General features: G+C 61.0%; 46 protein-coding genes, 1 tRNA gene and 1 pseudogene (2 of these 48 cut by a window edge). 26 read left to right on the top strand and 22 right to left on the bottom strand.

Features of this window, described 5'->3' with window-relative positions; genetic code table 11:
* The 3 genes from GO988_RS21170 to GO988_RS21160 form a co-directional block, all read left to right on the top strand.
* Positions 1 to 1,814, top strand: the 3' portion of a protein-coding gene (locus GO988_RS21170) for a T9SS type B sorting domain-containing protein (protein WP_157569370.1). It extends 118 nt beyond the left edge of the window; the window shows 1,814 of its 1,932 coding nt (coding positions 119-1,932); the start codon falls outside the window, past its left edge; it ends in the stop codon at positions 1,812 to 1,814.
* Between the two features lie 71 nt (positions 1,815 to 1,885).
* Positions 1,886 to 2,269 carry a hypothetical protein gene (locus GO988_RS21165; RefSeq protein WP_157569368.1) on the top strand — a complete coding sequence of 128 codons (384 nt, stop codon included), beginning with the start codon at positions 1,886 to 1,888 and terminating at the stop codon, positions 2,267 to 2,269.
* A gap of 128 nt (positions 2,270 to 2,397) precedes the next feature.
* A complete protein-coding gene (locus GO988_RS21160) occupies positions 2,398 to 3,087 on the top strand; it encodes a hypothetical protein (protein ID WP_157569366.1) in 690 nt (229 codons plus the stop codon).
* A gap of 297 nt (positions 3,088 to 3,384) precedes the next feature.
* On the opposite strand, the gene GO988_RS21155 is transcribed toward GO988_RS21160, so the two are convergent.
* Entirely contained in the window at positions 3,385 to 4,326 is a 942-nt protein-coding gene (locus tag GO988_RS21155) for an NmrA family NAD(P)-binding protein (protein ID WP_198172982.1), read from the bottom strand.
* 70 nt (positions 4,327 to 4,396) lie between these two features.
* Here GO988_RS21155 and GO988_RS21150 point away from each other — a divergent pair, with 70 nt between their 5' ends.
* The gene (locus tag GO988_RS21150) at positions 4,397 to 4,747 is read left to right on the top strand and encodes a winged helix-turn-helix transcriptional regulator (protein ID WP_157569362.1); all 351 of its coding nucleotides are present in this window, start codon (positions 4,397 to 4,399) and stop codon (positions 4,745 to 4,747) included.
* 201 nt (positions 4,748 to 4,948) lie between these two features.
* On the opposite strand, the gene GO988_RS21145 is transcribed toward GO988_RS21150, so the two are convergent.
* From GO988_RS21145 to GO988_RS21135, 3 genes are all read right to left on the bottom strand, one after another.
* On the bottom strand, positions 4,949 to 5,719 hold the full coding sequence (locus GO988_RS21145) for a hypothetical protein (protein ID WP_157569360.1): 771 nt from the start codon (positions 5,717 to 5,719) through the stop codon (positions 4,949 to 4,951).
* A gap of 808 nt (positions 5,720 to 6,527) precedes the next feature.
* Entirely contained in the window at positions 6,528 to 7,703 is a 1,176-nt protein-coding gene (locus GO988_RS21140; protein ID WP_157569357.1) for a FecR family protein, read from the bottom strand.
* Between the two features lie 45 nt (positions 7,704 to 7,748).
* Positions 7,749 to 8,450, bottom strand: coding sequence for an RNA polymerase sigma-70 factor (locus GO988_RS21135; protein WP_157569355.1), 702 nt, complete (start codon positions 8,448 to 8,450; stop codon positions 7,749 to 7,751).
* Positions 8,451 to 8,908: 458 nt separating this feature from the next.
* On the opposite strand from GO988_RS21135, the gene GO988_RS21130 reads away from it, so the two are divergent.
* Together GO988_RS21130 and GO988_RS21125 are read left to right on the top strand one after the other, a co-directional pair.
* Positions 8,909 to 9,160 carry a hypothetical protein gene (locus GO988_RS21130; RefSeq protein WP_157569353.1) on the top strand — a complete coding sequence of 84 codons (252 nt, stop codon included), beginning with the start codon at positions 8,909 to 8,911 and terminating at the stop codon, positions 9,158 to 9,160.
* A 21-nt stretch (positions 9,161 to 9,181) separates the two neighbouring features.
* Positions 9,182 to 9,811, top strand: coding sequence for a DUF3500 domain-containing protein (locus GO988_RS21125; RefSeq protein WP_317164944.1), 630 nt, complete (start codon positions 9,182 to 9,184; stop codon positions 9,809 to 9,811).
* Positions 9,812 to 10,411: 600 nt separating this feature from the next.
* On the opposite strand, the gene GO988_RS21120 is transcribed toward GO988_RS21125, so the two are convergent.
* From GO988_RS21120 to GO988_RS21105, 3 genes and pseudogenes are all read right to left on the bottom strand, one after another.
* Positions 10,412 to 10,906 carry a hypothetical protein gene (locus GO988_RS21120; protein ID WP_157569349.1) on the bottom strand — a complete coding sequence of 165 codons (495 nt, stop codon included), beginning with the start codon at positions 10,904 to 10,906 and terminating at the stop codon, positions 10,412 to 10,414.
* Positions 10,907 to 11,133: 227 nt separating this feature from the next.
* Positions 11,134 to 11,930, bottom strand: a pseudogene (locus GO988_RS21110) (S1/P1 nuclease).
* Positions 11,931 to 12,003: 73 nt separating this feature from the next.
* Positions 12,004 to 15,375 (bottom strand): TonB-dependent receptor, encoded by a 3,372-nt coding sequence (locus tag GO988_RS21105; RefSeq protein ID WP_157569345.1) that lies wholly within the window; start codon positions 15,373 to 15,375, stop codon positions 12,004 to 12,006.
* Between the two features lie 392 nt (positions 15,376 to 15,767).
* Between GO988_RS21105 and GO988_RS21100 the strand changes: the two genes are divergently transcribed.
* Positions 15,768 to 17,498 carry an alkaline phosphatase D family protein gene (locus GO988_RS21100; protein ID WP_157569343.1) on the top strand — a complete coding sequence of 577 codons (1,731 nt, stop codon included), beginning with the start codon at positions 15,768 to 15,770 and terminating at the stop codon, positions 17,496 to 17,498.
* Between the two features lie 109 nt (positions 17,499 to 17,607).
* On the opposite strand, the gene GO988_RS21095 is transcribed toward GO988_RS21100, so the two are convergent.
* Positions 17,608 to 18,711 (bottom strand): hypothetical protein, encoded by a 1,104-nt coding sequence (locus GO988_RS21095; RefSeq protein ID WP_157569342.1) that lies wholly within the window; start codon positions 18,709 to 18,711, stop codon positions 17,608 to 17,610.
* A 197-nt stretch (positions 18,712 to 18,908) separates the two neighbouring features.
* Here GO988_RS21095 and GO988_RS24680 point away from each other — a divergent pair, with 197 nt between their 5' ends.
* Positions 18,909 to 20,987: an alkaline phosphatase gene (locus tag GO988_RS24680; RefSeq protein ID WP_157569340.1), complete on the top strand. Its 2,079-nt coding sequence runs from the start codon at positions 18,909 to 18,911 to the stop codon at positions 20,985 to 20,987.
* A gap of 173 nt (positions 20,988 to 21,160) precedes the next feature.
* On the opposite strand, the gene GO988_RS21085 is transcribed toward GO988_RS24680, so the two are convergent.
* The gene (locus GO988_RS21085; protein ID WP_157569338.1) at positions 21,161 to 21,646 is read right to left on the bottom strand and encodes a hypothetical protein; all 486 of its coding nucleotides are present in this window, start codon (positions 21,644 to 21,646) and stop codon (positions 21,161 to 21,163) included.
* Between the two features lie 77 nt (positions 21,647 to 21,723).
* Here GO988_RS21085 and GO988_RS21080 point away from each other — a divergent pair.
* Positions 21,724 to 21,797 (top strand) — tRNA-Ala (locus GO988_RS21080).
* Between the two features lie 255 nt (positions 21,798 to 22,052).
* Here the strand turns inward: GO988_RS21080 and GO988_RS21075 are convergent.
* The 4 genes from GO988_RS21075 to GO988_RS21060 form a co-directional block, all read right to left on the bottom strand.
* Complete coding sequence (locus GO988_RS21075) at positions 22,053 to 22,211, bottom strand: hypothetical protein (protein ID WP_157569336.1); 159 nt, start codon at positions 22,209 to 22,211, stop codon at positions 22,053 to 22,055.
* A gap of 62 nt (positions 22,212 to 22,273) precedes the next feature.
* Entirely contained in the window at positions 22,274 to 22,564 is a 291-nt protein-coding gene (locus GO988_RS21070) for a hypothetical protein (RefSeq protein ID WP_157569334.1), read from the bottom strand.
* Positions 22,565 to 23,365: 801 nt separating this feature from the next.
* The gene (locus GO988_RS21065; protein WP_157569332.1) at positions 23,366 to 24,418 is read right to left on the bottom strand and encodes a response regulator; all 1,053 of its coding nucleotides are present in this window, start codon (positions 24,416 to 24,418) and stop codon (positions 23,366 to 23,368) included.
* A gap of 161 nt (positions 24,419 to 24,579) precedes the next feature.
* Entirely contained in the window at positions 24,580 to 26,178 is a 1,599-nt protein-coding gene (locus tag GO988_RS21060) for a sensor histidine kinase (protein WP_157569330.1), read from the bottom strand.
* A 170-nt stretch (positions 26,179 to 26,348) separates the two neighbouring features.
* Between GO988_RS21060 and GO988_RS21055 the strand changes: the two genes are divergently transcribed.
* The 5 genes from GO988_RS21055 to GO988_RS21035 all read left to right on the top strand — a co-directional run bounded on the left by GO988_RS21055 (position 26,349) and on the right by GO988_RS21035 (position 30,410).
* Positions 26,349 to 26,774, top strand: a complete 426-nt coding sequence (locus GO988_RS21055; RefSeq protein WP_198172981.1) for a YbbN family protein — start codon at positions 26,349 to 26,351, stop codon at positions 26,772 to 26,774.
* 267 nt (positions 26,775 to 27,041) lie between these two features.
* Positions 27,042 to 27,548, top strand: a complete 507-nt coding sequence (locus tag GO988_RS21050) for a helix-turn-helix domain-containing protein (protein WP_232341631.1) — start codon at positions 27,042 to 27,044, stop codon at positions 27,546 to 27,548.
* Between the two features lie 222 nt (positions 27,549 to 27,770).
* Positions 27,771 to 29,378 carry an ATP-binding protein gene (locus GO988_RS21045; RefSeq protein ID WP_157569324.1) on the top strand — a complete coding sequence of 536 codons (1,608 nt, stop codon included), beginning with the start codon at positions 27,771 to 27,773 and terminating at the stop codon, positions 29,376 to 29,378.
* 58 nt (positions 29,379 to 29,436) lie between these two features.
* Positions 29,437 to 29,850 (top strand): response regulator, encoded by a 414-nt coding sequence (locus GO988_RS21040; protein WP_157569322.1) that lies wholly within the window; start codon positions 29,437 to 29,439, stop codon positions 29,848 to 29,850.
* Between the two features lie 164 nt (positions 29,851 to 30,014).
* Positions 30,015 to 30,410, top strand: coding sequence for a hypothetical protein (locus tag GO988_RS21035; protein ID WP_157569320.1), 396 nt, complete (start codon positions 30,015 to 30,017; stop codon positions 30,408 to 30,410).
* A gap of 234 nt (positions 30,411 to 30,644) precedes the next feature.
* Here the strand turns inward: GO988_RS21035 and GO988_RS21030 are convergent, their stop codons facing one another.
* The 4 genes from GO988_RS21030 to GO988_RS21015 form a co-directional block, all read right to left on the bottom strand.
* Entirely contained in the window at positions 30,645 to 31,490 is an 846-nt protein-coding gene (locus tag GO988_RS21030) for a universal stress protein (protein ID WP_157569318.1), read from the bottom strand.
* A gap of 80 nt (positions 31,491 to 31,570) precedes the next feature.
* On the bottom strand, positions 31,571 to 34,210 hold the full coding sequence (locus tag GO988_RS21025; RefSeq protein ID WP_157569316.1) for a cation-translocating P-type ATPase: 2,640 nt from the start codon (positions 34,208 to 34,210) through the stop codon (positions 31,571 to 31,573).
* A 107-nt stretch (positions 34,211 to 34,317) separates the two neighbouring features.
* Positions 34,318 to 36,732 (bottom strand): phosphoketolase family protein, encoded by a 2,415-nt coding sequence (locus GO988_RS21020; protein ID WP_157569314.1) that lies wholly within the window; start codon positions 36,730 to 36,732, stop codon positions 34,318 to 34,320.
* 101 nt (positions 36,733 to 36,833) lie between these two features.
* Complete coding sequence (locus GO988_RS21015; protein WP_157569313.1) at positions 36,834 to 37,664, bottom strand: universal stress protein; 831 nt, start codon at positions 37,662 to 37,664, stop codon at positions 36,834 to 36,836.
* A gap of 186 nt (positions 37,665 to 37,850) precedes the next feature.
* Between GO988_RS21015 and GO988_RS21010 the strand changes: the two genes are divergently transcribed.
* From GO988_RS21010 to GO988_RS23860, 4 genes are all read left to right on the top strand, one after another.
* The gene (locus GO988_RS21010; RefSeq protein WP_157569311.1) at positions 37,851 to 38,876 is read left to right on the top strand and encodes an NAD(P)-dependent oxidoreductase; all 1,026 of its coding nucleotides are present in this window, start codon (positions 37,851 to 37,853) and stop codon (positions 38,874 to 38,876) included.
* An 80-nt stretch (positions 38,877 to 38,956) separates the two neighbouring features.
* Positions 38,957 to 40,174 (top strand): MFS transporter, encoded by a 1,218-nt coding sequence (locus GO988_RS21005; protein ID WP_198172980.1) that lies wholly within the window; start codon positions 38,957 to 38,959, stop codon positions 40,172 to 40,174.
* Between the two features lie 395 nt (positions 40,175 to 40,569).
* Entirely contained in the window at positions 40,570 to 40,920 is a 351-nt protein-coding gene (locus tag GO988_RS23865; RefSeq protein WP_198172979.1) for a DUF1016 N-terminal domain-containing protein, read from the top strand.
* Between the two features lie 138 nt (positions 40,921 to 41,058).
* Positions 41,059 to 41,646: a PDDEXK nuclease domain-containing protein gene (locus GO988_RS23860; protein ID WP_198172976.1), complete on the top strand. Its 588-nt coding sequence runs from the start codon at positions 41,059 to 41,061 to the stop codon at positions 41,644 to 41,646.
* Positions 41,647 to 41,699: 53 nt separating this feature from the next.
* On the opposite strand, the gene GO988_RS23855 is transcribed toward GO988_RS23860, so the two are convergent.
* The 4 genes from GO988_RS23855 to GO988_RS20980 form a co-directional block, all read right to left on the bottom strand.
* Positions 41,700 to 41,963, bottom strand: coding sequence for a macro domain-containing protein (locus GO988_RS23855; protein ID WP_198172974.1), 264 nt, complete (start codon positions 41,961 to 41,963; stop codon positions 41,700 to 41,702).
* A gap of 659 nt (positions 41,964 to 42,622) precedes the next feature.
* Complete coding sequence (locus GO988_RS20990; protein ID WP_157569307.1) at positions 42,623 to 43,825, bottom strand: ice-binding family protein; 1,203 nt, start codon at positions 43,823 to 43,825, stop codon at positions 42,623 to 42,625.
* 102 nt (positions 43,826 to 43,927) lie between these two features.
* Positions 43,928 to 44,476, bottom strand: coding sequence for a helix-turn-helix domain-containing protein (locus tag GO988_RS20985; RefSeq protein ID WP_157569305.1), 549 nt, complete (start codon positions 44,474 to 44,476; stop codon positions 43,928 to 43,930).
* A gap of 223 nt (positions 44,477 to 44,699) precedes the next feature.
* Positions 44,700 to 45,926 carry a hypothetical protein gene (locus GO988_RS20980; protein ID WP_157569303.1) on the bottom strand — a complete coding sequence of 409 codons (1,227 nt, stop codon included), beginning with the start codon at positions 45,924 to 45,926 and terminating at the stop codon, positions 44,700 to 44,702.
* A gap of 91 nt (positions 45,927 to 46,017) precedes the next feature.
* Between GO988_RS20980 and GO988_RS20975 the strand changes: the two genes are divergently transcribed.
* From GO988_RS20975 to GO988_RS20950, 6 genes are all read left to right on the top strand, one after another.
* Positions 46,018 to 46,752, top strand: coding sequence for a DUF5020 family protein (locus GO988_RS20975; RefSeq protein ID WP_157569301.1), 735 nt, complete (start codon positions 46,018 to 46,020; stop codon positions 46,750 to 46,752).
* 490 nt (positions 46,753 to 47,242) lie between these two features.
* Positions 47,243 to 49,858, top strand: coding sequence for a PAS domain-containing protein (locus tag GO988_RS20970; RefSeq protein WP_157569299.1), 2,616 nt, complete (start codon positions 47,243 to 47,245; stop codon positions 49,856 to 49,858).
* Between the two features lie 23 nt (positions 49,859 to 49,881).
* Positions 49,882 to 50,292 (top strand): response regulator, encoded by a 411-nt coding sequence (locus tag GO988_RS20965; RefSeq protein ID WP_157569297.1) that lies wholly within the window; start codon positions 49,882 to 49,884, stop codon positions 50,290 to 50,292.
* A 209-nt stretch (positions 50,293 to 50,501) separates the two neighbouring features.
* Positions 50,502 to 52,952: a PAS domain-containing sensor histidine kinase gene (locus GO988_RS20960; protein WP_157569295.1), complete on the top strand. Its 2,451-nt coding sequence runs from the start codon at positions 50,502 to 50,504 to the stop codon at positions 52,950 to 52,952.
* Positions 52,953 to 52,961: 9 nt separating this feature from the next.
* A complete protein-coding gene (locus GO988_RS20955; protein WP_157569294.1) occupies positions 52,962 to 53,384 on the top strand; it encodes a response regulator in 423 nt (140 codons plus the stop codon).
* 158 nt (positions 53,385 to 53,542) lie between these two features.
* A complete protein-coding gene (locus GO988_RS20950; protein WP_157569291.1) occupies positions 53,543 to 56,446 on the top strand; it encodes a PAS domain-containing protein in 2,904 nt (967 codons plus the stop codon).
* 94 nt (positions 56,447 to 56,540) lie between these two features.
* Here the strand turns inward: GO988_RS20950 and GO988_RS24805 are convergent, their stop codons facing one another.
* Positions 56,541 to 56,774, bottom strand: coding sequence for a response regulator (locus GO988_RS24805; RefSeq protein WP_157569469.1), 234 nt, complete (start codon positions 56,772 to 56,774; stop codon positions 56,541 to 56,543).
* A gap of 56 nt (positions 56,775 to 56,830) precedes the next feature.
* Between GO988_RS24805 and GO988_RS24800 the strand changes: the two genes are divergently transcribed.
* Both GO988_RS24800 and GO988_RS20935 read left to right on the top strand, forming a co-directional pair.
* On the top strand, positions 56,831 to 56,986 hold the full coding sequence (locus tag GO988_RS24800; protein ID WP_157569290.1) for a hypothetical protein: 156 nt from the start codon (positions 56,831 to 56,833) through the stop codon (positions 56,984 to 56,986).
* Between the two features lie 129 nt (positions 56,987 to 57,115).
* Positions 57,116 to 57,671 carry the 5' end (the start) of a PAS domain-containing protein gene (locus tag GO988_RS20935; protein WP_157569288.1) on the top strand. The gene runs 2,048 nt beyond the window's last position, so the window shows 556 of its 2,604 coding nt (coding positions 1-556); it begins with the start codon at positions 57,116 to 57,118; its stop codon lies beyond the right edge, outside the window.

The following is a 57,671-nucleotide window of genomic DNA, read 5'->3' as shown; positions in this document are numbered from 1 at the left end:
TGGACTTGCAGCACCAAACCGGCAGCACCTACACCCTGACCCTGACGCTCTACTTTGATGCCATCAACGGCAACGCGGCGGCGCTCGACCAGGCCCTGACGGCGGGCATTTTCGACAAGGCCACCAACCGGCAGCTGCAAAGCGTGGTGCTGCCGCTCACCAGCAACACCTTCGTGAGCTACACTAACCCGGCCTGCGCCGTGGGCTCGCTCAGCACCCGCAAGCTCGTTTACACCAAGGACATTACCCTTGATGCGGCGACTTACGCCAGTGCCAGCGGCTACTACGCGGCCGTGGAGCGCTGCTGCCGCAACCTGGCCATCAGCAACATCGTGAACCCCGGCGGGGCGGCGCAGACGTTCTACCTGGAGTTTCCGGCCGTGGTGCGCAACGGGGCCTCGTTCATCGACTCGACGCCGCGCATCTTCCCGGCGCTCGGCGACTATGCCTGCATCGGCAACCTGTTCTACTACGACTTTGGGGGGGTAGACCCCGACGGCGACTCGCTGGCCTACGACATGGTGACGCCGCTCAACGGCCACGCCACGGCTGCCTTTCCGATTCCGGCCCCGGCCGCCGCGCCCTATAGCCTGGTAACCTGGTCGGCAGGACTAGGCACTACCAACCAGATACCGGGCTCGCCGGCGCTGGGCATCGACGCGCACACCGGGCGGCTCACGGTGCGGCCCAATCGGCTCGGGCTGTTCGTGTTCGGGGTGCGCTGCGCGGAGTATCGCAAGGGCGTCAAAATCGGGGAAACCCGGCGCGATTTTCAGCTCTACGTGCTCAATTGCCCCACCAACAACCCGCCCGTGGTGAGCGTGCGGGCCAACGGCCGCGCCTACCGCCCCGGCCGCGACACGGTGCGCTTCGTGCCCGGCGGCTCGCGCTGCCTCACGCTGCGCTACACCGACCCTGACCCCAATTCGACGCTTACGCTCACGGCCGCGCCCCTCAACTTCAGCGACCCAGCCACGGCTCCGAGCTTCACGACGACTACCAGCGGCACGGTGCACGCCAGCGGCCAGCCCGATACACTCACGGCCACGCTCTGCTTCCCGATGTGCGCCGACACCAAGGGCAAGGTGTACTTGCTCAACGTGTTGGTGGCTGATAATGGCTGCTCGCTGCCCAAGCGCGATACCGTGCGGGTGGCCTTCATCGCCGCGCCACCCGTTAGCACCACGCCGGTGCTCACCACCAGCTTTCCGCCCGAAGTGCCTGGCCAGCCCACACCCACCGTGGTGCGGCTCGCCCTCAACCAGCCCTACACGGCCACGCTGCTGGGCACCGATTCGGCCCCCAACCCGCTCACGCTCACGGCTACCGGCGTGGGTTTCAGTCTGGCCAGCGTGGGCATGAACTTCAGCGCCCAAAATGGTACGGGCCGCGCCACGGCCACTTTCACCTGGGCGCCCGATTGCGGCCTGGTTACGGCCAGCGACAGCGGGCTGGTCGTGCGCTTTGCCTTAGCTCAGGGCGGCACCATTTGCACGCCGCACACCCTCACGCGCGCCATCCGCTTCGTGGTGCCCCGGCCCGGTGATTCGCTGGCTTTTAGCCCGCCCAACATCATCACGCCCAATGGCGACGGCCTCAACGAGGCCTTCACCCTCGACCAGGCCCTACCCCCTGATTTCTGCGCCAGCCAGTTTGCGGGCGTCAGCATTTTCTCGCGCTGGGGCCGGCTCGTGTACCAGTCGCCTACGCGCAGCTTCACGTGGGCCGGGGGCGGCGTGGGGGGCATCTACTACTACCTCGTCACCTTCACCGATGGGCGGCGCTTCAAGGGCTGGGTAGAGGTAATGCCTTGACGAATACATTTCTTAGCCTGCTTGACCGCCGTTGTTTTCTTCTTTACCTCACCCCTTTTACCCCTCTTTTTATGAAGCGTTTTTTTTCCCGCAGCGCGGCTTTCGCTACGCTAACCATCCTGGGCCTGGGGGCCAGCACCGTGCTCACCGGCTGCTTTGAAAAAGGCGATAAAAGCAGCGACTGCACGCCCAAGGGCGGTACCTGCGACACCGCCGCCGTGGTAGTCGACCTGAGCAAGACCACCGGCTGCGGCCTGGCCCTGCACCTGGCCGACAGCACCTACGTCATCCCCACCGGTAGCACGTGGGCCAACTTCGCGCCCGTAGTCGGCCAGAAGGTGACCGTGGGCTACACCGTCAAGAGCAAGCAAACCGGCAATACCTGCCCGGCCGGCAAGCTAGTGGAGCTGGGCTGCATCACCCTCCTGCCACCTACGACGACGGGCGCCAACTAAGCGCTCGCTCGTTCATGCCAGAAGGCACGTCCACCCGGACGTGCCTTTTTTGCGGTCAGCTCACCTGCTAAGTGCTTAACCTCAAACTACCGGACGTTTACCTAAAAACCCACGTAGCTGCTGACTGCATGCCGTATTTGTACTTGCTGACTACTTTCCGCACCTGGTTGCCCCGCTTGCTGCTACTCGCCAGTGCCGGACCCTTGCTGGCGCAGGCGCAAAGCGTGCCCCCGCCGACGCGCTGGACCCCGAGCCTCTACTTCGACAACCGCAACCCCTTCGAGCAAACCGCCGCGGTGCGCGTCATTGGGCTCAACCTGGGCGTGGTACCGCCCGGCAAAAAGTACCGAATAGGCATTTCCGGCTACACCCTACGCCGGAACTATGGCGAGTACTACGCCACCAAGGGCCGAGGCCGCGGCCAAAACCAGCAAGCCGGTATGGCAATGCCCGATTTGAGCCTGCTGTACTTCACACCCAGCTTTACCTACCTGCTGGTGCGGCGGCGATTTTTCGAGGTGAGCATCCCGCTGGACGTGGGCATTGGCCGCAGCCACTACACGGTCACCGATGCCCAGGACCAGCTGATTACCGACACGCGCGACACCTTCGTGCCGGCCGAGGCCGGGGTGGGCCTGCTGCTCAAGCCCACGCGCTGGGTGGGCGTGAGCGGCGGCGTGGGCTACCGGGTGAGTCTCACCCGCGAGTCATTCGAGAACGACTTCAACGGCTGGTACTACTGCTACCGCCTCAACCTGTTTGTGGGTACTATCTGGGCCGACTTGCGCCGCCGCAGCGGGCGCGCAGCGCAGCCCTGATGGCAGGGTGGGCGCTGGCCACTACGGGGGCCTCTCAGAAAACGGAATAACTAGCCCATTAAGAAAGGTGACTGACGGGTGAGCACAAAATTCACTTGCTTAGCTTACCCACTGTGGCTTTTTGGTGGCTGTGAATCACGACTCCCCATTAGCGTAGGTATTTATAGCGCGTGACCTTGGAAATACCCAGGCGCTGGGCAAGCTTTTCCCTCCCCCAGCGCTCTCAACCAGAACGAGGGCCATCTCAACAAGCAGTCAGGCAGCGCCTAAGCGAAGCCTGACTGCTTGTTGATTTGCTTAGGCTAAACCCGCATATCTGGCTTGCAGGAATGCTCTATGGCTCTCCAGAAAGGAAGTGAGCGATTCGGGTTGGATGCCGTAGCCAGCAGCCTGCTGGGGGTCAATTTTATAGCCTTCCACGTTCTGCCAGGTATACATCTCGACTCCGTATTTAAACAAGCCGCTGGCGAGGGCCTCCTCCTCGGTTAGGCTGTTGGCTTCAAAGTGTTTGCCGGTCACGGCGGACATCGTCTCGGCCACCTCGGTCATGGTGGCTTTGGCCCCTACTATCGACAGTTCTTGGTGGTTGAACTTCTCCGGCTGGGCAAAGGCTTCGGCGGCAAAGCGGCCGATGTCCTGCGCCGATACCCAATCAATTTTGGTATCGGGGGCGATGGACGTGATGAACTTGCCTTGGGCCAGCGTGGGGAACATAACTGCATCCCGAGGAGGAAGCAAATTCTCCATCAAATACGGCGGTTTCAGGATGGTCCAGTACGGGAAGCCCGCGGCTTTTACGGCGTCGATAGCAGCGGCTTTTTCCAGCCAATACAAAGGCTCCCAGCGGCCTTTGCCCCAGTCCACGAAGCTTTCGTGCTCCCTAGCCCGCGCCACCGAGGTATGCACGACTTGCTGCACGCCCGCCGCCTTGGCCGCCGCTACTAAATTGCGGGCATGCCGCGTTTCCTCTCCCTGGTTGCCGGGGTGAGACCCCATTTGCACGGAGAAGACCCCGGTTGCTCCTTGCGCCGCCTTAGTCAACCCTTCCAAGTCATCGAAGGTGGTTTCGAACAACTCGACATTTTTGGCCGCCAAGGCTTGGGCTGCTGCGCTGTTCTTATCGCGCACAATCGCTCGGATGGCGAAAGTACCTTTTGCCAATAAGGCCGTAACGGCGGCCCCGCCCTGCAGGCCGGCGGCACCCGCTACCAGGATGACTGGTTTTTGAATCTGGCTCATATTCATTTAGTTAAATGATATGTAAATTTACGCCGTGCCTGGTTTACAAACTATACCAGTTACCTAAAGGATGCCAGATATACAACCGGATAAAGCCGCCGTTGCGCAGCAGATACGCCACCTCCAGGACACCTTGTACGTAGTCAATGGGAAGTGGAAGCTGCCCATTTTGGTGGCCATCCACCAGGGGAATAGCCGCTTCCGCGACATCCAGCGCAGCGTGCAGGGCATCACCACCAAAGTCTTGTCCACCGAACTCAAGGCCTTGGAACAGAATAAGCTGGTGGTGCGGCGGGTGTATGACACGTCGCCCCCCACCGTGGAGTACACGACCTCCTCGTATTGCGACACCTTGCAGACCATGATTCTGGAAATGATTGCTTGGGGTAAAAACCACCATGACCGGATTCGGGAGGAGTGATAGCTAGCTATCCACCAGCTCACAAACAGCTCGTGGACAAGGCGCAGTTACTATACGTATCGCCATTGAGCCGGCAGCACCTCAACCTAACCGGGGACCACTCGGAGCTTACGAAATGCGCACTCAGCTAATTTCAGCCCCTACGGCTCTTGCCAGACCTTAGCGTGCTAGTTACTCCGTTTTCTGAGAGGCCCTCGATGCTCAAAACCGCAGGCCCAGCTGCACGCCCGGCCACAGACGCAGCAACGACTCGTCGTCGGTCTGATTCACCCACAGCCATTGGTCGCGGCCGAAGTCCCAGCGCTGCGGTTGCGGGCCCCGGTGGCGGGCGGTGGCCAGGTTGAGGGTCGGCCCACCGACGAGTTGCCAGCGCCCGCCCGGCTTGAGCTGCCACCCCACCTGCGGCCGGAGCTGGGTAAGGCTGCTGGGGCTAGTTTCCCGGTCGCCACTCACAAACCACTGCACTAGGTCGAGGCTGGGCGTGAAGCGGCCCCGCAGCTGGCCGGCCGTGCCCAGGCCCACCCCCCAGGCCACCCCGCCCGACTGGCGACCAGCTGGCCCCGCTGCTACCCCCATCACCAGGTAAATGCGCGGAATACCCACCTTCACGGCCGCGTTGAGGGGCAAGCTCTCACTGACCCACGCCTCGCCGTGCAAGTAGCTGGGATGCAGCAGGCTGGCCAGGGCAAAGGGCTTAGCTGCGGGGTCGTTTACCCGCGCCGGGCTGGCGGTGGAGCTCGGTCCAGCGGCTAGCGCTACTACTACCTGCCCTACCCCATCCGAAGCCGGCACTGTCGAAGGAGTGCTGCGCAAAAAGGGTAGCGAGTCGACTGCCCCCCTGAACTGGCTCGGGCGGGATAGCGGGCGGCGGGCGGCGGGCGAGTTGGCTAGGTTTTCTCCTGGCCCGGCCCATTGGTTTTTCGTGTCGGGGCGGGGGCGCGGATGGTCGCTGTGTGGCAGAGAGTTTGCCATTGTTCCGCCGCTTGGTTTGGTAGTAAACCGCTTAGCGGTGGGTAATGCGCGAGGGTATAGCTTATCAGATTTCGAACCACCAGCTAAGCTTGTTCGAGCTACGCTGGCAGACGGAGTTTTAGTGGCACTGGCAAGCGGCCCTTTGGCCGGGAAGCTAGGACTAGCACCCGGTGCCGTAGTTGGTTTGGCTTCTCGATTAAGAAGCTGTCCCCCAGCTTTAACAGACCTGACGCTGGGTGCCATAGCTGATGTGGCCGCGTCGGAAACCCTTGACTCCCTAGGTCCTGCTGAGGCTACCGGGTGACTGGCAGGGTTTCGGCTTATAGCGGTTGGGTTAGCTGCTACCGCTTCGCTAGGTGCAGTAGACAGCTTAGCGGGCGACTCACCTGAATGAGCAGTCGGTACTTGGACAGTGCGCGTAAGCCGGCCATTCACTGAGGTTATGCCCACGGGGGCGGCCACGCGGGCGGGCCACAGCACCAGTTGCCCGTCCAGCAACCCATACGACAAATGCTCAGCGGCCAGTACCTCCCGCAATACGACCCCCAGCGGGCGGGCCGGCCCTGGGAGTAGGGTATGCAGGCGCGCCACCGGCACCAGCGAACTACTGTAACTCAGCGATAAGTTGCCTTGCTGCGCTAACTCAGTCAATATAGCCCCTAGCGAGCGGGTGCCGGGGGTAGGCCGCACTAGACGCACCAGCGCCGGGTCAGGGTTTTGTGCCCAGGATATTCCGCTACCCAATAAGAACAACGCGGCTACCAGCACCGTCCGAAAACGCTGACCTAGGCTGTTGTGCGGAGCGTTTTTACTCACGAATAGGAATAGAGGCGGCCGACGTTGCTGGCGTAGGAGATACGGAAACGGGCGCGGCGCAGCCCAGCCCTTCCAGCTGATAGCCGCCGCTGCCCGTCGTGGTGAGACGGCTGGCTGTGGCGGCGGCCAGCACCGCCAGCACCCGGGCCGGCGACTGCTTCACGAACGTGCCGGTGAACCGGCACTGGCCCAAGGCCGGGGTACTGAGCTGCACGCTGGTGCCGAAGGTGGCTTGCAGCGTCCGCACCACCTGCGCCACTGGCGTATCGGCAAAGCGCAGCGTGTCGTTTTGCCAAGCCCGGAAGTTAGGGTCGGCTCTGGCTTGGCGCTGGAGGCGGGCTGCCGCCCGGCCGGGCGCATCGGTGGCGTGCAACGCGGCGCGGGTACCGGCCGGTAGCTGCACGCTATCGGGGGCAGAGAGGTGGGTGAGCCACACTTGACCGTGGGTCACGCTCACTTCCACCGAGTCTTCGGCCGCGTAGGCACGCACGTTGAAGGCCGTGCCCGTCACGCGCACGCGGGCCGTGGTGGTGCTCACAATGAAGGGGCGGGCAGGGTTATGGGCTACCTCAAAATAGGCTTCGCCCGTCAGCTGCACGGCGCGCAGGCCGTGCGCCGGCGCCGGCCCTACCCCTGCATAGCGCAGCCGCGAATGCGCATTGAGCCACACGGTGCTGCCATCGGGCAGGCGTATCAGCTGGCGGTTATCCGCGCTGACATAGGTCAACGTAAGCTCTTGAGGTTTAAATAGCCACGTCCTGGCCAATGCGTAGCCCGTACCCAGTAGCAGCGCCAGCCCGGCGGCCAGTTGCCAGCGGCGGGCGGTGGCGCGCCGTTGCAGCGGCCACAACTGCTTTGCCACCGGCGTGCTCGGCGTGGCAACGGTAGCCGCCGCGACTACACTAGGCGCGGGCGCAACGGCCAGTGCCGGCCGTAAACGCTGCCAAGCGGCCTCCACATCGGCCGGAGAGAAAAGCACGGGGCCGGCCGCCACTTCGCCCGCCCGCTCCCAGGCGCGGGTCACGGTGGTCAGGATTTGCAGGTGGCTGGGGTCTGCCTCCACCCAGGCGCGCAGGTCTGCCCGCTCGCCCGCCGTGGCTTCGTGGGCCAGATGGCGGGCCAGCAGCGCCCAGGGGGCATCGGCCGGGTCAGCGTAGCGTTGCGTCATAGAGGATGTGGGGCGGCTAAGTCGCTCACGTGAGGATAGGATACATCAGGGTCGCGCTACCCCCACGCGGACCCGCAAAATAACGGGTGCGCTCGTCGTCAGGCGCTGAGCAGTTGCGCTCGAAATAGCTGGCGGCAGGAACGCGGCTGGCTTCATCACCCCCACATACAGCAGCAGCAGCCAGTATAGGTTTTTCAAGACTCCAGCCAGCTCGCGGCGCAGAATGCGCAGGGCTTTACCCATCTGATTTTCTACTGTTTTAGGCGAAATCTCCAGAGCCTCGGCTATCTGCTGGTAGCTCATTTCCTCGTAGCGGCTCAGCTCGAATACCACCCGGCACTGGGGCGGCAGCTGCGCCAGGGCCGCCTGCACGGCGTCGGCGGTTTCGGCGGCGTGCAGGTCGGCCAGGGCATCGGGGGCCACCGGGGTGGTTGTGGGCGGGGCGTCGTCCCAGGCCACCTGGCGCTGGCTGCGCTGCTGGTAGCGCATGGCGGCATTCAGGCCCATCCGGGTGAGGTAGGCCCGGTAAGACTCGATGGCCGGCAGGTCGGCGAGGCCCTGCCAGAGGCGCAAAAATACGTCTTGCAAAATATCTTCCACCACGGCCCGGTCGGGCACCACGCGGTACACCACGGCCCCCAGCGGGGCATAAAAGGCCTTGAACAGCTGTTCGATAAAGGCCGCCGGGTCCGTCTGGCGCAGCTGCGTCAGGCGGGCGTCAAGGGCGGTATCATCGAATTTGGCCATGCGGAAGGAGGTAGGCTGCCGGTTGACGTGCCTAGGTCGGCACTAGGGGGGAATGTTGCCGCACCAACCACGTTTAATGGGGCAGAGTTTCTGGAAAAAGCGCGGCTTTATTCCTGGGGCAGGCCCTAACCCAACACAAGTTTAGGGCAGCCGAGAGAAGCACGGGGTGACCAGGCAAGCAATGGCTTCAGCGGGTACTGCCAAGTTAGTAGCGCTAGGCCAAAAAAAACCGGCACAGCATAGGGGTAGCCCGCCGGTGAGGTATCCTATCAATGTCGGGCTCACTGGCGGGCGCTACCCACTAGTAGGAGCAAGTGGTGCTTGGTAATTGGTCGAGGGAAATTTCCCGCTGGCCGACTGCACTAGCATACCTAATCAGGGCCGAAGCAACCTTTGAATTACGCTCAAAAATTGGGCGGCTACTACCTAACACAGCTTTTATGCAGCCTAGTTTAAGAATGCTACTAACCGCTGCAGCGGTTTCGGCCACCACTTTTTTCACGGCCTGCAAAAAGGACGATACTACCAGTACGGGCACCACGACCAGCAGCACCAACTCGAACCCTGACCCGATTGCGGTGAGTGCCTGCACCTCGGCCACCGGCATAGCCAAGGTGCTTTGCTTGGCCGATGCCTTCAAGGCGCAGCTCGATGGCACGCAGCTGGCCACCTTGCAGCGCACCTACGCGGTGAGCGACGCCAAAAAATAGTCGAACCTGCCGCAGGGCCTGGTGCAGGGCACTAACAAACGGGTTGGGCTGAGCTTTGGCGCGATGACGACCGTGCAGGTGCAGTACGCCAAGGCCCTCATCAAGGAGATTTCGGGCACCAGGGCCAACGAGGGCTGGGACGAGATTCAGCAGCTGCTCAACGCCGACGAGTACCTGGCGGCCAACGGCGGCGGCTCGACCTACGGCGCGGCCAACTACTACATCGCCTTTCTGGGTACGCCGGCCACCACCGGAACCTTTGGAATTCAGTTTGGCGGGCACCACTTGGCCTGCGACAGCACCTACAAGGATGGGGTGCTGACCGGAGCCACGCCAGCCTTCCGGGGCGTTGAACCGTTTGCCACGTTTACGCTGAACTCGACCACCAATCAGCCGCTGCGTATAGGGGGTCGTAAGCAAGTGTGCTGCATAGGCCATCAGCTGGAGTTGTCGGTCGCGGCCGGGGGTAGCAAGTCGGCTATGTGTGCCGTTGACAACCATTCTTTTGCCCGCCGCCACCAGCACTTCAGGGAAAGTAATCGTCTTGTACGACTCCGACAAAAATACCAGGATGTACGCACCGGCTGGCACCCTGGTAAGCAGATAGCTGCCCGTATCATTAGGCGGGCCCGCATTCGTCGTAATCGCTAGGTGGGCAGTACTCCCAACGAGGAATTTTCGCGTTATAGCATCGGTAAATGTAGCCTGGATACTTCCGCTGCCCTACCCTGGCGTAGTAGTATGCGAGGCAACAACTAGGAAAAGTGGAAAAGACGCGCAGGCTTTTGCCTGGCCTGATGCGTAAGCGAAAGTGGTCTGTACAGTAATTAACTAGCAAAACAGTCTCCCTGCATGGTAGCTGTATCTTGCCCAATGAGCTACTGACCTGCTTGTTGCATAAAGATATAATGCGGGTAGTATTGCCGCAACCTGACTAGTTGAGCTTTGCCTGTGTTATATTCAATCCTTCCCCGTAAACGACTCCTAGGGCTGCTGACGGGCGGCATACTGCTGCCTGATGCAAGCCTAGCCCAGCAAATGGCCGCCTTTACGCAGCGGGCTGAACCAACTTCCTCATCGCCGTGGGTAGTGAGCTATGCGGAAGTAATGCCAGCCTTTCCAGGCGGCAACGTGGCCCTGCATCATTACCTGGCGACCCAGACTAAGCTCCCGGCCGCCGCTAGCCCACGCGCACTCTCTGGCGCGGTAGTCGTGCAATTCACGGTTGACGAGCAATATCGTTTAGTAGCTCTACCCGCTAGTAGCTGGTTTTTGAGGTTGTGAACGTGGCGATGGTCGTTTGGCCCGTGCAACTGGCTGTGGTAAGACTGGCGGCGCAGGGGCTATGGTAGCCGAGATATTGGCAACGTCGACTAACTCCTCGTCTTGGGAATCTTTTTTCTCCTGTTTGCGCCTGATTTTTATCAGCTTACCTGCTAATTCCTCAGCTGACTCCGCGATAGTTCGCGCGGCTTTGCGACCGGTGTATTCTGGCGCATCCAAGTGAGCATCTAGCGCCTCCGTTAAGGTTTGGGTCAGTTGCTGGGCAACTAAGGTCGTATTACTTACTACTTGCGCGGCCCGCTTCTTTTGTTTGAGTTGGGCTCGTAACAGCTGGTCGGCCAATTGATGAATCGTTTTTTGAAGACCTTTGCTTAGCTTCTGGTTGGTGGGCAACACGCTGGTCAAATGTGGGGCTAGCGTTTGGAGGAGTTCCTCTACTAGGGCTTTTCGTTGGGCTTTCATGGGGGTGAGATGGATAAAAAGTGGGGAGGTTGCGGTGAGCCCTGGCCCGCTTACTAGTATGAAAGCAAGGCAATTGCCTCCAATATACTAGTGTTTGCATAAGCCCTGAACACACTGACTACATCTGTGCAATTGACCTCGTCTGCGATGCACTTAAATCGTGCATCCAAAAGGGAGGGAGGTTTAACAGTTTGCCCGCTAAAATGAGGTTAGGCTAGCAAAAAGGCTTAGGTAAAGAGCTGGTTTAGTATACCGGCTAAGCGGATGCCGGCTTGCAGTAGTCGCTGTTGCAGCATTGGCGCGTGGGCGGGGTAATAGCGGAAGTCGAGCGCGGGGTTCTGGGCCGCTTCAGTATAGAGCGGCGCACTAAGCTGATACGACTCGAAGAGCCAAGTAGCGACCGCATCATGCTGCCACTGCTTAGTTTGAGCAACGCTGGCGTGGTCACAGGCCTGAGCCAGCTCGAGGTAAGTTAGGCCTTGGTAATCGATGAGGGCGCTGTCCCAAAGGCTATGCAGGTTAAGTCTTTGCCTTGAAGTTTAACCGCAACCTGATTGCCGCCCTGCACACCGCTTTGGCTGGCGTGCAGGGGCTGATGCATATCGCCGACAATGTGCACGATAAATTTTAGCGCAAATACCCGTTCCTCCTTTGATTTGGCAGGGTCCTTCACCTGCTGCATCATTTGCTGCAAGGCGGCGTAGGCATTGGGCTCGGTCATGGCCGTGATGGCGGCGGTATACTGCGCCCCACTCAGCCCCGGCGCGGTATTAATGTAGTGCCAAGGGGAAGTATATTTGTACTCCGCATAAGGCCGGATTTCGTCGGGAAAAGTACTTACCAGCGGCAGCGTCTCCGTGCCGAGCAAGGCGGCTATCTCGCGCCGGGCCTTGGGTGTAAGGTGATTTTCGGCAATGCGGGCCACCGCGCGGTGGCCCACCACCCCCCAGGCGTGCACGCCTAAGGGCAGGAGACTTAGCCACGCGAGGGCTAGATATTTACGGAGTATAAGCGCGAATTGCATGGCGAAAGGGGAGGAAAAAAGCGAAAGCCAGCCGCTCGGCGCGAACGACTGGCTTCCGGGAAAGCTGATGAATCTAGTTGAACGTGTAGCGCAGGCCCAACTGCATGTAGTAAGTCGAGGATAAGCTCACCGCGTTGCGGAAGGTGGTGCTCAGCAGCTGGCTGGTCACGTTGTCGCGGCCAAGGCGGAAAGTGGGCTTGGGGCCACTAGCGGCCGTGGTCAGGTTGGCCACGTTCTGGGGCTCCAGAAAGTTGTTGAAGGTGGTTTGCTGCACCCTACCCCAGTTGTTGTTAAGCAGGTTGCCGAAGTTGAAAATGTCGAGGCTCACTTGCAGCGAATTACGCTTGCCGCCCACATTGGCAAAAATGTCCTGTAAAATCTTCACGTCAACCTCGTTGCGCCACGGATACTGCGCCCCGTTGCGCTCAGCATACTCCCCCTTGTGCTTGCTCAGGTACTTGTCTTGGTCAACGAAGGCAAAAAACGCATCGCTCTGTTGCTGGGCCGAATAGGTAACAGCTGCGGTACCAGTACCCACCGTCACAGGCACGAAGGTGATTTCGGAAGCGTCTTTTGGGATGTAAATCAGGTCGGCATTAGCCCCGTCGCGGTTGAAGTCGGCCGAGTATACGTACGAGTAGCGGCCCTGGGTAGCCCCCTCGTAGTAGAGCGAGATGGTGGTGCCTAGATGGCCTAGGTACTCCTGGCGGTACGAGAGAGAGGCAATCACGCGGTGTGGTAGGGTATTGCCGTTGTAGCCCAGGGCCAGGTTATTAGAACCGTTGACGGTGGCTGTACCCTGCCAGGCCGACAATGGCTGGTCGCCGCCGCCGTCAAACAGGTTTTTCGAGTTGGTGTAGGTGTAGGCCAGCGAACCAAAAAGGTTGCTGCTGAATTGCTTATCGAGCTTGCCGGTCAGCGAGAAGTAGTAGCCACGCGAGGCGTTGTCGAGCACGATGGTGTTGTAGGCGCCCGTACCGGTAGCCGCTCCGTTGGCTACCGGCTGGCCGGCTGTGGTGAGCGGGTTGATAAATTTATTGCTGTTGGCATTTGGGTAAATGAGGCGAGTATCGGGGTAGCCGCTCACGCCCAGCGCCTGCGGGTCGACTAAGTTGGCGTTCTTGTACACCGCCGCGTTAATATCGCGGTTCACAATGGCCTCCACGGTACCTACCACGCCGAAGGGTAGTTTAGCATCCACGGCGAGGCTGCTCTTCCAGGTTTGCGGGAAGCGAAAATTCTGAGCCAGCGAGGAGGTAGTGCTCGGTATCACCGAGCCGGGCTGCGGGGCCACGGTAGGACGGTAGGCCGTCGGGTCGGGGTTAAAGGGGCCCGGCACCGTTGGGTTGCTGCTGCCCTGCGAGGCACCGTAGGTCTGCGTGACTTGCAGCGTGCCCGCGTCGCCGGCTTGGCTCACAATCCAGACGTAGGGCACGCGCCCCGTAAAAATGCCCGAGCCGCCGCGCAGCTGCAAGCTGCGGTCGCCGAGCACATCGAGGTTGAAGCCTAAGCGCGGCGAGTACAGCACCTGATTGCCAGGCAAGGCCGCCACGTCGACTTTCTCACCGCCGGCAAAAGTCAGGTTCGCCACTTGCTGGAACGAGCGGAGTGTGTTAGCGTAGTGCGTGAGGTCGACGCGCAAGCCGCCCGTCACACGCAAGCGGTCAGACACCGCCATCTCATCCTGCAAATACAGCGAATGCTGCTGATACTTGAAGCTCGGAAAAGCCTGCTCGTAGCCGGGTGTGAGCGAATAAGTAATTCCAAAGTCGATGGGGAGCTTGTTGTTGGCAAAATCATCCCACGAAGCAAAGGTGTAGTAGCCCGTGCCGAAGCGCTGGAAGCCGTTCTTAGTTTCACTAAAATCGCCCTGGTAGCCAGCCGTGAAGTTGTTACGGCCCAGCACCCAGGTAAAATCGTCCTTTACGGAGTAGATTTTCACATCGCGCAGGTTGCCATAGGTAAAGGGTTCGGTACCGAACGAGGTGAACGGCGTGCCATCCTTGAGAATGTCCACGAAGGGAAACAGCGTGCTGCTGGGCGAGCTACGCGGGTCGTTCTGGCGGGTGAAAGTGCCGCGCAGGGTGTTGGTGGTGCTGCCTTGGCTGCCGAAGGTGGAGTTCAGTTCGGCCGCCAGCGAGTAGAAGTTAGATTCCTGGAAGTAGTTGGCATTCTCGTAAAACAAGGCTGTATTATTCTGGCGGTTGCCGCTGCCATCCAGGAAGGTGCCAGACCCATTAGGATTGGGGTACCGGTAGCCGCCAAACGGGCTGCGCGAAGTGCTCGGAAAGCTCGGGCTCTTGCCTTCTACCTGGCTGTAGCGCACATTGAAGTGGTGGTTTTGGGCAATATTCCAGTCCAGGCGACCCAAGATTTTAGTGCGCGGGGCCACGAAGCTGTAGCCCTGGTAAGCACCGGGGTCGTAGCCGTACTTGTCGCGCAGAAAGGCCGCGTACGAATCCAACTCGGCTGCCGTGGGTCGGGCCACGTTGGTGCTGCTGCCGAAGGGTGCACTCGCCGTGGCGGCCGTGCGCTGCTGGCCGGGCGTGCGGTTTTCCTCAGTTTCGTAGTTGGCAAAGAAAAACAGCTTATCCTTAATAATCGGGCCGCCCAGGCGGGCGCCGTACTGGTAGAAGCGTTGGTCTTGTAGCACCACATTCTGGTCGCCCACCCGGCTACCCTGGTAGCTTTGGTTGCGGTAATAGACGTAGGCTGAGCCCGAAAAGTCGTTGGTGCCCGCACGGGTCACTGCATTGATGGCAGCCCCGGTAAAGCCCGATTGGCGCACGTCGTAGGGCGTAATGTTGACGGAAATTTCCTCTATGGCATCGAGCGAGATGGGCGCGCCATTGGCTGGCAGGTTACCGCCGATACCGAAGTTGTTGTTGAAGTCGGAGCCGTCGACGCTGAAGTAGTTCGAGCGGTTGCTACCCCCCCCGATGGCCTGGCCGCTGGCTTGTGGCGTGAGGCGCGTGAAGTCGTTGAGGTTGCGCGAGATGGAGGGCAGGCGCTGCAGCGCGTTGCGGTCAATAACGGTGATGGAGCCCGTTTTGTCGGAATTTAGAATCGAGCGCGGGTTGGTGGCCGTCACAGTCACTTCCTGCAACTGAGTGCCTTCCGTCGCTAGGGTCACATTCAGCACGTAGGGCTGGCCGAGCTGCAGCGTAATGCCACTGCGCGTTTCGGAGCGAGCGCCTACGAAGCTAATTTCGACAGTGTAAGGGCCGCCAATCCGCATGTTCTGGATAGTGAACCGCCCTTCGCCGTTGGCGGCTACCCCGTAGCTGGTGCCGCTTGGCGTGTGCACGGCCCGTATCGTGGCCCCAATCGAGGGCTCTCCCTTGGCATCCTTAATCAGACCCGTCAGGCTACTGGTCGTTACCTGGGCATAGGCACTGGCGGTAAGCAACAAGAGCAGCAGTAGCGTAAAAAGTTTTTGCTTCATATAAGAAGTAAACAGGAAGGAAAAGGAAACAGAAAGTGGGGTGCAGAGGCGGTAGGTTGCTGGACGGGGTCTACAGCTAAGCAGTGCGATGCAGAGGCTAAAGGCAAGCCGTTAGAGCAATGGCTATCAGAGTACTTGAGGTAGGGGATTTCCTCTGAAAACTGCTATTAAATCCTTAATGGGCACAAAATTACCTGCACTATATCGCCCTCTTGTTACAGGAATGTTAGGTTACTTTTAAGAAGCCAGCGGCCTCATTTCTGAGTGTCATTCAGTAGTCTACAGCGCGGCCTACAACACCTTCATTTCTTCCTCACTTAATTTATAATAGTGCAATAACATCCACCTAACAAGCTACTTCCACCTTTGCCAGGCATTAATTCTTCTTGGCTATGTCTAGCTTTCCCCCTAAAATCAGTCGTCGTAAATTTGTGCGCAGCTCCGCGCTGGTTTCGGGTGGAGTGGCGCTGCTGCCTACCCTGCTATCAGCTTGCAAGGACGATGAGCCAAGCATTGTCTACACCGGCGACTTCGGCTTTCGCGAAGGCGTAGCCAGCTTCGACCCTTCGGCCACCGGTATTATTCTGTGGACGCGCTACACCAAGGCCACCAATGAGCCCGACGAGGCTACTGTGCGTTGGGAAATAGCTAGCACCAGTGCATTTAACCCCTTAGTGGCTAGTGGCACAACAGTAGCCGCCGCGGCAGCCGACTATACGGTGGCGGTGGATGTGCCTGGCCTGACGGCCAATCAGAAATACTACTACCGCTTTATCAATGAGCGCACTGGGGCCACGTCGGTGGTGGGCGAAACGCGCACGCTGCCTACCGGCGCCCAGGCTAGCAGCGTGAAGCTGGCCGTGGTGTCATGCGCCAATTTTCAGGCGGGCCTGTTTAATGTGTACGGGGCTGTAGCGGCCTCTGACGCCGATGCCGTCGTGCACCTAGGCGACTACATCTACGAGTACGGTGCGGGCCAATACGGCACCAACGCCAGCACCGCCGCCCTAAACCGCGTGCACCAGCCGGCCACCGAAATTTTGAGCCTGGGCGACTACCGCACCCGCTACCGCCAGTACCGCACCGACAAGCAGCTTCAGCGTGCCCACCAGTTCAAACCCTTTATCTGCATCTGGGACGACCACGAGTATGCCAACGACGCCTACACCACTGGCGCTGAGAATCACCAGCCAGCTACCGAAGGCAATTTCGAGGACCGTAAGCGCGCCGCCAACCAAGCGTGGTTTGAGTACCTGCCGGCCCGCGTGGCCGACAAGAACCGGATTTACCGCAGCTTTGAATTTGGCAACGTCGTGAACCTGCTCATGCTCGATACCCGCATTGTGGGACGCGACAAGCAGCTAAGCTTGAATGACTACTTTAGCAGCACCGGCACGTTTAACACGGCGGCTTTTGGCGCAGCCTGGCAAAACCCGACCCGCTCGATGCTCGGCACTGAGCAGCGAACCTGGCTGGCCAGCGCGCTCGGCGGCAGCACGGCCAAGTGGCAAGCGCTGGGTTCGCAGGTGCTGATGGGTAAAATGTACATTCCGGTCGAGCTGCTTGCGCTGGTAGGGCAGCTGGCAGCCGGCCCTACCCCTGCGCTGCTGGCGCAGTATAGCACGCAGGCCACGCAGCTGAGCACTATCAAAACGCGCATTCTCAACAACGACCCTACGGTGACTGCCGCCGAGCGCGCCCGCGTAGAGACGGTACTGCCCTACAACCTCGACGCTTGGGACGGCTACCCTGCCGAGCGGGAAAAACTTTATGCCGCGGCTGGCACTAAGAAATTGATTTCGCTGGCCGGCGATACCCATAACGCCTGGCATAACGACTTGCGCGACGCGACCGGCCGCCGAGTGGGCACTGAGTTTGCTTGCTCGTCGGTATCGTCGCCGGGCTTTGAGGCACTGCTGGCCGGCAACCCGGCCACTATTCAGGGCTTTGAGCAGTCGAACCAACTGCTCATAGATGATTTACAATACCTGGACGCCTCGCGCCGAGGATACGTACTAGCTACTTTTACGGCTGCTAATGCCACAGCCGAATACCGTTATGTAGCGGCGCTTGACGTGGAAAATACGGCAACCACCACTGGCAAAACGATAGTAGAAGTATAGCGCGGACTTGACAGATACTTCCGGCCTGTTGGTTGGTACAGACAGAGACCTAAAAAGGCTGCAAACCCAGGTTCGCAGCCTTTTCGGTTTGAGCGAGGCCTCTGCTAGCTCACGTAGTACTGCCTGGATTGACGGTAGCTTTAGAGGCCGGCCGCATTGCCTTGCGGAAAGCTTGGACACTCCATACCCGCACTTCGCCGGGGCTAGCCAGCCAGACTTGCTGCCGGCTATCTACCTGAATTAAGCAGGCGCCGGGAGCGGCCAGTTCCAGCCCAGTTAGGGGTATCAGCATTTGAGGAGTTTCAATCCGGTCGCTGCTGGGCTCGACGTGCGCCAGCTCACCGCGGGGCTGCGGGGGGAATAATAGTAGACCCATTGCGGTGGCGAAGATGTGCCCCTGGCCGGCAATAACCGCCACGCTATAGACCTCATTGCCCGGCCGGCCGAGGTATTTGATGGTGGGAACATGCGCCTCGCTAGCGCCTGACTGCGCGGCACTCTCGAATACGCTAATGGCCTCCGACATGAGTACCCAGAGGCTGCCGCTGGTGTCGAGCAGTAGGTTTTCGACGATATTATCGGGGATTTCATGGTTAGCTACGCCTTCTTCGTTGTAGCGCGTCCAGGCCTGGTGCTGCCAGCGGTAGAGGCCAATATTCGTGGCTATCCAAACCGAGCTATCGGCCGTGGCCAAGCCCGCGTTCACGGCCGGGATGCGCAGCTGACTTTGCAGCTCATCACCTCTCAGCTTATAAACTCCTTGGCCGGTAGCGCCCACCCAAAGCTCCCCCGCCGCATCGCGAAACAGGGCCGTAATGGCCGCCGGCCCGGCGCCGGGTAGCACTAGCGGCCGTGCCTGCCAGCTGTGAGTACCCAGCCGCACCAAGCCTTGCTGCGTGCCCAGCCAGAGCAATGAGTCGGTTACGAGCGCTCGGCTGATGGGCGCGGCGCTCTGGTAGTGGCGCACGAAGGCCCGGCCCTGCTGCCGAAACACGCTATGCTCGGTGACTAGGTAGGTGGCTTTGCCAGCCGTGAGCAGCGCCACGGGCAGCTCATGGCCGGGCACTACATAGCGGCGCGGGGGGCGCGCCAAGGCAGTATAGGTAGTAGTTAGCAGTAGCAGCCCCAGGCCTAAAACCAAGAACCAGCTACGGTGCGGCGAGCTGGCGAATGAATAAAAGAAAGCAGTCGGGCGCACGGGAGAATGCATCATAAAACGGCTGAAAGCAGGAACCCAAAGATAGCCGACCATTAAGTCGGCAGCATATCATCATTGTGTTAACTATCTGACTTATAACACCACAAGGTTAATGAAGAAGTTGTGAAGTCATAACCTTAGCGTCATTTGGAAAGCTCACCTTTACGGCCTGGTAACTCATTCCCCCCTCCTCTCTTAACCCCCTGTTTTTTATGTTCAGGAAAACTACTTTGCTAGTAGGCGCCAGCCTGCTGCTAGCCAGTGCAAGCACCCGCTCGGTGCAGGCCCAGGCCACCAATAACAACGTTATCATGTATATCGGCGACGGGTTTGGGCTAGCCCCTAAAACGGCGGCGCGCATGGCCATGGGTCAAGGCCGCGATGGCAAGCGCTTTCCCAGCGACGCTGGCTTTCAAGTACTCAACCTCGACAAGCTGAAGTACAACGCCACTGTAACCACGCACTCGCTTAACTCCTGGATTACAGACTCAGCCCCTGGTGCATCGGTGTATGCCTGCGGCAAGCCTGGTAAACAAGACAACGAGGTGATAGCTCTAAATCCCGGCTCGGGTGCGGCCATTGAAACCATTTTAGAAGCGGCTAAGAAGCAGGGGTACGCAGTGGGCTTGGTGAGCACCGCGCGCATTACACACGCTACACCGGCCGCATTTGCCAGCCATATTTGGTTTCGCGACTTAGAGGACTACATTGCGGCGCAGTACATTGCCTCAACGGAAGGGGAGTACGAGGCTATTTTCAATGCAAGCCCCACTGCCTCATTCAAGTACCAGGCACCCCGCGACTGGGTGCTACCTGCTCCCAAGGTAGGCGTGGAATTGGATGTGGTGCTCGGCGGTGGCGCCCGGCACTTCCTGCCCCGCACCCGTACGGCGGCTAGTTCTTACGAGACAGTGAAGGACGCGAGCGGCGCGGCCATCATTGATCCGGCCACCGGCGCGGCCGTCACGCTGCGCGGCAACCGCGCCGACGATGTAGACCTCGTAAACTATGCGGTGACGCAACGCAATTATGCCTACGTCAACAGCCGCGACGCGCTACTAAGCGTGGCTAACAACCTGAGCCAGTACGGGGCAGGCGGCAAGAAGCTGCTGGGCTTGTTCAACGCCTCGCACGTCAACTACGAGCAGGACCGCCAGACGAGCGCCGCCTGGGAACCGTCGCTGGCCGATATGACTAACATCGCCATTCAGGTGCTACGCGCCAAGAGCAATGGCAAGGGCTTTTTCCTGATGGTGGAGGCAGGCCGCATTGACCACCTGGAGCACTCCAATACCGGGGGCATCTCGGTAGTCGCAGGCACGGGTACCACCAATCAATTTGTGGTAGATGCCGACCGCCCCGTGTACGTGGGCGGGGGCGATGCGGGCGTGGCCGCTACCCCTACCACGGCGCGCACAACCAACGTTTACGGCTCCGACTACATGCTCAAGGAAGTGTTGGCGTTTGACTACGCCGTGGCTGAGGGCCGTAACCTGCTGGCTACCCCAGCCAACGGCCGCACCCTGCTGCTTTCCTCCTCCGACCACGAGTGCGGCGGCTTTGCGGTGACAGGCCTGCACGACGAGGCCAACGCCTCGAACAATGGCACCAGGATTCGGACCTACGCCGGCCAAATTACCAAGGCAGTCGCGGCCGAGGCTGGCTATGCTACCCCTACCAACCTGGTGCGTGGCGACGGCGGGGCCGGAGGCTGGTATCCCGATTATGTCATGACCGCTTTTCAAGGGAAGAACTACCCTACCCCGGCTTCCGCCACAGCAAAACGCATTGTGGTGGCGTATGCCTCCAATCCGCTTACTAATGGCAACAGCACCATCCAGTCGGGCACAGCTGGCAACCACACCCCCCAGGATGTCTGGGTTGGAGCAGACGATAACACGGGGACCCACGCCAATCAAATCGGGGGCCGGGGCCTCCTCGACAATACGTCGCTGACGCCCATTATGGCCAATTTTCTGGGCCTGAGTATGTTTGAAACAACGCTAGCCGTGCGCAATATACCTGAGCAGCTAGCCGATGGCCTCAGGCTGAGCCCAGTACCATTTGAGGATCAGTTTAAAGTTAGCTTTGACTTATTATCGGCCTCAGTCGTGAGCATGGACCTGTTTAACGAAATGGGTCAGAATGTTCGCAGTGTATTAAAAGAACAGCGTTTGGCTTCCGGCACGCACGCTATTCCGGTTGATGGGACGGGTCTGCGGAGTGGCTACTACGTGGCAGCTATTCGCATCAATGGGCAAGTGGTATCTAAAAAGACTATCAAGCTTTAGCCAAATCTTTAGCTGCTTATTATTGAAAGGAGTGGCTCAGCCATTCCTTTCTTGTTTTAATAGCATAGGTTCGGTTAGGTGCTACTTTACCGTCAGGCGCGCAGGATAGGCGCCGCCCCAGCACCCTTTACTAATTAAGAAGCCTCACCCTCCGCGGTGGGGCTTTTTTGTGCTTACAACCCGGGTAACGCGCGCTGCAACTGCTGTTGAAAGCTACTCACATCGGGCTGATAGTCGCGGTCATCGAGCACGCGGTGCAGCGGCACCCACTGCACTGAGCCAGCGCCGGTGGGCGCCCCCACCCGAAAGCCCAGCAGCATGTACTGCCAGCCCACTAGCGGGCGCCGGCACACCCGCACGGCGAAGCTCAGCAGCCCCCCGGCGTGCACGCCTCGGAGTTGACCGCGGTAGAACTGCGTCGAGTCTGCCTGGCTCGGCAATTCTTTCCAGTCCGCACAGGTGCTGCTGAGCCAAGCGCGCAAGTGCTCGGCCTGCCGCAGGGCCGGTACGCGGGGGCGGGCCGTGGGGGCTCTGAAAACGACAGTACCCGTGGGAGCATCCAAGGGCCAGAAGTCCGTAGCTTGCGGCACGGGCTCGGCCGTGGGGCGCTGGGCAAAGGCGGAGCCAGTGAGTAACAGCAGGGGCAAAAGGAATTTCACTAGCCCAAGATAAGTTAGTGGTGGACAGAATACATGGCATGACATCACCCCGATAGCGCGTATGTTTGCTACAAACCGGGGGATTAGCTCAGCTGGCTAGAGCGGTTGCTCCGCAAGTAACAGGTCATCGGTTCGACTCCGATATTCTCCACGTGGTAAAGCCTCAACCCACTAGGTTGGGGCTTTTCTTTGTGACCTCATGCCTGCCCAAACCCATCGCCGCCTTGGCCCTGTCGATTAGGCCCATATCGCCGAACTCACTCAGCAGGGTTACAATAGCGAACAACTTGCTGCTGCACTTCAAGTAGCCCCCTATCACGTACTGCTTGGCGTAGCCCGCTTTCTTATCCCCGGCGCTCTCCATCACGTCGCGCAACTCTACTGGGTACTGAAGTACGGTATCTTCTTAGCCAACCGCTGGGAGGACGAGGGCAGCGTGAACCTGTACCACCTGCCTGATGAAGGCCGCGGGTTTTTTGTCGAGGTGGGGGTGGATAATGAGTTCGACCAGGCTGTAGTGCTGCGCAGCTTCAGCAGTAGCGTACCGCTGGAGGATTATGCACATAGGGTGCAGCTGCCAGAGGAGTGAGCAAGAAGAAGCCCCACTAGTCAGGTTGGGCTTTTTTATTAAAATTCAGCTGAATCCCACTTATAATAGTCATCAGGTAGGCGGCGGTAGCTAGGCCAAAATTCACTCATGAATTCTACGCGCCCAGGGATTTTGTGATTAAAGCCAGTAGAGCCCTGGCCAAACATAATAACCACGATGGTGTCTGGCTCGGCTTGCTCTATAGCCTCTCCAATTTTGATGAGTTGGTCAATTGGTGCGCTTTCGGGGCCATCACTGTTAAAATTAAATGGCTTTATAAAACGCATTATTTTGCCATGAAAGCCGACGTCTCTAAATTCGTAGTGCATGGATGAATTTAGGCTTTCATAAATTATTTTGCAAACCACTCCTTAAACCGGACCGCCGTCGGGCCGAGGTCCGTGGCATTACTGATATCGCCATTCTCTAGCACTGTCCACTGCAGCTAGTAGCTCCGCCCTATTAAGAAACCGGCGTGGCCGTCAAGAGCACTTAGGCTGCTAAAGATGGAGGAGATGCGGTGCTCCGTTTTTCAGGCTATTTCCTTGATAAAGAAAATTTTCGGTAATTCAGCAGGAGAAGCTAGCGTGAAAAAGATCTGCTATGCCACCTGTAATTCTTCCTCGCGGTAGCAATCCCAGTAGCCGTCGTCTAATCGGTGCACATTCACCCGCTGAACTAACCCGGTCACTGGATGGCGCTCCTTCAACTGGCCCCGCCAAATAATGTGTGCGGGGCTACTTGTTAGCGGCTGCACGAGCCGGCCTACCTCGTGCCGATGCGACGCAGCAGGAGCATATATCGGGGCCTCACTTGGCGCTGTGGGTGACTCTTGTTCAAGTGTGCGGTACACCACGCCTGATGACGGCTCATAGGCTTGCTCATGCCACACTAAGAGTTTTCCACTCTGGATGCCGCTGGAAATCGGTGACGGCCAGCTGCGCCTGCTTGCGCCCCGGCCCTTCACGCTGAATGTAAAAACGGGCGAAACGACTTTTCTGGTGCAGCCCTAGCCAGCGGGCTTAACATCCTTTCCAACCTATCCATTATGCTGATTCCGCGGGTTGCAAGCGTCAATATAGCTAATTGACGATCAATAGTGATTAGACCAATAAGGGCCGCCTGGTAGTCTACCAGTGCGCCCGGCGCAGTTTGTCGGGCTGCAGTACCCGGATGGCATTTGGGGTTAGCTCAATCAAGCCATCTTGTTTGAACTCGTTGAGCGTGCGGCTAAGCGACTCGGGGGCGGTACCCACCATGGCGGCCATGTCGTCGCGGGTAAGCTGAATAGCGGCTTCTGCCGTGCCGCCAGCATGTGCGTGCAGCTGCACCAGCGTATCGGCCACCCGGCGGCGGATAGAATTGTAGGCCAAGGCCAATAGCTGCTCGGCCTGCCCGCTCACTTGGCCCGCCAGCAGGCGCACAAACTGCTGGCTCACATCGGGGTTGCGTAGCAATAGCTCCGTGAAATCATCCTTCGGAATGTAAAGGAGCTCGGCTTCGTCCACGGCGGTGGCCGAGTCGCGGTGGGGCGTGTTTTCGAGCAGCGGCAGGTAGCCGAAGAAGTCGCCGGGGCCGTGCAGGCCCACCAGCAGCTCCTTGCCGCCGTCGGTGGTTTTCACGGTTTTCACCCGCCCGCTCTGCACGAAGTAGAGTCGCGTGGCCTCGTCGCCCTCCAGGTAGATGTCCTGCTTCTTGCGAATTAGGTGGGCTTTCCGGTCGAGCGAGAGGCTGGCCAAGTCGCCTATTTTCTGCGCGTCGTCCAGAAAGTGACCTAGGCCGCTGGGCGTGGCTTCATAGGCGGGCTTGAGGTGCTGGAAGCGGCTGAGGCGGCCCTGCACGGCGCTCAGCAACTCGGCCTTCACGAAGGGCTTTGTGAGGTAGTCGTCAGCACCCAAGGCCATACCCAGGCGCTGTTCGGTGCGCTCGGTTTTGGCGGTGAGAAAGATGAAGGGAATGCCCGTGAGTTGCGGGTGCTGGTTGAAAATCTGGAGCACGCCGTAGCCGTCGAGCACTGGCATCATAATGTCGCAGATAACTAAATCGGGCCGCGTGGCCAGGGCGAGCTGCACACCCAGCTCGCCGTTTTCGGCCAGCAGCGTCGCGTAGCCGGCCAGCTCCAGCAGCTGGGCCGTGTTCTCACGAATAATCTGGTGGTCTTCGATTAGCAGGATAGTGGGCATGGGCGAGAGAATTAAGTTAACCGTCATGCTGAGTGGAGCGCAGCGGAGTCGAAGCATCTCTACCGCTTCGTTGCAACGACATTGATTACTAATGGGGTAGAGATGCTTCGACTCCGCTGCGCTCCACTCAGCATGACAGTCTTTTCGGGATTACCTACCCCCTAGTCGGGCGTAGTGAGCGGCAGCGCGATAGCAACCGTCGTGCCCTGGCCGGGCGCGCTTTGCAGGTCGATGATGCCGCCCATCAGTTCCAAGTACTTGGCGATGATGTAGAGCCCCAGGCCGGTGCCCGGCTCGGTGATGACGCTGGGCGCCCGAAAAAACTGTTCGAATAAATGGGCCTGGTCTTCCGCCGAAATACCGATGCCCTGGTCTTGCACCGTAATAGTCAGCTCTTTGGGCACACAGCTGGCCCGCACGGTGATAACCGAGTGCTCGCCCGAATACTTGAGGGCGTTAGAGAGCAGGTTCATCAGGATTTTGCGCAGGAGCGAAGCATCCAGCCGCACCGGAATGGGGCACTCTACCTGCCAGTCGATGGTTTGGCCGGTTTTGAGTAAGCTCTGCATGTCGGCCACGGTGTCGCGCACCAAGTCGTCGAGGTTGAGGTTGGCTGGGTGCGCTTCGATTCTGCCTTCCTCGATGCGGCCCACAGACAGAAATTCCTCCAGAATGGTGTTCAGGTGCTGCACCGAACTGCGGATGTGGTCCACGTGCTTCAGGCGCTGCGCCTGCTGGTGCGTGCCGGGAAATTCCTCAATCAGGTCGGCGGAGGAGAGCATAGCCGTGAGTGGGGTGCGAAACTCGTGCGAGGCCATGCTCACGAAGCGCGACTTGAGCTCGCCCAGCTGCTGCTCGGCTTGCAGGGCCAGGGTCAGCTCGTCGCCGCGCTTTTCGAGCTGCTCCAGGGTCAGCAGCAGGGCGTTGGTGCGGTCAATGACCCGCTGCTCAAGCTCGGCGTTGAGGCGGGCCACGCGCTCGTGCTGGGCGCGCAGCTCCTGCTCGGCGGCCTGCTTAGCGCTCAGGTCCAGAATGTAAGCTACCACGTACAGCTCCTCGTCGAGGTAAAAATAGCTCAGACTGGCTTCTACCGGAAACTCGGTGCCGTCGCGGCGCTGGCCAGCCAATGGGCAGTCGTGATGGCCCATGCGGCGCCCTAGCGGGTCGGCGCTGTCGGCTGCGTGCGGCTGGGCGGCCGCGGGCACCAGCACCTGTAGTTGCTGGCCCAGCAGCTCGGCCGGGGAGTAGCCAAAGAGCTGCCCGGCCTGCGCATTCACCGACACCATGCGCCCCGGCTTATCGCAGACAATGATACCTAGGGTGGCGTTGGCAAACACGGCCTCGAAGCGCCGCACGCTGTGGGCCAGGGCACGCTCGGCCTGCTGCAAGCGGTTGTGCTCGGTGATGTTGACCAGCAGCAGGGGCTTGCCGGCCAGCTCGCAGTACGTCAGCTTCACGTAGGCCCGAAAAGGCTTGCCCACGTGACGGCGCACATCGGCTTCCAGCTCGTGGTGACCCTCGCGGCGGGTAAGGTCGCACAGGTTTTGCCACTGGGCGGACGTCCAGGGTGGCACGCGCAGCGCGTGGTTGGGGTCGGCCAAAAAGGCTTCTTTGGAGGGGTAGGCCAGCAGGCGCACCCCGGCCGGATTCACATGCGTAAACCACCCGAGGGCCAGGTCGTAAATGCCCAGCATTTCGCCCGAATGGGTGTACAGTAAATCGGCCAGCACGGCCGAATAGGCATCCGGGAGCAGGGGCATGGGCAACGAGCTGGCCGCGCGGAGGCCCCTAGAGACAGCAGGCACGCGCGGCCCTTAACAACCGGACTTGACAAACGTCAACCCGGTCCCCTGATATCTATCATACGGGCCGGCGGGGGCTTCTGGTAATTTTGCGGCTACTTATTCCTGGCTCGCCTCGGGCAGGGCCGGTGCCAAATTCCTTTTTCCTAGCTCATGCTTCCTTCTGCCCCGTCCCGCTGCAGCCCGCTCAGTCGGCCGTGCTGCTCGTGATGCTACCCACCGTGGGCCCTGGCCCCGAGCAGGAAACGCCACTGGCGCGCACGGCCACCAACCTGTTGCTGCAAGGCTTGCAGGCAGAGCTAGGCACGGCCATCCGAGTGCTGAAAGTAGACGAAGTGAGCCACCCCGCCGTAGTGCGCGCCTTCGATGGCCGGGGCGTGCCCGCCTTTGTGCTGCTGCGCGACGGCGCGGAGCTGTACCGCCAGCAAGGCCTGCCCGATAGCGCGCTGCTGGCGTCGCTGCTGGCGTCGCTGCTGCTGCGCGAGCTGGCCAGTGCGCCCGCCGCCCCTGAGCCGGCCGCAGGAGCAACCCCAAATGCCTTGGTCGTTAATTAAGACGCTTTATATCAGTATTTAATAGTGCTTTCAGCTACCGAAAATAGCTATTCTTCACGATAGTGTTACTGCCCGCTGGGCCGCCGCGAACAGGGGCACTTTGCAGCGTTCGGGCTTGCGTGCGGCGCACGCTCGAAGGATATACCAGTGCTGAGTAGGCTGCCTCGTGCAGCAAATAGCTTGTTACCTTTGCTTTATTATAATGGTACTTTAGCAATATTAAAGATGAAGTTGTATATAAAGTACATGGTCAGCGTTCGGTGCAAAATGGCTGTACAAGACAAGCTTGATAAGCTGGGGCTGTATCACGGCACGGTTGATTTGGGGGAGCTGGTATTCAAGAAGGGCATCACGCCGCAGCAGCAAGACCAGCTCAAGGAGGAGCTACAACAGCTGGGTGTAGAGCTGCTCGACCAAGACCAAGGCAAAGTGATAGAGCAGATAAAAGCAGTTATCCAGCAACTGGTGCATCATGCTGATAATCTGCTTAAAATAAAGAATTCCGAGTACATCAGCCAGCAGCTGGGCCGCGATTACCGATACTTGTCTACGCTGTTTTCGGAAGCTACCGGCGTCACAATTGAGCAGTCAATCATCAATCATCGCGTCGAGCGCGTAAAGGAGCTGCTGCTCTACGACGAGCTGAACCTGACTGAAATCGCGCATAAGCTCAACTATTGCAGCGTGGCTCACCTGTCGGGGCAGTTCAAAAAAACGACGGGACTGACGCCCACTTTCTTCAAGCAGCTAAAGCATAAAATGCGGCATTTGTAGAGGTGGAAATAATGCATTTTTTTTGGATAATCACGTAAAATAAACGCGGGACATGAGGTAGAGCTTTGCAGGGTAGATTCTATCCTTTCAACTAGCTGTAACTCAGCGTTTGGCTCGTGGCCGTGAGAAGCTAGATTAAATATTTGACCGTCAAATTATTGCAGCTTTCGCAGCTGTATATATTCCTGGCTTATTTATTTCTTTATTTCGTCTGGCGCCGCTATGCTAACCCCTTCTTCTGGGCTACCGCTGCCCATTTCCCTGGCCGACGCCGAGCAGCAGCACGCCAGCCTCACGCGATTTCTGAACAAGACCCATGCCGCCATTTGCGTGCTGCGCGGCGCGGCCCAGGTGCTCGACTACTGCAACCCCGCCTTTGAGCGGCTCTTTTCGGGCCAGCCCCTGCCACCCGGCCGCCCCCTGGCCGACGTGTTTCCCGGCGCCGTTGCGCCGGAGCTGGTTGCCGCGCTCGACGAGGTGTACCGCACCGGCGTTTCTTTCCTAGGAGTCGAGCAGGAATTGGCCCTGGCCCCGGCCGCCGAGCTGCTCGCCCACCCGCGCTATTTCACGTTCTCTTTCGACGCCTACCAGGAGCACGGCCACATCGTGGGAGTTTCATTTTTTGCCTACGACGTCACGGACGCGGTGCTTGCCCGCCGCCAGAACGACGCCTTGCAGGCCGAAGCGCTGGCCGCCGCCCAGCGCCAAGCCCAGGAGCGGGCTACGTTTCACCAGGTATTCGAGCAAACCCCGGCCGCCATTTGCCTACTGCGCGAGCCCTTGCACCGCATCGAGTACGTGAACCCGGCCTACCAGCGGCTGTTTCCGGGCCGGGAATTGACCGGCCGCTCGCTGGTCGACGCCGTGCCCGAAGCCGCAGCCCAGGGGTACGTGGCCTTGCTCGACCAGGTGTACCGCACGGGCAACATGTACTTTGGCGCCGAAATGCCGCTGGTGCTGGCACCCCCAGGCGGCGGCCCGCCCACCACGGCGTACTTCACCTTCACGTACCAGGCGTTTCAGGAAAACGGCCAAACGGCCGGCCTTTCCGTACTGGCCTACGACGTGACGGAGCAAGTGCTGGCCCGCGCCCAGATGGAGGCGCTGCGCCTCGAAGGCAACCGCACCAGCCAGCAGCAGCTGCGCACGAGCACGGACCTCGATACGTTTATCTACGTGGCATCGCACGACTTGCGCACGCCGATTGGCAACATCGAGGGCCTGCTGGCGGCCCTGCGCGACGAGCTGCCGGCCGAAGCTCTGCAAGCCGGGGCGGTCGAGCCCTTGCTCGCCCGCATGCAGCGGTCCGTGGAGCGGTTCAAGCTCACTATCGCGCAGCTGACCGACGTGGCCCTGCTGCAACGCGCCCACACCCAACCCGCCGAAACCGTAGACCTGGCCGCCCTAGTAGAAGACCTGCGCCTCGACTTAGTCCCCGACCTGGCTACCGCCGGGGCCGAGCTAACGGTCACGGTGGCGGCGTGCCCCCACGTCTCGTTCGCGCCGCAAAACCTGCGCAGCATCGTGTACAATTTGCTGAGCAACGCCCTCAAGTACCGGCACCCGGCCCGCCCGCCCGTCGTGGAGCTGCGCTGCCGCAGCACCAGCGGCACCGTGGTGCTCGAGCAGGACAACGGGCTGGGGCTAACCGAGGACCAGCAAGGCCAGCTTTTTGGCCTGTTTCAGCGCCTGCACGACCACGTGGCTGGCACGGGCATCGGCCTCTACATGGTCAAGCGCCTAGTAGAAAACGCCGGGGGCACCATTGCCGTGCAGAGCCAGATTGGGGAAGGCAGCACGTTCACCGTCTCGCTGCCCGGCAATGCCTAAAGAGAAAAGTTGAGAAAACAAGACGACACCCCCGGTTTTAGCACTCCCCTTCCCACCCATGCAAAAGCTCTCCAGTGTTCTGTTGGTCGACGACGACGAAACCACCAATTACTTAAACGCGCACTTGCTCAAGCAGCTAGGCGTTACAAACCACGTGCTGGTAGCCCACAACGGGCAAGAGGCGCTGGCGCTGCTGGCCCAGCACTGCGGCGCGGCAGGCGCCACATGCCCGGCGCTGGTATTGCTTGACCTCCAAATGCCCGTCATGAGCGGCATCGACTTTTTGGCGGCCTACCAGCCTCAGCCCCCGGCGCAGGCAATTTGCGTGGTCGTGCTCACCTCCTCCGTGCATCCCCACGACCTATCACGCCTGCGGGGCCTACGTCACCTGGCCGTGCTGCAAAAGCCCCTAACGCGAGTCAAAATTAGCGCTTTGCTGCAAGAGCACTTTCAGCGCCAGCTGACAGCCTGATAAGTATTTTTCAATCAGTTAGTTGCATCAAGATAGCCTCCCCAAGCAGGGGCCGCAATCCCCAAATTATGCTTAGTTGAAAGACTAACTAATTATCCTAAAATTTCAACCGAATCAGAGAATTTACAACGTTAATGAAGAGACTAACGGGTTATTTGGAGTGTATGCACCGCGTGGAAACGGGCACCATGGTTTGCCGGTGGCTGTGCGAAGTCACCCCTACCGAAATGCGGACGAGTTACCAGTATTTATTGGCAGAGGCCCAACTACTTGGCTCCCGGCTCTGGCTGCTGGACATCCGGCGGCGCAACAACGAGGACCCGGAAACGGCGCAGTGGCTGCTGGATACCTTTATGCCCACGCTGGCGGCCCATTTTGGGGGACCAACTTTTTTGTCTTACCTGCTGTCGCCCAGTCATTTGGTGCGCATCAATGACCACGCACTGAATATCGTGCACGTCGCGCAGCTGCAACGGTCCGTCCACGTCGCCCTCTTCAACGAGGAAGGCGCAGCCAACGAGTGGCTGGTGCAGCAAGCTGGCAAGCTAAGCGTTGCTTGAAAAACCTCGCGCACTAACATGTCGAGTTGGGCAGCCAGCTAAGCTTTGTGCAAACCTTCAGGCAGCACCTGGCAGAGGTTGAAAAGCGAGGCACGCTTTACGTGCAGCAGAACCAGCTTGCCACCGACCGCCTAGGTCAGGATGTCTGCGTAGCGTGCGTCAGCATAAAAGCCGACAGAACAAGGATGGGGAGAAGCATAGTAAAGAAACGAGACGGAAAATGAATAGCCAGCACTAATTATTTTTGGGCCCTAGGTGCGCGGCAAGTAGCAGCACGGGCACTTGCGAGTAACGCACTACATCGGCGATGACGCTGCCGCTGAATACTTTGTGCGCCCAGCCGTGGCCCTGGTCGAGCAGTACTACTAAGTCGGCTTCCAGCTCATCGGCCGCCTGCCAGATGCCCGAAGCCGGGCTCGCATCCACTACCCGGCGTAGCTTGGCCTGACCCAGCACTGCGCCTAGGCCGCAGTGCTGGGCTGCGCGCAGCCCAGCCTGGCCAATCGGAGGCGCGCCGAGCGGCACGACGGTGACCACCAAGGCCTGGCAGCCCAAAATATCGAGTTGCGGCCCCAGCAACTGCGCCTCAGGCGAAAGCCGAAAAGGCCGGTCTTCCACGGCTAGCAGCAGACGGCGGGGCGCGTGCAGGGCGGCCAGGGGCAGGTTTTCGGGCACCAGCAGCAGCGGGTAGCCCGTCTGGTGGGCCAGGGGCAAGGGGCGGTTGCTGAGCCACTCATGGAGGGGGCCATCGGTGGCGGTGAGGCCCGCCACCAGCAGCAGCGGGCGGTAGTCGGCCAGCACCTGCGCTACGGCGCCCGCCCAGTCCGCCTCGACTACCTGCGTGGTGGCCGTCAGGGGCAGTTCACGGGCTTTTTGCTGCAGCCGCCAGCCGTCTTCCTGCACGTGCTCGGCGATGGCCTCGTGCATGGCCACGGCCATGCGGGGGCTGGTGTGAGGCAGCGAAAACACGTGCACCAAATGCAGCGCTGCCCCCAGCGGGGCGGCCAGTGCGGCGGCGTAAGCGCAGGCCCGGTCACCAGCGGGCGAAAAATCGGTGAGCACAACGAGAGTAGGCTGCATTATGAAGGGGCTAAGACAGCAGCAGTAGCCCGTTTGAGCTACTGTTGCCTATATACTTAAGTAGGGCCAGGCGACTAGACCTAAGCTGGCGCCAGCGTGGCAGATTTCGGCAACGGCTGGGTAGCCGGCGTGGGCTGCGGAGCTATCGCCACCCCACGCCGCCAGACGATAAGCTTTTGCAGCTCAACCGCCCAAAAGACTAGGCTGGATAAAGCCAGCGTGACACCCAGCTCAGCCAGGGTGAGGCGCTGGGTGCTGAACAAGCGGTTGCCGAACGGCACGTAGATGATGAGCAGGTGCAGCGCCACGGTCAGGGCCACGGCCCCTAGCATGGGCTTGTTGGAAAGCAGCCCAAGGCTGAAAAGGGACTCGCGCCGCGAGCGGATGGCCAGCGCCAGCCCCAGTTGGCTGAAGCAGAGCACGGTGAAGGCCATCGTTTGCCAGTGGAGCAGGCCCTGGCGGATGGACCAGGCCTGCATCCCGATGGTGAGGAGGCCCACCAGCAAGCCCACGCCAAGGATAAACCAGCCTAGGCCATCGGCGAAAATGGTTTGGCGCGGGGCCACGGGCGGGCGCTGCATGCTGTGCTTTTCCGAAGGCTCATAGGCCAGCGCCAGGCCGGGCAGGCCATCGGTAATGAGGTTAATCCACAGAATATGAATGGCCAGCAGCGTAATAGGCAGGCCCAGCAGCGGCGCAAAAAACAGGGTCGTGATTTCGCCCACGCTACCCGCCAGGATGTAGCGGATGAACTTGAGGATGTTGTCGTAGATGCGGCGGCCGTGCCGCACGGCCGCCACGATGGTGGCAAAATTGTCGTCGAGCAGAATCATGGCCGCCGCTTCCTTGGCTACCTCGGTGCCGTTGATGCCCATGGCGATGCCGATGTCGGCGTTTTTGAGGGCCGGCGCGTCGTTCACCCCGTCGCCGGTCATGGCCACGAACTGGTGCCGGGCCTGCAGCGCATGGATGATGCGCAGCTTCTGCGCCGGGTCGACGCGGGCGTACACGCGCACTTTTTCTACCACGGCGGCGAAGGCGGGCTCGTCCAGGGCCGTCAGCTCGGGGCCGGTTAGCACCAGCTCTTCTTTAGAGGAGATGATGCCCAGCTTCTCGGCAATGGCTTTGGCGGTGAGCTTGTGGTCGCCGGTAATCATGACGGGGATGATACCGGCGGCCTTGCACTCGGCCACCGCCTGGCGCGCCTCTTCCCTAGGTGGGTCAATCAGGCTGGCGAAACCGAGGAAGGTGAGGTTGGTTTCGACGGCGGCCGGGGTGAGGTCGGCGGGCAATTCGGGCAGCATTTTGGCCCCGTAGGCTAGCACGCGGTAGCCCTGCGCGGCCTGCGCATCCACGCGCCAGGTGAGGTCGGCCAGGCTACCCTGCTGCCTGGCCGTGAGCTGTTTATAGAGCGAGCCGGCAGCTCCTTTGGTGAGCACCAGCACGCCCTGCGGGGTTTGGTGCAGCGTGGTCATGCACTTGCGCTCCGAGTCAAAAGGCAACTCGGCCAGGCGCGGAAACTGCGCTTCCAGCGCGGGGCGGGCGTAGTCCTTGCTGGCCGCGTACCGCGCCAGGGCTACCTCGGTCGAGTCGCCGAGCCAGTGGTTTTGCGTGTCGTGGCTGGCGTCGGTGTTGAGGGCCAGGGCCGTGAGTAGGGCATTGCGGTCAGCTAGCCCTTCCATTTTTACCGCAGGCACTTCATAGAGGGCTTCCACCGTCATCTGGTTGAGGGTGAGCGTACCCGTCTTGTCGGTGCAGATGTACGTGACCGACCCTAGGGTTTCCACGGCCGGCAGCTTGCGCATCAGGGCGTGGCTTTTCATGAGCCGGCCCGCGCCCAGCGCCAGCGACACGGTGACCAGCGCCGGCAGGGCCTCTGGCAAGGCCGCGATGGCCAGCGAGATGGCCACCAGCAGCAGGTTTTCCCAGGGCTCGCCCCGCAGGCAGCCGACCCCAAAGAACAGGGCCCCCACCGCCAGCGCGGCTACCGACAGGCGCTTGCCGAGCGTGCCCAACCGCTTTTGCAGTGGCGTCACCACCTCGGCCGTCTGGATGAGCGTCGCAATCTTACCCAACTCGGTCTTCATGCCGGTGGCTACCACGTAGGCCGTGGCCCGGCCGTTGGTAATGGACGTGCCTTTGTAGCCCAGGTTCAGCCGGTCGCCGAGCGGGTACTCGCCAACGGGCAGTGCGGCCACGGACTTTTCCACGTTGCCGGATTCGCCGGTCAGCGACGATTCGTCTACTTTCAGGGCGTGGGTTTCGAGGAAGCGCACGTCGGCCGGAATCACGTTACCGGCTTCGAGTAGCACCACGTCGCCGGGCACCAAGTCGGCCGTGGGCACCTGCTGGGCCTGGCCGCCGCGCAGCACCTGGGCGTGGCTGGCGGCCATCTTTTGCAACGCCTCCATCGCCTTGTCGGCCCGGTACTCCTGCACGAAGCCGATGAGGGCATTGAGCACCACGATGGCCAGGATAACGTAGGCTGACTTGGCCTCGCCGATGAGCACCGACACCCCGGCGGCGACCAGTAGCACCAGTATCATCACGTCGGCGAGCTGGTGCAGCACGAGCTGCCAGATGGTTTTCTGGTGCGCATCTGCGAGCCGGTTTGGGCCGTGCGCGGCCAGCCGCTGGCTGGCCGTGGCCGCGTCGAGGCCAGCCGGCAAGGTCGCCAGCTCGGCGGCCACGTCGGCCACGGGGGCGAGGTAATAGTCCATAGTTGAATTGGTGGTCTTTGGGTATTCGTTCTGACGTGGAACCCTACCCCCGACCTTCCCTCCATTTCGGAGAGGGGGCCGAGGGTAGGGCGCCCACGCTAGGTCGGCTATTCAGTCACTCCAGCCGTCCACTGCCAGTCCCGGATTTCGGGCATATCCTGGCCGTGGCGGTAGATGTACTGCTTGTGGGCCACCAGTTTATCCTTTAGGTACTGCTTGAGGTGCGCGCCCTGGTTGCCGAGTTGGGGCACGCGGTCGAGCACGTCCATCGCCAGGTGAAAGCGGTCGAGCTCGTTGAGTACCGTCATGTCGAAGGCCGTTGTAATGGTACCTTCCTCCTTGTAGCCGCGCACGTGCAGGTGGGTGTTGTTGGGGCGGTTGTAGGTGAGGCGGTGCACCAGCCAGGGGTAACCGTGGAAGGCAAAAATCACCGGCTTGTCGCGCGTAAACAGCGCGTCGTAATCCGCGTCGGCGAGGCCGTGCGGGTGCTCGGTGCTGCGTTGCAGGCGCAGCAAATCCACCACGTTCACGACCCGAATTTTCAGCTCCGGCAGGTGCTCGCGCAGGATGGACACGGCCGCCAGGGTTTCGAGCGTGGGCACATCGCCGCAGCAGGCCAGCACGGCGTCGGGCTCCTGGCCGGCGTCGGAGCTAGCCCAGGGCCAGATGCCGATGCCCTGGGTGCAGTGCTTGATGGCCGCGTCCATACTCAGCCACTGCGGGGCGGGGTGCTTGGCGGCCACTATCACGTTCACGTAGTGGCGGCTGCGCAGGCAGTGGTCCATTACCGAGAGCAGGCAGTTGGCATCGGGCGGTAAATACACCCGCACGATGCTGGCTTTCTTGTTCACCACGTGGTCCATGAAGCCGGGGTCCTGGTGCGTGAAGCCGTTGTGGTCCTGCCGCCACACGGTGCTGGTGAGCAGATAGTTGAGCGAGGCGATGTTGCGCCGCCACGGAATCTCTAGGGTCGTTTTCAGCCACTTGGCGTGCTGATTGAACATCGAATCGACGATGTGAATGAACGCCTCGTAGCTGTTGAAGAGCCCGTGCCGGCCGGTCAGCAAGTAGCCCTCCAGCCAGCCTTCGCACTGGTGCTCGCTCAGCATTTCCACCACGCTGCCTGCGGGGGCCAAGAACTCGTCGTGCGCGGCCGTTTCGGCGTCCCACTGCCGGCTGGTGGCCTCGAATACCGACCCCAGCTTGTTGGAGAGCGTTTCGTCGGGCCCGAAAATGCGGAAGCTACGCGGGGCCGAATTGCGCGCCACCACGTCGCGCAGGAATTTGCCGACCGTACCCGTGTCGCTGGCTTCCACGGTGCCCGGCGCGGGCACGGCCACGGCGTAGTCGGCAAAATCGGGCAGGTGCAGCGGTTGCAGCAGCAGGCCGCCGTTGGCGTGCGGGTTGGCGCCCATACGGCGGTTGCCTAGGGGGGCCAGCTCGGCTAGCTCAGGCAGCAGGCGGCCGGCTTCATCAAACAATTCTTCGGGCCGGTAGCTTCGCAGCCAGGCTTCTAGCTGCGCCAGGTGCGCAGGCGGCGCTTCGGCCGATACGACCAGCGGCACCTGGTGGGCGCGGAAAGAGCCTTCATTGGGCAGGCCATCGACCTCCTTCGGGCCGGTCCAGCCCTTGGGCGAGCGCAGCACAATGAGCGGCCAGCGCGGCCGGATAGACTCGGTCTGCGCCTGAGCGTTGTGCTGAATGGCCAGGATGTTTTCCACGGCCTCGTCAAGCGCCGCGGCCATGGCTTGGTGCATCAGCGCGGGCTCGTGGCCTTCCACGTAGTAGGGCGTCCAGCCGTAGCCGCGAAGTAATTGGTCTAATTCTTCGGGCGTGATGCGGGCCAGCACCGTGGGGTTGGAAATCTTGTAGCCATTCAGGTGCAGGATGGGCAGCACCGCCCCGTCGGTAGCGGGGTTGAGAAATTTATTGCCGTGCCAGGCCGTGGCCAGCGGGCCGGTTTCGGCCTCGCCGTCGCCCACCACGCAGGCCACAATCAGCTCGGGGTTATCGAACACGGCCCCGAAGGCGTGGCTGAGCGAGTAGCCCAGCTCGCCGCCCTCGTGGATGGAGCCCGGCGTCTGGGGGCCCGCGTGGCTGGAAATGCCGCCCGGAAACGAGAACTGCCGAAACAGCTTGCGCAAGCCGTTCTCATCCTCGCTGATGTGGGGGTAGACCTCGCTATAGGTACCTTCCAAATAGGTGCCCGCCACCACCGCCGGCCCGCCGTGGCCGGGGCCGCAGACGTAAATCATGTCCAGGTCATACTTGCGAATCGCCCGGTTGAGGTGGGTGTAGATGAAGTTCTGGCCCGGCGTGGTGCCCCAGTGCCCCAGCAGCAGCGGCTTGATGTGGGCCAGCGTCAGCGGCTCGCGCAGCAAGGGGTTGTCGTACAAGTACATCTGCCCTACCGAGAGGTAGTTGGCCGCCCGCCAGTACGCATCAACGAGCCGAAGGGCAGCGGGCGCGAGCGGGGTATCGAAGGCTGGCGCCGTGGGCAGGGCGAGGGTGGTAGTTTCCATACTATACAGTGGATTAATGTTTTAAGTGAGGCCTAGCGCCGGCAGCCAGGCGCTCATGGGCTCCCAACTGTTTGTGCGACACTAAGTATTCCTGACCTGCATCAGGCTTCGGTGGGCAGCACCAGTACCGGGATGGCGCTGTATTTCAGCACCTGCGCCGTAACGCTGCGGTGGAATAGCTCGCCCCAGAAGCTGCGGGGCCGCGCCAGCACCACCACCAAATCGTAGTCGGCGGGCTGGGCCACGGCCAGAATGCCCTCAGCTGGCGCGGCGGCCGTGGAGTGGCGGTAGCGCACGGGCGTGGGCAGGTCGCTAGCCAGCCCCGTCCACCGCACCGACTCCAGCACTTCGGCCTCCCGGTCCTCAGGGCCGGGGTGGGCGGCCACGTGCAGCACGGTCAGCTCTGCGCCCAATGCGTTGAGCAGATGGCGGGCCATGCCGGCGTAGTCGCCTAGGGTAAAGGCTTCGCGGTCGAGGGCCAGCAGCACCCGCGTGGGCGGCGTGGTGGCGGCCACGGCGGCCGGCACTACCAGCAGGGGGTAGGGCGCCGTGCGCAGGATGTCGAGCGAGGTCGTGTGCACCAGCTCGTCGGGAATATCGGCGTAGTTGGGCCAGCCCAGCACTACCAGCAGCGGGTGGTGCCGGCTCACGGCATCGGCCACGGCGTCTACTACCCGGCCGTGGCCGATTTCGGCTACTACTGGCACGGCCAGATTACCCGCCATCCGCTTCAGGGCTAGCGCGATTACTTCCTGGTTCAGATTCGAGAGCTCGCCGGTGAGCCGGTCGGGGTCGAGCAGGGAATCGCGGCGCACGTGCAGCAGCACCAGCCGGGCGTCGAGCGGCGCGGCCAGACTGGGGCGTAGTCGAGCGCTTGGTCGGCAGCGCGAAAGAAGTCGGTGAGCAGGAGCAGCGAAGGAGCCATGAGTCAACAGTTGCCGAAGGGGTAAAACCTAGGGCAAAGGACCGGGCGCCGGGCAGCGCCGACCATGCGCAAAGTCAAGTCCGCCACATGACTTTCGTCAAGCAGGCGGCTGAACTGGTCACGTAATCTTGCAGCTCGCCTTTTTGCGTCGCTCTACCCCTACTGCTGGGCAGCTTACTTCTTTCTCCATAGTATGACCATCAGCGTTTTCAGCGCCTATCCTTTCGAGCGTCCTTACCTGCTAGCAGCAGCCAAGGGCCAGCACGCGTTCAATTTTCGGGACGAAGCCCTGACGCTGGAAACCGCCGCGCAGGCCGCCGGCAGCGTGGCCGTGGCGGTGTTTGTTAACGACGACGCGTCGGCGCCGGTACTGGCGCAGCTGCGGGCGCTGGGGGTGCGCTACCTACTGGTGCGCTCGGCGGGCCACGACAACGTGGACCTGCCCGCGGCCCACCGCCTCGGGCTGCGCGTGGCCACCGTGCCGCACTATTCGCCTTTCGCCATTGCTGAGCACGCCCTGGCCCTCATGCTCTCCTTGAACCGCCACCTGCGCCAGGCCGATGCCCAAGTGCGCCGTGCCGACTTCCGGCTCGACAACCTGGTGGGCTTCGACCTGCACGGCAAAACGGTGGGCATCATTGGCTGCGGCACCATCGGGGGCACGCTGGCGCGGCTGCTGCACGGCTTCGGCTGCCGCCTGCTGGGCTACGACGTGCAGGAAAACGACGAGCTGACCCGGCGCTACGACCTCAAATACGTGCCGCTAGCGGTGCTCTACGCCCAGGCCGACGTTATCTCAGTGCACGCGCCGCTCACGCCGGCCACCCGGCACCTGCTGGGCCCGGCCGAGCTGGCCCAGATGAAGCCAGGCGTCATGCTCATCAACACGGGCCGGGGCGCGCTGCTCGACACCCAGGCCGCCCTGGCAGCGCTGGCCACCGGGCAGCTGGGCTACCTGGGCCTAGATGTGTACGAGTACGAAAAGGGCCTGTTTTTCAATGACCACTCGCAGCAGCCCCTCCACGATGAGGTGCTGCGCCAGCTCCTCGCCTACCCTAACGTGCTGGTAACGGGTCACCAGGGCTTCCTGACCCGCGACGCGCTGACCAACATTGCCACCGCGTCGCTTGAAACGCTGGGCTGCTGGCTCGCCGGCCAGCCCGCCCCCAACGAGTTGCTGTCAGTAGTGGTCGTTCCAGTCGACCTGGCTATTGCTTAGGTAACATTCTATAAATAAAGTATATGCAAGCCACTGGCAGCTCTACCCGGCCCTACGTCATTGCCTGGGTATTTTCCTTGATGTTCTATTTTTTAGCCTACGCCATTCGCTCGTCGCCCGCCGTCATGATTCCCGAGCTGGCGCGGGCCTTCGGCGTGTCGGCCGGGGGGATAGGGAATATCTTGGGCACCTACTACTACGCCTATGCGCTTACGGGCCTAATTGCTGGCTTTGCTCTCGACCGCCTGGGGCCTAAGTACTCGGTGCCAGCCGGAGTAGGCGTGTTGGCGCTAGGCTGTCTGCTGTTCGCCATTCCGGATGCGGCAGCCGGCAATGCCGGGCGACTGGTGCAGGGCATGGGGTCAGCGTTTGCCTTCATTGGGGCAGTGTATTTGGCTTCCCATGCGTTCTCGGCGGGCTCGCTGGCCACGGCCATCGGCGCTACGCAGTGCCTGGGCATGCTAGGCGGCTCGGTGGGGCAGTCGGCAGTGGGCCCGCTGCTGCGGCAGGGCCTGGGTGTGCACACGTTTTGGCTGGCCATGGGCGGGGCTAACCTGCTCATCGGCCTGGGGCTGCAGTTTATCATTCCGGCCGTGCCTAAGGCTGTTCAGCCCACCGCTGAGCCGCCAGCCAGCCTAGGTGCCACGCTACGTATTGTTTTTTCCAATCCGCAGTCCTACTTGTGTGGGCTGGTGGCGGGCCTGTTGTTTGCCCCCACCACCTTGTTTGCCATGACGTGGGGGGTAGCCTTTTTGCAGCACGACTGGCAGGTGAGCTACGTCGCGGCCACCTGGGCCTGCTCGATGGTGCCGCTGGGCTGGGTGGTGGGCTGCCCGCTGCTAGGCTGGGCCGCCGACCACGTGGGCCGCAAGCCCGTGCTGCTGGCCGGGGCCGGGCTCATGCTGCTCAGCTTTGCGCAGTTTGTGCTGCTGCCCGGCTGGTTGCCCCTGCCCGCCAGCTTGTTTTTGTTTGGCGTCGCCTCGGGCGTAGCTATGATTCCATATTCCATCATCAAGGAGGTAAACCCCGACCAGGTGAAGGGCAGCGCCACCGGGGCCATGAACTTCCTGACGTTTGGCGTCACGGCCTTGGTGGGGCCGCTATTTGGGCGCTGGTTTGGGCAGGGCTTGGCCACGGCGCCTGACCCACTAGCGCACTTTCGGGCGGCGGGGCTGTTTTGGCTGATGGGCATCGGGCTGGCCATCATCGGCAGCCTATTTCTGCGCGAGACTGGACGTAAGCAAGTCGCTCAAATTGTTGTGCCAGCTACGGAGCTACGTCCGGCGGTAATTGCCTAAGGCTAAAGGGGCATAACAGTCACTTACACCGTCTTATTGATGAGCCATCTGCTAATTTTGCAAACCTCCATTCCTTAGTAGACCCAAGCTTTCCTCACAATTTAATCCATTGATTATCAAGGCGTATTACTCCAATAAGGGTGCCTTACTAGATGCGCATAGCGTTCAACAGAGAGTTCGTTCTTTGAACGCTTTCAGCATCCCACTCAGCTGGTTCGAAAGGCCGTTTTTTGAGCTCTTTTTCGGGAGAGTAATGTGAACAGTATACCACCTGCTACCTGACGGCGTAGGAAGCAAGAGCTCGCGGGGCTTTTCTAACTGAACTGCCGAACTTGGGCCTGTTTCCCCTGACTTCCACTCGCTCGGCGTGCGTTCCGCTTGCGTCGGCTTTGCCCATGAGTTTTGTCCCCGCCGATTACCCGCAGTTTCTCACCGCTATCAAACAGCGGGTACGTGCCGCCCAGTACCAAGCCCTACAGGCCGTTAACCGCGAGCAACTGCAGCTCTATTGGGACCTAGGACAACTGATTGCCGAACGGCGGCAGCAAGCGGGCTGGGGCAAGAAGATTGTCGAAACGCTGGCTCACGACCTGCAAACCGAATTTGTGGGCCTCAGCGGCTTTTCGGCTTCTAATCTGTGGCGCATGCGGGCTTTCTATTTAGCCTACGCCCACGAGGAGATTCTCGCACCACTGGTGCGAGAATTAGGCTGGAGCCTGAATGTGGCCATCTTGGAGAAAACGTAGTCCGCGCACGAGCGCTTCTTCTACGTAAGCCAAGCCCTTCAGCACCGCTGGACCAAAGCCACCTTACTGCATCAGCTGCAAGCCCAGGCCTACCAGAAGACCGTCACAGCCCAGCACAACTTCGAACAGACCTTGCCAGTGGCGCAGCACGCCCCGGCCGTGCTAGCTCTTAAAGACGAATACCTCTTTGACTTTCTGGAACTGAGTGTGCCGCATTCGGAATATGAGTTGGAGCAGGCCTTGCTCAGCCACGTGCGGCGCTTTTTGAGCGAGATGGATGGGGACTTCACCTTCATTAGCAATCAGTACCGGCTAGAACTCGCGAGGCAGGAGTATTTTATTGACTTACTGCTCTTCCACCGCGAACTACAATGCTTGGTGGCCATTGAGCTCAAGATTGACGAGTTCCGGCCCGAGTACGCGGGTAAGATGAACTGCTACCTCTGCGTGCTCAATGACACCGTGCGCAAGGCACATGAGCAACCTAGCATCGGCATTATCACCTGCCAGAGTAAAAACCGCACGGTAGTCGAATTTGCCCTGCGTGATGTCAACAAACCCATCGTCGTGGCAACCTACACGTATTTCGATACACTGCCCAGCGAACTACGGCCCTTCTTTCCTTTCAACGAAGAATTGGTGCGCCGTCTCGATGCCGTAACGCCGGCCTTGCAGGCACCTTTCGAAAGCAAGTCCACGACACCTACGGGAGCTGATCAACCTTAATAAACTGGCTTCAGTGCGCGAGCAGGGTAGTCAGCAGGGCCTACAGTGGTTGGCTACTTGGTCCATTGCACAAATACATGCTCTTCGCCCGCGAGCTCCTCGTCAATGATGGCCGCGATAAGGGTCCAGTCTCCTCCCGCTAGCCCCGCGCCAAGAGTTGGGTAGCCAATGCGGCGGCCAGCATACGCCTGCTTCACGCTTCGAAAGACTTGCCTAATGGCGGCATAATCTGCTTTTAGCCCACCTCCGCGCCACTGATACTGCGTGTACCCATTGAAGATAGTCAACACTTTGCCGGGGACATCTATATGGGCCACGGAGTAGCTACCGAGTTCGCTGTGGTCCCCGGATACCGTTGTGAGGTCAGCCTGATAGGCAGCAGGGAATACCTGTTTGATGGTTTTGGCGATACCAGCGCCCATCTGACAAAATCAATTACAGCCGTGCACGATAACGTCAAATTCGCCTGCTTTCGCTTTCTGGACTAGATCATCATGTTCCGTTTGCATCACCTATTTTCCGTTTGCATCACCTATTTATTACTTCATTTCGAAGGTAAAACTGGCTCACTCAAAAGTCTTATAGTTTCCAATACGTAAAGTAGCGGCTCAAAAAGAGCTGATCTAAGCCCCCTAAGTGCCTGCCGCCCTACGTCATCGCGCTACAAACCGGTCCGAAAACCGATTTGACCGGTCAGGCAAACCGGTCAAATCGGTAGGTAAATGCGTGCTTTTTGAAAGCAGTTTGACCGGTTTTGAGACCGGCTTGACCGGTTTTCAGAGTAGGTTATCCTCGCTTTCGGTGGGGTAACCCGGGTGGATCGGACTTGGCCTGCTTGCTGCTACTTGGTCGCTACTACCTACTACTGCTTGGCCACCAATAAGCCCAGTGGCTCTGAAAGGGGGGGGGCAATGTTGAGCCCCTCCTGCTTCTTTTACGTGTTGCAATCCAGGGTTTGCAGTCAGTAATGTCCCTATTAATATATCGTCAGTCGGGTCGACTCTCGCCCACAACGTAAGATGTACACGCCAGCGGGGATACTGGTCAGATCCAAGGCTAGTATCCCAACCGGAACCGTGCAGATACTTCGGCCGCTTAGGTCGAGCAGTTCCGCTGGGCCGTCTGTCGAGGTCGTCCACTGAACCCGCCCGTGAGTCGGGTTGGGAAAGAGTACCAGGGCGTTGGGTGCTGCGCTGCTGCCCACAGCCAGCGCTCGCACTGGTGAAAAAGTAGCTGTGCCGTCCGTGTCTACCTGGCGTAGGCGGTAGTATACGATGGCCGCTGGGTAATGCGCGATGTCTAGGTCTGTCCAAGTGTAAGCGTAGCCGACGGAGGAGGTGCCATGACCCGGCACTCGCCCCAACGGGGCAAACACGTGGCCATCAGAACTGCTTTGCACTTCGAAGTAATTGCTGTTCTTCTCGGATGCCGTTGTCCAGCGCAGCAGGGCAGCACGGCTCTGTTGTGCGACCGAGAACGCTGTCAATTCCACAGGTAATGGCCCCGCTGGTTGGATGGAAACAGTGCTGGTCGCCAACGAAATAGCGCCCGCCTGCGAGAGCCCGCGCCCGATAAGGCGGGAGCCCGTCATCAGGTTGATGGCCCCATCGGAAAGAATCGTGCCGCGGAACAGGGCATTCTCCCCCAAGTCGAACCGGCCCGTTATCCGCCAGTAGACATTGCTGACAGCAGCGCCATTAATTAGCACCACGCTTGCGGCCGTTCCGGTGGCCAGTGCCCCGTCGATGTTGAGAATAAACAACGAATTTGGGTCGCCCTGGCCGTCGAGGGTCAAGGTGCCGTTCAGCGTGGCGGCCGCCCCCGTGCAGTACGTATTGGGGGTAAGCGTCTGCCCACCCAAGTTGACGCCGATGGTGATGCCGCACGTAACCGCACTCAGGGCACTGTATGCGGCCCGTACGTCGGCCGCAGCTTGGACAGATGCACTGTTCTGTACCTGAGTTTGCCCAGTGAGCATTTCAGGAAGAAAGCCCGTGAAGGCTCCCGCATTGGTGCCGATGTCGCCGTTGATGAGGGTGGGGCCGGAGTTGTTGACGGCGCCCACCGCGGTGAACAAGACAAAGCTAGCTGCAGCGCCCAGAGGCGGCGGGGCCTGCCCAAAACCGACCTGCGGCAAAATCAGCAGCGCGGCAGCGGATAGGAGTAGGCGAAGTTTCATGGGCTCGGAGTAAAGTGATAACTTTGTGAAGTACAAATCTCCACCTCCTAAACCCTTAGATTTTTACATATTACCCTAAATAATTTATATAGTTTACATGGGTTAAAACAAGTTTTTTTTGTGCTTCAGTCCTTTGAAAAAGGTAGGGGTTAGTCCGGTTTCCTTTTTGAACTGCCCAGACAGATGGGCGACGCTACTGTAACTGAGTTTAGCGGCGATTTCGGTCAGGTTCAATTCGTCGTAGAGCAACAGCTCTTTTACCCGCTCAATCTTGTGCCGGATAATAGAGCGCTCAATGGTGACGCCGGTGGACTCCGAAAAAAGGGTGGCAAGGTAGGCGTAGTCTCTATCGAGCTGTTGGTTAATGTATTCGGAGTTTTTGATTTTTGGCAGCGTATCGGCGTTGAGCACCAGTTGCATGATGCAGGTCTGAATCTGTTCAATCACGGCGCCTTTGCTGTGGTCGAGCAATTCGACCCCTAGCTCCTGCAGCTCTCGTTGCAACTGCTCGTGCTGCTCGGGGCTGATGTCCTGCTTGAATTCTACTTCTCCCAAATCCACCTGGCCGTAGTGCAGCCCGAGCTTGTCGAGCTTGTCCTGCACCTGCATTTTGCAGCGCACGCTGACCATGTATTTAATATATGGTTTCATGCAAATAAATTAAAATTAATATAAATTAGACTGGGCTGACCAAGACCGGGCCCTACTAGCCAGCGGATAAGAAAAAAGCACAGGCAAGTATTTGGGTTGAAATGAGGTGGTCGGATAATTTTGGACAGAATAAGGCTTTACCCTTCCTGCGTCATGAAAGACAGCCCGCAACCCATCAAACACCGCCGTTACGATGCCCCTTTTAGCTTCTCACCCTTGCCGCCTATTCTTGGCACGACCACTTTACCAAACTAAAGGAATCCAGGTAAGCGGGCGTGACGTACGAAGCCGGCGCAACGCCCTGCGTGGCGAATAAGGCTAGGTAGCGCGGCTCAAAAGCGAAGGTCCCGCGGGCGGCTTCCGTGAAGGCGAAGCTTTCCATCGTGCCCGTCGCGTAGAGGAACCGAAAGTGGCGGCCCTTCTTTTCAATTTTGAGGGCCGACTTGCGCAGGTTGGCCGCGACGAGCGCGTCGGCGGGATACCGCAAGGCAAACAAGGGGACGTGCGCAAATTCCTCAGGCTTGCTGCGGCTGGCGGCCTCCGCCGAGCTCAGGCCCTGCACGATAATCTCGGCGGGATGGGCGTAGCCCCCGAAGTAATCGTTGTAGGACAGCGAGAGGCGCAGCAGCTTACCAGTAAATTCTTTGTTTTCAGCAAGCAAGAGGCCCGCCTGCTGCCAGTTGTGGCGAGGGAAGAACTGGTCGAGGTGCAGTTCGGCCGAAAAGCACTCCGCGCCAATGCGCCGCACCAGCAGGTTGCGAATACCTGCTGGGCGCTGGCCCGCGGGCCAGCTATCGCCCGGCAGGGTATAGAGCGCGCAGGTGCCGGGACGGGCCGTCCGCTTCGTCCACCACGCGGTATCCAGGTGCTGCACTGACCACCCCCGGTTCCGGAGCGAATCGGCGGCTAGACTAGTAAATGAATCGTGGAAATCGGTCGGGGCGGGAGCACGTACCAGCCACCAGCCTACGGCTATCGTACTACTTACTACAGAAGCTGCGACTAGGAAGCCTACCCAGCGCGGTGTCCGCCGGCGGGCCAACGGCGTAGGAGGAGTGGCGGTAGCCGTTGGGGCAGGCACCGCCGCAGAAATTGATAAGGAGGGGGCTGCGAGGCTGCTGCGGTACTGAAACCAGTAGGGATAATGACTCTCGTGCGTTTTGCGCCGCCCCTCGTCGGTGTGGGGTGCTTGCAGCACGAAGCGGGCCAGGGTATCAAGCGTGGCCACCGACGGATTTTCCTGCTTACCCTCCGTACGGTGGAGCAGGTAGCGCGCGTAATTTTTGAGGCTCTTGCTACCCACCACCAAGCCGGTCTGCTCTAAGATCGCGGCCGCTAGCAGCCTACTGTCCGCTTCGGAAAGGGGGGCGTGCAGGGGCTGGCCCAGTCCCTGCCGGCATACCGCCTCAAACAGGCGGCGAAAGGCCGCTTCGTTACTTACCTGCTCCATATAGGGCCGATTCCAGAACATTTCCACGGCAATTCTGAAGGTTTCCAGGCCAGTTGTTGCTGGTCGGGGGGCCGGCTGGCACCTTTGCCACATGTCAAAAGTAGCTACTGTTTTACTCCTACTGGGCTTGCTGCTGCCGGCTCGCCGCCTACTGGCACAGAACCTCCAGTTCCACTACGACCTGCGCCACACGCTCGCCCCCGCTGCCAACTCGTCCAACTTTCCGTCCCTCTCGTTCGAGTACTTCAAGAACAGTGATACGCTCAACCACGGGGCCTTCCTGTTCAAGCTCCAGGCCGACCTCACGGGCCAGCGCCACAACCAGGGCCAGTTGTATACCCAGCTCACTCAAACCCTGCGTTACTGGAAACCCCAGGTGCAATTAGCCCTTAACTACACCGCCGGCCTAGGCGTAACGCCTGACGGCTACGGCTTTTATCTAACCAGCACCCTGGGGGCAGGCCTGGCCTACCCCTTCCAGTGGAAAGGAGCCTTTTTATCGGTCAATGCCCTCTACCGCTACACGGCCTTCGAACGCCCTAGCTACGACCCGCAACTGACCTTCTATTTCGGCCGGGGCTTCTTCCACTATAAGCTGTTCGCGGCGGGGAGCTTGGTGGGGTGGACCGAAAATCGCAACCAGGGCACCCCCGAAACCAGCCAGTTTACTGGTAAGAAGATAGCGTTCTTCGGCGACCCTCAACTTTGGTTTACCGTGCGCAAGGGCTTAGCGGTGGGAAGTCGGGTCAATGTATACTACCATCTGCTAAGCACCAAAGACCAGGTACAACTCTACCCCACGCTTGGAATAAAGCACCTGTTTTAGATACCCTATTAGGGTAACAGACTACTTTGAATGGATTCTGAAAGTAGGCGAACGGCGGCATGCTAGTATCGACTGCCAGACAAATGTAAATTCATAAAATACTGACCACTAATACAAAGCTTTCCAATAAGGGCCAGGTTAGCAAGGCATTCCACAAATGCTACAGTGAAACTTTACGCTGGGCGAAGGTGTGGCAAGCCAAGCGCGAGGCTGACCAGTAAACACGGCGCGCCTATTAGCAAGCGGAAGCTAAAACGTATGATTGCACTCTCCGTTGCCGGGCTCGTTCACCAGTTGCTGGCTAAATAAAAAGGAGCTTCTTCATTGCTGCAACGATTTAAAATACAAGCTAGTAGCTACTATGCTTTTCAAATCAAAACAATGAGTTTAATTAGCCTGCTAGGTAAGCTACTTGCTTTTTTACCAGGCACCTTGTCAGGAGCCGTATTTTAGTGCTCTTATTGCCCCTATTATTTGTTTTTCGAGCCTTATGTCTGCTCACACTCCGGCGCACCCGGCCCCCATGCCGGCTTCCGAAGACCTGCTGGAAGTGCTATTCAACGTCTCGATGACGGGCGTTATCCTTTTTCGGCCCGTGTTCGCGGCCGACGGGGCCGAAATCGTGGACTTGGCCTACGTGCGGCTCAACACCGCCGCCCAGCAGATGCTGCAGTTGCCGGAGCGGCCCGAGCAGTCGTTCCTGACGCTTTACCCCACTGCCCGGCCCACCGGCGTATTCGACTTTTACTGCCAGGCGTTCCAGGCGGCCACGGTCAAGCGGCACCAATTCAATTACCAGCACGACGGGCTCGACGCCTACTTCTACCTCGCGGCGCAGCGTAGCGGGGAAGTGCTGGTCGTCAGCTTCACCGACACCAACGAGCAGCCCCGCTCGGCGGTGGAAGAGGCGTTGCGCGCGAGCCAGGTCCGCGAGCAGGCGGCCCTGGCCGCCGCCGAAGCCCGGCAAGCGACGCTCTACGCCATGTTTGAGCAAGCGCCCGTAGCCATCAGCCTGCTGCAAGGCCCCACCCACGTTATTGAGTTTGCCAACGCGCGCATGGCGCAGCTCTGGGACCGGTCCCTGGCGCAGGTAGCGGGGCAGGCCCACTTTACGGCCCTGCCCGAGCTGGCCGGCCAGGGGTTCGAGGACATACTCGGCGCTGTCTGGCGCACAGGCGAGCCCCATTACTTGCAGGAGCAGTTCGTTTCCCTGCGCCGGGCCGGGCAGCCGTACCAGGGGTACTTTAACATCACCTATCAGCCGAGCTACGACGGCCAGGGGCAGCGCACGGGCGTGCTGACGTCGGCCATTGACGTCACGGAGCAGGTCCTGGCTCGCCAGCAGGTCGAACAGCTCAACCAGCAGCTCGAAGCGGCCCGCGCCGAGGCCGAGCGCGAGCGGAACCAGCTGCAAGCCCTTATCGCGCAAGCCCCGGTGGCCATCGCTTTGTTTGAGGGGGAAGACTTGCACGTTACGTCAGTGAATGCCGTGATATCGGCGCTCTGGGGCCACACCCCCGCGCAGGTCCTAGGCCGGCCGCTGCTGGAGGGCGTGCCCGAGCTGCAAGGCCAGGGCTTCGACGACTTGCTGCGGCAGGTGCTGCACACGCAGGCGCCGTATACCGGCACCGAAATCCCCGCCACGCTGCGGCGCGGCGGCCAGCTTCACACGACCTATTTCAACTTCGTGTACCAGCCGCTTTACGAGGTTGAAGGCCAGGTAACCGGCGTACTCTGCGTAGCCGTGGACGTGACCGAGCAGGTAGTGGCCCGCCAGCAGGTGCAGACGCTTAACGAGGAGCTGGCCGCTATTAATGAGGAGCTGCGGGCTAGCAACGAGGAATACCAGTTGGCCAACGTGGCCCTCATCAAGTCGCAGCAGCAGCTGCGGCAGCTTACGCACGAGCTGGAAGCCCGCGTGCAGCAGCGCACCGCCGAGGCTGTGCAGGCCCGCCTCAGCACGGAACACCAGCGCCAGCGGCTGGAACGGCTGCTCTGGGAGGCCCCAGCCGCCGTGGCCATTATCGGCGGGCCGGAATTGGTGTTCGAGTTTTTCAATCCGCTCTACGCCGCCATGTTTGCCGGGCGGCCGCAAATCGGCTTGTCGATACTAGACGCTATGCCCGAATTGCGGGGTCAGGAAGCCCTGCGCACGCTGCGCCAGGTGTACGAAACCGGCCAGACCCACCAGGAAACCAGCATTCTGGTGCCACTGGCCCGCCCGGCAGACGGCCACCTGGAGGACCGCTACTTTGATTACGTGCAGCAGGCCCGCTTCAACGAGCAGGGCCAGGTTGATGGCGCGCTCGTGTTTGCCTTTGAAGTCACGCGCCAGCTGCTCGCCCAGCAGCAGGTGCAGATACTGAACCAGGAGCTGACGGTCACCAACGAAGAGTTGAACGAAAGCAACACCCGGCTTACGCGTACCAACGTGGACCTGGACACCTTCGTCTACACGGCCTCCCACGACCTCAAGGCCCCGATTACCAACATCGAAAGCATCACCCTGGCCCTGCGCGAGACCCTACCCCCCGCCGTGCAGCAGGATAAGCTGGTGGCTCACCTGCTCGACCTGCTAACCCAGACCACGGCGCGCTTCCAGTTCACCATCGGCCAGCTCACGGATATTTCCCGGTTGCAGCTGGTGCACGCCGGCCCCGCCGAGCCGGTGCACCTAGCCGCCGTGGTGGAGGCCGTGCGCCTGGATTTGACCCCGCTTATTGCGGCCGCCGGGGCGCAGCTCACGGTCGAGGTCGCGCCCGAGCTGGTCGTGTCCTTCTCGCCGGCCAACTTGCGCTCGGCCATCTACAACCTGCTTAGCAACGCCGTGAAATACCGCGCCTCCGACCGGCCCTGCCAGATACGGGTGCATGCAGCCCGCACCGGGCAGCGCGTCGTGCTCACCGTGCAGGACAATGGCTTGGGCATGAGCGAAGTGCAGCAGCGGCAGCTGTTCGGCTTGTTTCAGCGGCTGCACACTCACGTGGAGGGCACGGGCGTGGGCCTCTACATCACCAAGCGCCTGGTCGAGAACGGCGGCGGCACTATCGCCGTTGAGAGCCAGGTAGACCGCGGCACCACCTTCACCCTCACGTTTCCCGCCTAAGTCGATTACCGCTCTTGCTACCAATGCCCCTCCTGTCCAGTATCCTGCTCGTCGATGATGACAGTACCACCAATTTTCTCAACAAGCTCTTGCTCACGCAGATGAGCGTGGCCCAGCAGGTGCTCACGGCCGGCGACGGCGAGCAGGCCCTGCGCACGCTCGACCAGACCTGCAACGCCCCCGATAGCTCGGCGTGCCCTAGGCTCATTTTGCTGGATATGAACATGCCCGTGCTCAACGGCCTGGGCTTTCTGGAAGCCTACGTGCAGATGCCCCTGGCCCAGCAGCGCGCCATTGTCATCTTCATGCTCACGACCTCGCTGCACCCCATCGACCTAGCGCGGGCCGAGCAATTACCCATTGCCGGCTTCCTCAACAAGCCCCTTACCAAGGATAAAGTGACGACGCTGCTCCGGGAACACTTTGGCCAGTAGGCACTAGGCGTCGGGGGCCAGGTTAAACCCGGAATTTTCCTGGCTTCCAGTGGGCTAGCCAGGGTGGCTAGCTATTATCTTTGGCTAGTCCTACCTAATTAGTTTTTTATCCTACGCGCCACGCACCGGCTGCCCGCGGCCCTCGTCTAGCAAACGCGGGCTGCAGCGATGGTTTTCCTGTCGTTCAGGGCTTTACCCCCGGTGTCGCTATGGCTTCCTTCGCCGATTTCTCTTCGGCCGACTCGTCGGCTATTCCCCCCGCTGCCGACTCGGCTGATGCCCAGCACCTGCTGGCCCAGCGCCAGGCCCTCTACCGCTTCTACGACGACACGCCGGCGGCCGTGTGCGTGCTGCGCGGCCCCGCCCACCACTACGAATACCTGAACGCCGCCTACCAGCGGCTGCTGCCCAGCCGCCCGCTGCTGGGCCTGCCGGTGGCCGAGGCCCTGCCCGAGTTGGTAGCCACGGGCATCCTGGCCCTGCTCGATGGCGTGTACCAGACCGGCACCACCTACCACGGCACCGAGCAGTCCGTGCCGCTGGCCGCCACTGCCGACCAGCCGGCCGAGGAGCGGTTCTTCACCTTCACCTACCAGGCCACCCGCGAGCAAGGCGCGGTGGTGGGTATCAGCACTTTCGCTACCGACGTGACGGAGCAGGTGCGCGCCCGCCGCCAGCAGGAAGCCCAGCGCCGGCAGCTAGCGGAGCTGTTTGAGCAGGCCCCGGTGGGCATTGCCACGTTTCGCGGCCCGCGCTACGTCATCGAAATGGCCAACCCGGCCGTGTGCGCCCTCTGGGGCCGCACCCCGGCGCAGGCCGTGGGGATGCCGCTCTTCGAGCTGCTGCCCGAGGCAGCTGGCCAGGGCTTCGAGGAGCTGCTGGATGGCGTGCTGGCCACCGGCGAGCCCTACGTGGCCCACGAGCTGCCCTCCTTCATCGACCGCGACGGCCACCGCGATACGGTGTACTGGAACTTCGTGTACCACCCCCTGCGCGAAACCGACGGGCGCATTACCGGCATTACGGTGGTGGCCACCGAGGTCAGCGAGAGCGTGCAGACCCGCCGGCAGGTCGAGCAGCTCAACCACGAGCTGGAAGCCCGCGTGACTGAGCGCACCCGCGAGCTGGGCGAGCAGCAGACGCTGCTGGGGGAGATTCTGGGCCAGACGCCCGCCTATATTGCCACGCTCAGCGGGCCGGAGCTGCGCTTTTCCTTCCTCAACAACAACTACCAGCGCCTGCTGGGGGGCCAGCCCGCCCTAGGCCGCCCGCTGGCCGAGGTGCAGCCCGATGCCGTGGCCCAGGGCTTCGGCGAGATGCTCGGCCGCATCGGGGCCGGCGGCCCGCCGGTTGTCAGTCCTACTACCCCCCTCTGGCGCACGCAGTCGGTGGGGCAGCAGCAACTGGGCTACTATGACCTGACCTACGCCCCGCTGCGCGACGCCCAGGGCGAGCCCAGGGGGGTGCTGGCCTTCGGAGTGGAGGTGACCGAGCAGGTGCTGGCCCGCCAGGAGCGCGAAGCCCAGCGCCAGCTGCTGCACACCGTGTTCGAGCAGTCGCCCACCGCCCTGTACGTGGTGCGCGGGGCCAACCACGTGCTGGAAGTAGTAAACCCGCTGATGGCCCGCATCCTGGGGCATTCGGCGGAAGAGCTGCTGGGCCAGCCCTTTATGGAAGCTATGCCGGAGCTGGAAGGCCAGGGCATTGCCGAGCTGCTTGACCAGGTGTGGCACACCGGGCAGCCGTATTACCAGCAGGAACGGCCCGCCCACCTCACCTACCACCAGCCCGGCCAGCCGGGCTACTACACCTTCGTGCACCAGCCCCTGCTCGACGAGCAGGGCGTGGTGGCGGCCATCGCCTGCGTGGCCGTGGATGTGACCGAGCAGGTCAGCGCCCGCCAGCAGGTGCAGGCCCTCAACGAGGAGTTGACCAGCACCAACCAGGCCCTGCTGCAAACCAACCAGCAGCTGCGGCGCACCAACGCCGACCTGGACACGTTCGTGTACACCGCCTCGCACGACCTCAAGTCCCCGATTACCAACCTGGAAGGCCTGCTAGCTGTGCTGCGCGACACGCTGCCCGTGGAGGTGCAGCAGCAGTCGCTAGTCGCCCCGCTACTGGATTTGCTCGACGGCACCGTGGCCCGCTTTCGCCTCACCATCGAGCAGCTCACCGAGCTGATTCGCTTGCAGCAGTCGCCGGCCGGCCCCGCGCAGCAGGTGCCCCTAGGGCCGCTGGTGGCCGCCGTGCTGGCCGACCTGGCGACTGAAGTAACGGCGGCCCAGGCGCAGGTAGAAGTAGCCATTGCCGACGGATTGGGCTTGTACTTCGCCCCAGCCAACCTGCGCTCCATCGTCTACAACCTGGTGAGCAACGCCCTCAAGTACCGCGACCCGGCCCGCCCGGCCCAGGTAACGGTGCGGGCCGAGCGCCAGCCCACCGCCGTGGTGCTCACGGTGCAGGACAACGGCCTGGGCATGAGCGCCAGCCAGCAGGAACGGCTGTTTCAGGCTTTTCAGCGCTTGCATACCCACGTAGAAGGCACGGGCGTGGGCCTCTACATGATTAAGCGCCTGATTGAGAATGTCGGGGCCCGCATCGAGGTAGCCAGCCAACCCGGCCAGGGGTCCACCTTCACCGTTACGTTTCCTATTTGATTCCCTATTTTGACTACTCCTATCCTCAACGGCGTGCTGCTCGTGGACGACGACACCACGACCAATTTTCTTAATAAGCTACTGCTGCTAACCACTATGCGGGTGACTAAAGAGGTGCTCGTAGCCGAAAACGGAGCCGAGGCCCTGCGCATTTTACAGGAGCGCTGCACGCCCCCCGACGGGCCGGGCTGTCCCGAGCTGATTCTGCTCGATATGAACATGCCTATTATGAACGGGCTGGCCTTTCTGGAAGCCTACTTCACCCTGCCGCCCGAGCGGCGGCAGCACACCGTGGTGGCCATGCTCACCACCTCACTCAACCCCCTCGACCAGGTCCGCGTGGAGCAGCTGCCCATCACCGGCTTTCTTAACAAGCCCCTCACCAGGGAGAAAGTAACGACGCTGCTGGCCGAGCACTTCGCAGCCAAGTAAGCAGCCGAAGCGCTTTCTTACCGGTCGCTGGCCGCCTGGCAGAACCGTTCTTTCCGGCTGGGTAAGCGATAACCCTAGGGGGCCAAATCTGGTGAATATCTTCGTGGTGGAACCGTGCTGCCAGGGCCTGTCTGCCCGCTGATTTTATCGTGCTGTTTATGACCCTTTTTCCCTTGGTTCCGGCAGAGCAGCTGCTACCCGCTCTGTTGGACCTTTCCGTGAGTGGCGTGGTGGGCTACGCGCCCGTGCTGGATGCCACCGGGCAGGTGGTAGATTTTTCCTTTGCTTACCTCAACCCCGCCGCCCAGCGCCTGCTTGGCCTGCCCGCCCAGCCAGCAGTCACGTACCGCCAGCAGTTTACCGAACTCAAAGCTGGTTTTGAGTTCCATCGTGCGGCGTACCTGGCGGGAGGCGAGCCGTGCCACCTGGCCGCCAATTACCACCAGCCCGGCGCCTACGATGCCTACTTCCGCCTCGCGGCCCAGCGCGTGGGCGAGCTGCTGCTGGTAAGCTTTACCACCTCGGCCGAACAGGAGCGCCAGGAGGTGGAGCAGGCACTGCGCGCCAGCCAGGCCCGCGAGCGGGCTGCCCAGGCCGCCGTGGAAACCGAGCGGCAGCGGCTGGCCGATTTTCTGCTGCAAGCCCCGGCCATTATCGTGGCCTTTGAGGGGCCGGCCCATACCTACGTCCTGGCCAACGCCAACTACCAGGCCTTGGTGGGCGAGCGGCCCCTGCTGGGCCGCCCGCTGCGCGAGGCGGTGCCCGAAATTGCGCAGCAGCCGCAATTGCTGGCGCAGCTGGACCACGTCTACCAAACCGGCGAAACGTATTATGGCCAGGAGATTGAAACGCAGTCGGACCGCACCAATTCGGGCGCGCTGACTACAACGTATTTCAACTTGGTGCACCAGGCTACCCGCGACGCGCAGGGGCACATCAGTGGCGTCATTACGTTCGCCTACGATGTGACGGCGCAGGTGCTGGCCCGCCGCCAGGTCGAGCAGCTCAACCAGGAGCTGGAAACCCGCGTGCAGCAGCGCACCCAGGCGCTGGCCGAGCAGCGCCGGCAGCTCAGGCAGATTTTGGCGCAGGTGCCCGCCGCCATTGCCAGCCTGGAGGGGCCCGAGCACCGCTTCGCCTTTACCAACGACATTTACCGCACCCTCGTGGGCAACCGGGCCACGCTAGGGCAACCCTCGGCCGAGGCCCAGCCCGAGCTAGTGGCGCAGGGCTTTATCGACTTGCTCGACCGGGTGTATACCACCGGCGAGCCCTACCTGGGCCGCGAGATTCCGGTACGCCTACTCGATGCCGCTACCCAGCAGACGCAGACGCTCTACGTCGATTTCAGCTACCAGCCCCTGCGCGACGAGCAGGGCGGCATCACGGGCATTTTGACCTTTGCCGTGGACGAAACGGAAAAGGTGCTGGCCCGCCGCCAGGCCGATACCTTGCAAGCTGCCCTGCTGACCGTAGCCCAGCGCCAGGCCCAGGAGCGCGAAGACCTGTTTCAAACCTTCGAGCAGGCCCCGGCCGCCATCATGCTGCTGCGCGAGCCTGAACACCGGATTGAATATGCCAACCCAGCCTATCAGCGCTTCTTTCCGGGGCAAGCCCTGCAGGGCCACCGGCTGGCCGATGCCCACCCCAATGCCGAAGCCAGCGGGGCCTTGGCGCGCCTCGACCGCGTGTATCAGTCCGGGGAGACCTTTGTGGGACGAGAAGAACCCGTGCTGCTAACCCTGGAGGAAGGGCAGCCGCCCCAGACCCGCTACTTCAACTTCACCTACCAGCCCTACCGCGAAAACGACCAGACGGTAGGCGTGTCGGTGTTTGCCACCGACGCCACCGAGCAGGCCCTGGCCCGCCAGCAGCGCGAAGCCCAGCAGAGCGAGCTGCGCCGCATTTTCGAGCAGGCCCCCGTGGCCATCGCCATTATGCGGGGGCCTAGCCTGGTGGTCGAACTGGCCAACCAGGCCGTGGCCGCTATTTGGGGGCGTAGCTCGGCGCAGACCCTGGGGCGGCCCTACTTCGAGGCGGTGCCCGACACGGCGGGGCAAGGCTTCGAGGAAATCCTGGCCGGCGTGCTGCGTACGGGCGAGCCGTTTTTCGTGCGCGAAGCCCCCGTGACGCTCGACCGGGGTCATACCGACTTGCCGACGCAGGCCTACGTCAACTTCGGCTTTCACCCACTCTACGACGAGCACGGGGCCACCTGGGGCCTGATTGCGGTCGGCACCGAGGTCACCGAGCAGGTGCTAGCCCGCCAGCAAGTGCAAGAGTTGAATAAAGAGCTGGCCGGCCTCAACCACACGCTGCAGCTAACCAATACGGAGCTAAACCAAAGCAACACCCAGCTCACGCGCACCAACGTGGACCTGGACACGTTCGTGTACACGGCCTCGCACGACCTCAAAGCCCCGATTACCAACATTGAGGGCTTGCTTACCGCCCTGCACGACGTCTTGCCCGCGCAGGTGCAAAGCGAGGAAACCACCGCGCATATCCTGCGCCTGCTGCAAGGTGCCGTGGAGCGGTTTCAGCTCACCATCGAGCAGCTCACCGATATTTCGCGCCTGCAGCAGGCGCAAAACCTGCCGGCCGAGCAAGTGCACCTAGGGCCAGTAGTAGCCGACGTGCGCCTGGACTTGCTGCCGCAGCTAACAGCCGCCGGGGCGCAGCTGACAGTGGACATCAGCCCGGACAGCCAGGTATTGTTCGCCCCCAAGAACCTGCGCTCGGTGGTCTACAACCTGCTCAGCAATGCTATCAAATACCGGGCCCCCGACCGGGTGCCCGTCATTGCCCTGCGTGCCACCCGTGCGCCGGGTGCCGTAGTGCTCACGGTGCAGGACAACGGCCTGGGACTGAGCGAAGCCCAGCAGCGACAGCTTTTCGGGTTGTTTCAGCGCCTGCACACCCACGTGGAAGGCACGGGCGTGGGCCTCTACATGGTCAAGCGCATAGTCGAAAACGCCGGGGGCACCATCACCGTGCAGAGCCGAGAGGGGGTGGGGGCTACCTTTACGGTGAGATTGCCGCTCTCTTCGGTTTCTCCCTAGGGCAACGTTTTACCGGATGCCCTGCTTAGAGCTAACGGCTAGTTTCCGGTTCGACGGCCGGTAGCTCAGCCCAGTCTTAGGCGAGCGCCGCTAGCTACTGAACAAGCACTTGCTGCTCCGACTCGTGCGCCGCTGTGAGGACGATAACCGTCATAGTCTGCTGAAAGGCAAGAGATAACTGGCACTGGTGCGCCAAAAACGCAAGGCCATCCATGACTGGCATCTGCAAGTCGAGCAGCACCAGCAGCGGTCTCGGCGGAACCAGCAGGTGGAGCGCCTCAACCAGTAACTGGCGGCCATCAACGGCGAGCTGACGGCCGCTAACCAGTACATGCCAAAGGCCTGGGCCTCGCCCTCACGCAGGGCGAGGCCCAGGCCTTTGGCATGTTTCAGCGCCTGCCCACTCAAGTCGAGGGTTTGGGCATCGGCCTCTATAGGGTGAAGAAAATGATGGAGAACGCCGGGGGCACTATTGCCGGGCAGCGCGAGGTGGGGAAGGGCTCGACTTTTACGGTCTACGTTTCGTTGCCACCTTCGTAGCAGCGCCTTGCCTTCACCGGCCCCTTGCTTCCTTTGCGGGCCAACATTCGACCTAGGCCCGCGATTTACTGCCGAGCTACCGGTGCGGGGCAGCCCCTTATATTTATCCTTCGCTACGCTTATCCCTTTATGCCTGCGCTTGCAGCCTCCCTCCCTACTGACCCAGTTGCCTGTACCTCGCTGTTACGCGCTGCCTTAGCTATTTCGCTGACGGGTTTTATCCTCTTCCGGCCCCGGTATGCCGCTGGTGGGGAAACTGAACTCATTGACCTGGCCTACGTGTACCTCAACCCGGCGGCCCAGCAGCAGCTGGGGCTGCCCGAGTGCCCGGCCGACAGTTTCCTCACCCGCTACCCGCACGCGGTAGAAACGGGTATTTTTGCCTTCTACCGCGATACGTTTCTGACTGAGGAGAGCGGGCGCTACGAGGTTAATTACCAATACGATGGCCTTGATAATTACTTTCTGCTATCGGCCCAGCGCAGTGAAGACCTGCTGCTGGTCAGCTTTACCGACACGGCCAGCCAGCCCCGCACGACGGTAGAAGACGCCCTGCGCATCAGCCAGGCCCAGGAGCAGGCCGCCCACCTGGCCGCCGACACCCAGCGCCAGCAGCTGTACCAGACCTTTCAGGAAGCGCCGGCCATGATATGCGTGTTCGACGGGCCGCAGCACGTGTTTCAGT

Origin of the sequence: Hymenobacter ginkgonis, assembly GCF_009755225.1 — a bacterium.
In the GTDB taxonomy this organism is placed as follows: Bacteria; Bacteroidota; Bacteroidia; order Cytophagales; family Hymenobacteraceae; genus Hymenobacter; species Hymenobacter ginkgonis.
Note: the sequence above shows the minus strand (reverse complement) of the source record. Positions and strands in the feature narration are given on the sequence as shown.

Coding starts and splice junctions, on each gene's coding strand:
- GO988_RS21030 (WP_157569318.1), bottom strand. CDS start 31,490: ATGCAGCCTACTCTCGTTGTGCTCACCGATTTTTCGCCCGCTGGTGAC.
- GO988_RS21095 (WP_157569342.1), bottom strand. CDS start 18,711: ATGATGCATTCTCCCGTGCGCCCGACTGCTTTCTTTTATTCATTCGCC.
- GO988_RS21130 (WP_157569353.1), top strand. CDS start 8,909: ATGCTACTAACCGCTGCAGCGGTTTCGGCCACCACTTTTTTCACGGCC.
- GO988_RS20970 (WP_157569299.1), top strand. CDS start 47,243: ATGTCTGCTCACACTCCGGCGCACCCGGCCCCCATGCCGGCTTCCGAA.
- GO988_RS21135 (WP_157569355.1), bottom strand. CDS start 8,450: ATGGCCAAATTCGATGATACCGCCCTTGACGCCCGCCTGACGCAGCTG.
- GO988_RS21035 (WP_157569320.1), top strand. CDS start 30,015: ATGCACCGCGTGGAAACGGGCACCATGGTTTGCCGGTGGCTGTGCGAA.
- GO988_RS21050 (WP_232341631.1), top strand. CDS start 27,042: ATGGCTGTACAAGACAAGCTTGATAAGCTGGGGCTGTATCACGGCACG.
- GO988_RS20960 (WP_157569295.1), top strand. CDS start 50,502: ATGGCTTCCTTCGCCGATTTCTCTTCGGCCGACTCGTCGGCTATTCCC.
- GO988_RS21165 (WP_157569368.1), top strand. CDS start 1,886: ATGAAGCGTTTTTTTTCCCGCAGCGCGGCTTTCGCTACGCTAACCATC.
- GO988_RS20965 (WP_157569297.1), top strand. CDS start 49,882: ATGCCCCTCCTGTCCAGTATCCTGCTCGTCGATGATGACAGTACCACC.
- GO988_RS21100 (WP_157569343.1), top strand. CDS start 15,768: ATGTCTAGCTTTCCCCCTAAAATCAGTCGTCGTAAATTTGTGCGCAGC.
- GO988_RS21005 (WP_198172980.1), top strand. CDS start 38,957: ATGTTCTATTTTTTAGCCTACGCCATTCGCTCGTCGCCCGCCGTCATG.
- GO988_RS21045 (WP_157569324.1), top strand. CDS start 27,771: ATGCTAACCCCTTCTTCTGGGCTACCGCTGCCCATTTCCCTGGCCGAC.
- GO988_RS21070 (WP_157569334.1), bottom strand. CDS start 22,564: ATGCACTACGAATTTAGAGACGTCGGCTTTCATGGCAAAATAATGCGT.
- GO988_RS21040 (WP_157569322.1), top strand. CDS start 29,437: ATGCAAAAGCTCTCCAGTGTTCTGTTGGTCGACGACGACGAAACCACC.
- GO988_RS24680 (WP_157569340.1), top strand. CDS start 18,909: ATGTTCAGGAAAACTACTTTGCTAGTAGGCGCCAGCCTGCTGCTAGCC.
- GO988_RS21155 (WP_198172982.1), bottom strand. CDS start 4,326: ATGAGCCAGATTCAAAAACCAGTCATCCTGGTAGCGGGTGCCGCCGGC.
- GO988_RS20950 (WP_157569291.1), top strand. CDS start 53,543: ATGACCCTTTTTCCCTTGGTTCCGGCAGAGCAGCTGCTACCCGCTCTG.
- GO988_RS21150 (WP_157569362.1), top strand. CDS start 4,397: ATGCCAGATATACAACCGGATAAAGCCGCCGTTGCGCAGCAGATACGC.
- GO988_RS21145 (WP_157569360.1), bottom strand. CDS start 5,719: ATGGCAAACTCTCTGCCACACAGCGACCATCCGCGCCCCCGCCCCGAC.
- GO988_RS20980 (WP_157569303.1), bottom strand. CDS start 45,926: ATGGAGCAGGTAAGTAACGAAGCGGCCTTTCGCCGCCTGTTTGAGGCG.
- GO988_RS21140 (WP_157569357.1), bottom strand. CDS start 7,703: ATGACGCAACGCTACGCTGACCCGGCCGATGCCCCCTGGGCGCTGCTG.
- GO988_RS21065 (WP_157569332.1), bottom strand. CDS start 24,418: ATGCCCACTATCCTGCTAATCGAAGACCACCAGATTATTCGTGAGAAC.
- GO988_RS21120 (WP_157569349.1), bottom strand. CDS start 10,906: ATGAAAGCCCAACGAAAAGCCCTAGTAGAGGAACTCCTCCAAACGCTA.
- GO988_RS21025 (WP_157569316.1), bottom strand. CDS start 34,210: ATGGACTATTACCTCGCCCCCGTGGCCGACGTGGCCGCCGAGCTGGCG.
- GO988_RS21010 (WP_157569311.1), top strand. CDS start 37,851: ATGACCATCAGCGTTTTCAGCGCCTATCCTTTCGAGCGTCCTTACCTG.
- GO988_RS23865 (WP_198172979.1), top strand. CDS start 40,570: ATGAGTTTTGTCCCCGCCGATTACCCGCAGTTTCTCACCGCTATCAAA.
- GO988_RS20985 (WP_157569305.1), bottom strand. CDS start 44,476: ATGAAACCATATATTAAATACATGGTCAGCGTGCGCTGCAAAATGCAG.
- GO988_RS24800 (WP_157569290.1), top strand. CDS start 56,831: ATGTTTCAGCGCCTGCCCACTCAAGTCGAGGGTTTGGGCATCGGCCTC.
- GO988_RS21075 (WP_157569336.1), bottom strand. CDS start 22,211: ATGTGCATAATCCTCCAGCGGTACGCTACTGCTGAAGCTGCGCAGCAC.
- GO988_RS21105 (WP_157569345.1), bottom strand. CDS start 15,375: ATGAAGCAAAAACTTTTTACGCTACTGCTGCTCTTGTTGCTTACCGCC.
- GO988_RS21160 (WP_157569366.1), top strand. CDS start 2,398: ATGCCGTATTTGTACTTGCTGACTACTTTCCGCACCTGGTTGCCCCGC.
- GO988_RS21060 (WP_157569330.1), bottom strand. CDS start 26,178: ATGCCCCTGCTCCCGGATGCCTATTCGGCCGTGCTGGCCGATTTACTG.
- GO988_RS20975 (WP_157569301.1), top strand. CDS start 46,018: ATGTCAAAAGTAGCTACTGTTTTACTCCTACTGGGCTTGCTGCTGCCG.
- GO988_RS21020 (WP_157569314.1), bottom strand. CDS start 36,732: ATGGAAACTACCACCCTCGCCCTGCCCACGGCGCCAGCCTTCGATACC.
- GO988_RS20990 (WP_157569307.1), bottom strand. CDS start 43,825: ATGAAACTTCGCCTACTCCTATCCGCTGCCGCGCTGCTGATTTTGCCG.